General features: G+C 52.4%; 46 protein-coding genes and 1 pseudogene (2 of these 47 running past the window's edge). 31 read left to right on the forward strand and 16 right to left on the reverse strand.

Annotation, left to right across the window (positions count from 1 at the left end):
• The 8 genes from pheT to HCR00_RS00870 all read left to right on the forward strand — a co-directional run.
• Window positions 1–593, forward strand: the 3' portion of a protein-coding gene (pheT, locus tag HCR00_RS00835; protein ID WP_167141946.1) for a phenylalanine--tRNA ligase subunit beta. Its footprint begins 1,945 nt before the window's first position; 593 of the gene's 2,538 nt are visible here — the last part of the coding sequence; its start codon lies beyond the left edge, outside the window; it ends in the stop codon at window positions 591–593.
• Between the two features lie 2 nt (window positions 594–595).
• Window positions 596–1,669 carry an N-acetyl-gamma-glutamyl-phosphate reductase gene (gene argC / locus HCR00_RS00840; protein WP_167141948.1) on the forward strand — a complete coding sequence of 358 codons (1,074 nt, stop codon included), beginning with the start codon at window positions 596–598 and terminating at the stop codon, window positions 1,667–1,669.
• The gene (gene argJ, locus HCR00_RS00845) at window positions 1,666–2,868 is read left to right on the forward strand and encodes a bifunctional glutamate N-acetyltransferase/amino-acid acetyltransferase ArgJ (RefSeq protein WP_167141951.1); all 1,203 of its coding nucleotides are present in this window, start codon (window positions 1,666–1,668) and stop codon (window positions 2,866–2,868) included. The genes argC and argJ overlap by 4 nt, the downstream gene beginning before the upstream one ends.
• Before the next feature lie 8 nt (window positions 2,869–2,876).
• Window positions 2,877–3,827 (forward strand): acetylglutamate kinase, encoded by a 951-nt coding sequence (gene argB / locus HCR00_RS00850; protein ID WP_166985027.1) that lies wholly within the window; start codon window positions 2,877–2,879, stop codon window positions 3,825–3,827.
• 5 nt (window positions 3,828–3,832) lie between these two features.
• Entirely contained in the window at window positions 3,833–4,327 is a 495-nt protein-coding gene (locus HCR00_RS00855) for a prepilin peptidase (RefSeq protein WP_167141954.1), read from the forward strand.
• Window positions 4,328–4,336: 9 nt separating this feature from the next.
• On the forward strand, window positions 4,337–4,657 hold the full coding sequence (gene fdxA / locus HCR00_RS00860; protein WP_166985023.1) for a ferredoxin: 321 nt from the start codon (window positions 4,337–4,339) through the stop codon (window positions 4,655–4,657).
• A complete protein-coding gene (gene dapC / locus HCR00_RS00865; protein WP_167141957.1) occupies window positions 4,657–5,763 on the forward strand; it encodes a succinyldiaminopimelate transaminase in 1,107 nt (368 codons plus the stop codon). The genes fdxA and dapC overlap by 1 nt, the downstream gene beginning before the upstream one ends.
• Before the next feature lie 72 nt (window positions 5,764–5,835).
• Window positions 5,836–7,134 (forward strand): citrate synthase, encoded by a 1,299-nt coding sequence (locus HCR00_RS00870; protein ID WP_424945185.1) that lies wholly within the window; start codon window positions 5,836–5,838, stop codon window positions 7,132–7,134.
• Between the two features lie 93 nt (window positions 7,135–7,227).
• On the opposite strand, the gene dapD is transcribed toward HCR00_RS00870, so the two are convergent.
• Entirely contained in the window at window positions 7,228–8,199 is a 972-nt protein-coding gene (gene dapD, locus HCR00_RS00875) for a 2,3,4,5-tetrahydropyridine-2,6-dicarboxylate N-succinyltransferase (RefSeq protein ID WP_167141961.1), read from the reverse strand.
• Between the two features lie 38 nt (window positions 8,200–8,237).
• Here dapD and dapE point away from each other — a divergent pair, with 38 nt between their 5' ends.
• Together dapE and HCR00_RS00885 are read left to right on the forward strand one after the other, a co-directional pair.
• A complete protein-coding gene (gene dapE, locus HCR00_RS00880) occupies window positions 8,238–9,341 on the forward strand; it encodes a succinyl-diaminopimelate desuccinylase (RefSeq protein WP_167141963.1) in 1,104 nt (367 codons plus the stop codon).
• A gap of 102 nt (window positions 9,342–9,443) precedes the next feature.
• Window positions 9,444–9,611 (forward strand): DUF3117 domain-containing protein, encoded by a 168-nt coding sequence (locus tag HCR00_RS00885; RefSeq protein WP_166985015.1) that lies wholly within the window; start codon window positions 9,444–9,446, stop codon window positions 9,609–9,611.
• A 2-nt stretch (window positions 9,612–9,613) separates the two neighbouring features.
• Here HCR00_RS00885 and HCR00_RS00890 read toward each other — a convergent pair whose 3' ends face one another.
• Window positions 9,614–10,243 carry an O-methyltransferase gene (locus tag HCR00_RS00890; RefSeq protein ID WP_166985013.1) on the reverse strand — a complete coding sequence of 210 codons (630 nt, stop codon included), beginning with the start codon at window positions 10,241–10,243 and terminating at the stop codon, window positions 9,614–9,616.
• 61 nt (window positions 10,244–10,304) lie between these two features.
• Between HCR00_RS00890 and HCR00_RS00895 the strand changes: the two genes are divergently transcribed.
• Window positions 10,305–10,736, forward strand: a complete 432-nt coding sequence (locus tag HCR00_RS00895; RefSeq protein ID WP_166985012.1) for a twin-arginine translocase TatA/TatE family subunit — start codon at window positions 10,305–10,307, stop codon at window positions 10,734–10,736.
• 37 nt (window positions 10,737–10,773) lie between these two features.
• Here HCR00_RS00895 and HCR00_RS00900 read toward each other — a convergent pair whose 3' ends face one another.
• From HCR00_RS00900 to HCR00_RS00910, 3 genes and pseudogenes are all read right to left on the reverse strand, one after another.
• Window positions 10,774–11,886 carry an Mrp/NBP35 family ATP-binding protein gene (locus HCR00_RS00900; protein ID WP_243854479.1) on the reverse strand — a complete coding sequence of 371 codons (1,113 nt, stop codon included), beginning with the start codon at window positions 11,884–11,886 and terminating at the stop codon, window positions 10,774–10,776.
• Between the two features lie 186 nt (window positions 11,887–12,072).
• Window positions 12,073–12,549 (reverse strand): annotated as a pseudogene (locus tag HCR00_RS00905) (DUF1003 domain-containing protein); the annotation flags it as partial.
• Window positions 12,549–13,799, reverse strand: coding sequence for a magnesium transporter MgtE N-terminal domain-containing protein (locus tag HCR00_RS00910; protein ID WP_166985010.1), 1,251 nt, complete (start codon window positions 13,797–13,799; stop codon window positions 12,549–12,551). The gene HCR00_RS00910 and the pseudogene HCR00_RS00905, both read right to left, overlap by 1 nt.
• Window positions 13,800–13,906: 107 nt before the next feature.
• Here HCR00_RS00910 and HCR00_RS00915 point away from each other — a divergent pair, with 107 nt between their 5' ends.
• Window positions 13,907–14,425 (forward strand): general stress protein, encoded by a 519-nt coding sequence (locus HCR00_RS00915; RefSeq protein WP_167141966.1) that lies wholly within the window; start codon window positions 13,907–13,909, stop codon window positions 14,423–14,425.
• On the opposite strand, the gene HCR00_RS00920 is transcribed toward HCR00_RS00915, so the two are convergent.
• Window positions 14,422–15,834 (reverse strand): aminopeptidase P family protein, encoded by a 1,413-nt coding sequence (locus HCR00_RS00920; RefSeq protein ID WP_167141968.1) that lies wholly within the window; start codon window positions 15,832–15,834, stop codon window positions 14,422–14,424. The genes HCR00_RS00915 and HCR00_RS00920 overlap by 4 nt on opposite strands.
• A gap of 73 nt (window positions 15,835–15,907) precedes the next feature.
• On the opposite strand from HCR00_RS00920, the gene HCR00_RS00925 reads away from it, so the two are divergent.
• Complete coding sequence (locus HCR00_RS00925; RefSeq protein ID WP_167141971.1) at window positions 15,908–16,744, forward strand: PHP domain-containing protein; 837 nt, start codon at window positions 15,908–15,910, stop codon at window positions 16,742–16,744.
• Here the strand turns inward: HCR00_RS00925 and HCR00_RS00930 are convergent.
• Window positions 16,725–18,122, reverse strand: a complete 1,398-nt coding sequence (locus tag HCR00_RS00930) for a DEAD/DEAH box helicase (protein ID WP_167141974.1) — start codon at window positions 18,120–18,122, stop codon at window positions 16,725–16,727. The two genes, HCR00_RS00925 and HCR00_RS00930, sit on opposite strands and share 20 nt — an antisense overlap.
• Before the next feature lie 145 nt (window positions 18,123–18,267).
• Here HCR00_RS00930 and HCR00_RS00935 point away from each other — a divergent pair, with 145 nt between their 5' ends.
• Window positions 18,268–18,984 carry a ferritin-like fold-containing protein gene (locus HCR00_RS00935; RefSeq protein ID WP_166985005.1) on the forward strand — a complete coding sequence of 239 codons (717 nt, stop codon included), beginning with the start codon at window positions 18,268–18,270 and terminating at the stop codon, window positions 18,982–18,984.
• 11 nt (window positions 18,985–18,995) lie between these two features.
• A complete protein-coding gene (rlmD, locus tag HCR00_RS00940; RefSeq protein ID WP_243854480.1) occupies window positions 18,996–20,180 on the forward strand; it encodes a 23S rRNA (uracil(1939)-C(5))-methyltransferase RlmD in 1,185 nt (394 codons plus the stop codon).
• Between the two features lie 15 nt (window positions 20,181–20,195).
• Here rlmD and HCR00_RS00945 read toward each other — a convergent pair whose 3' ends face one another.
• Window positions 20,196–20,420 carry a DUF3107 domain-containing protein gene (locus HCR00_RS00945; RefSeq protein ID WP_167141977.1) on the reverse strand — a complete coding sequence of 75 codons (225 nt, stop codon included), beginning with the start codon at window positions 20,418–20,420 and terminating at the stop codon, window positions 20,196–20,198.
• 154 nt (window positions 20,421–20,574) lie between these two features.
• Here HCR00_RS00945 and HCR00_RS00950 point away from each other — a divergent pair, with 154 nt between their 5' ends.
• Window positions 20,575–23,721: a PD-(D/E)XK nuclease family protein gene (locus HCR00_RS00950; RefSeq protein ID WP_167141980.1), complete on the forward strand. Its 3,147-nt coding sequence runs from the start codon at window positions 20,575–20,577 to the stop codon at window positions 23,719–23,721.
• Window positions 23,711–27,493, forward strand: a complete 3,783-nt coding sequence (locus HCR00_RS00955) for an ATP-dependent helicase (RefSeq protein WP_167141984.1) — start codon at window positions 23,711–23,713, stop codon at window positions 27,491–27,493. Before HCR00_RS00950 ends, HCR00_RS00955 begins: the two co-directional genes overlap by 11 nt.
• Here the strand turns inward: HCR00_RS00955 and HCR00_RS00960 are convergent.
• Window positions 27,490–28,629, reverse strand: coding sequence for a phosphotransferase (locus HCR00_RS00960; RefSeq protein WP_166984997.1), 1,140 nt, complete (start codon window positions 28,627–28,629; stop codon window positions 27,490–27,492). The genes HCR00_RS00955 and HCR00_RS00960 overlap by 4 nt on opposite strands.
• Before the next feature lie 101 nt (window positions 28,630–28,730).
• On the opposite strand from HCR00_RS00960, the gene HCR00_RS00965 reads away from it, so the two are divergent.
• Window positions 28,731–30,407, forward strand: coding sequence for an ATP-dependent helicase (locus HCR00_RS00965; protein ID WP_167141989.1), 1,677 nt, complete (start codon window positions 28,731–28,733; stop codon window positions 30,405–30,407).
• Here the strand turns inward: HCR00_RS00965 and HCR00_RS00970 are convergent.
• A complete protein-coding gene (locus tag HCR00_RS00970; protein ID WP_166984993.1) occupies window positions 30,363–31,244 on the reverse strand; it encodes a hypothetical protein in 882 nt (293 codons plus the stop codon). The two genes, HCR00_RS00965 and HCR00_RS00970, sit on opposite strands and share 45 nt — an antisense overlap.
• A gap of 55 nt (window positions 31,245–31,299) precedes the next feature.
• Complete coding sequence (locus tag HCR00_RS00975; RefSeq protein WP_243854481.1) at window positions 31,300–32,634, reverse strand: zinc-dependent metalloprotease; 1,335 nt, start codon at window positions 32,632–32,634, stop codon at window positions 31,300–31,302.
• A gap of 74 nt (window positions 32,635–32,708) precedes the next feature.
• On the opposite strand from HCR00_RS00975, the gene HCR00_RS00980 reads away from it, so the two are divergent.
• The 5 genes from HCR00_RS00980 to HCR00_RS01000 all read left to right on the forward strand — a co-directional run bounded on the left by HCR00_RS00980 (window position 32,709) and on the right by HCR00_RS01000 (window position 43,457).
• On the forward strand, window positions 32,709–33,848 hold the full coding sequence (locus HCR00_RS00980; protein WP_167141991.1) for a YlbL family protein: 1,140 nt from the start codon (window positions 32,709–32,711) through the stop codon (window positions 33,846–33,848).
• Window positions 33,849–33,921: 73 nt separating this feature from the next.
• Entirely contained in the window at window positions 33,922–36,975 is a 3,054-nt protein-coding gene (locus HCR00_RS00985; protein WP_208317285.1) for a UPF0182 family membrane protein, read from the forward strand.
• A gap of 67 nt (window positions 36,976–37,042) precedes the next feature.
• Window positions 37,043–39,127 carry a type I restriction-modification system subunit M gene (locus HCR00_RS00990; protein WP_167141994.1) on the forward strand — a complete coding sequence of 695 codons (2,085 nt, stop codon included), beginning with the start codon at window positions 37,043–37,045 and terminating at the stop codon, window positions 39,125–39,127.
• On the forward strand, window positions 39,124–40,440 hold the full coding sequence (locus tag HCR00_RS00995; RefSeq protein WP_167141997.1) for a restriction endonuclease subunit S: 1,317 nt from the start codon (window positions 39,124–39,126) through the stop codon (window positions 40,438–40,440). Before HCR00_RS00990 ends, HCR00_RS00995 begins: the two co-directional genes overlap by 4 nt.
• Complete coding sequence (locus tag HCR00_RS01000) at window positions 40,440–43,457, forward strand: type I restriction endonuclease subunit R (RefSeq protein ID WP_167142000.1); 3,018 nt, start codon at window positions 40,440–40,442, stop codon at window positions 43,455–43,457. Before HCR00_RS00995 ends, HCR00_RS01000 begins: the two co-directional genes overlap by 1 nt.
• Before the next feature lie 156 nt (window positions 43,458–43,613).
• On the opposite strand, the gene HCR00_RS01005 is transcribed toward HCR00_RS01000, so the two are convergent.
• On the reverse strand, window positions 43,614–43,967 hold the full coding sequence (locus tag HCR00_RS01005; RefSeq protein WP_167142003.1) for a hypothetical protein: 354 nt from the start codon (window positions 43,965–43,967) through the stop codon (window positions 43,614–43,616).
• Between the two features lie 29 nt (window positions 43,968–43,996).
• On the reverse strand, window positions 43,997–44,638 hold the full coding sequence (locus HCR00_RS01010) for a hypothetical protein (RefSeq protein WP_167142006.1): 642 nt from the start codon (window positions 44,636–44,638) through the stop codon (window positions 43,997–43,999).
• Window positions 44,639–44,951: 313 nt separating this feature from the next.
• Here HCR00_RS01010 and HCR00_RS01015 point away from each other — a divergent pair, with 313 nt between their 5' ends.
• Window positions 44,952–45,161 carry a hypothetical protein gene (locus tag HCR00_RS01015; RefSeq protein ID WP_167142009.1) on the forward strand — a complete coding sequence of 70 codons (210 nt, stop codon included), beginning with the start codon at window positions 44,952–44,954 and terminating at the stop codon, window positions 45,159–45,161.
• Window positions 45,162–45,267: 106 nt separating this feature from the next.
• Window positions 45,268–45,804 carry a hypothetical protein gene (locus tag HCR00_RS01020; RefSeq protein WP_167142011.1) on the forward strand — a complete coding sequence of 179 codons (537 nt, stop codon included), beginning with the start codon at window positions 45,268–45,270 and terminating at the stop codon, window positions 45,802–45,804.
• On the opposite strand, the gene HCR00_RS01025 is transcribed toward HCR00_RS01020, so the two are convergent.
• The 3 genes from HCR00_RS01025 to HCR00_RS01035 all read right to left on the reverse strand — a co-directional run bounded on the left by HCR00_RS01025 (window position 45,801) and on the right by HCR00_RS01035 (window position 49,215).
• Window positions 45,801–48,245 carry a glycoside hydrolase domain-containing protein gene (locus HCR00_RS01025; RefSeq protein ID WP_167142013.1) on the reverse strand — a complete coding sequence of 815 codons (2,445 nt, stop codon included), beginning with the start codon at window positions 48,243–48,245 and terminating at the stop codon, window positions 45,801–45,803. The two genes, HCR00_RS01020 and HCR00_RS01025, sit on opposite strands and share 4 nt — an antisense overlap.
• 56 nt (window positions 48,246–48,301) lie before the next feature.
• Window positions 48,302–48,715 carry a phage antirepressor KilAC domain-containing protein gene (locus HCR00_RS01030; protein WP_167142016.1) on the reverse strand — a complete coding sequence of 138 codons (414 nt, stop codon included), beginning with the start codon at window positions 48,713–48,715 and terminating at the stop codon, window positions 48,302–48,304.
• A gap of 110 nt (window positions 48,716–48,825) precedes the next feature.
• Complete coding sequence (locus tag HCR00_RS01035) at window positions 48,826–49,215, reverse strand: sigma-70 RNA polymerase sigma factor region 4 domain-containing protein (protein ID WP_167142019.1); 390 nt, start codon at window positions 49,213–49,215, stop codon at window positions 48,826–48,828.
• 217 nt (window positions 49,216–49,432) lie between these two features.
• Between HCR00_RS01035 and HCR00_RS01040 the strand changes: the two genes are divergently transcribed.
• The 6 genes in view from HCR00_RS01040 to HCR00_RS01065 are tightly spaced (at most 30 nt apart) and all read left to right on the forward strand, a layout consistent with a single transcriptional unit that may run on beyond the window.
• Window positions 49,433–50,272, forward strand: coding sequence for an NBR1-Ig-like domain-containing protein (locus HCR00_RS01040; RefSeq protein WP_167142022.1), 840 nt, complete (start codon window positions 49,433–49,435; stop codon window positions 50,270–50,272).
• Between the two features lie 30 nt (window positions 50,273–50,302).
• A complete protein-coding gene (locus HCR00_RS01045; protein ID WP_167142902.1) occupies window positions 50,303–50,479 on the forward strand; it encodes a helix-turn-helix domain-containing protein in 177 nt (58 codons plus the stop codon).
• Between the two features lie 12 nt (window positions 50,480–50,491).
• Window positions 50,492–52,144 carry a site-specific DNA-methyltransferase gene (locus HCR00_RS01050; protein WP_167142024.1) on the forward strand — a complete coding sequence of 551 codons (1,653 nt, stop codon included), beginning with the start codon at window positions 50,492–50,494 and terminating at the stop codon, window positions 52,142–52,144.
• 18 nt (window positions 52,145–52,162) lie between these two features.
• Window positions 52,163–54,814, forward strand: a complete 2,652-nt coding sequence (locus HCR00_RS01055) for a DEAD/DEAH box helicase (RefSeq protein WP_167142027.1) — start codon at window positions 52,163–52,165, stop codon at window positions 54,812–54,814.
• A gap of 18 nt (window positions 54,815–54,832) precedes the next feature.
• Window positions 54,833–55,744 carry a HamA C-terminal domain-containing protein gene (locus HCR00_RS01060; RefSeq protein ID WP_167142030.1) on the forward strand — a complete coding sequence of 304 codons (912 nt, stop codon included), beginning with the start codon at window positions 54,833–54,835 and terminating at the stop codon, window positions 55,742–55,744.
• A 2-nt stretch (window positions 55,745–55,746) separates the two neighbouring features.
• Window positions 55,747–57,671 carry the 5' portion of a DEAD/DEAH box helicase gene (locus HCR00_RS01065; RefSeq protein ID WP_167142033.1) on the forward strand. The gene runs 709 nt beyond the window's last position, so the window shows 1,925 of its 2,634 coding nt (coding positions 1–1,925); it begins with the start codon at window positions 55,747–55,749; the stop codon falls past the right edge of the window.

A 57,671-nucleotide genomic window follows, 5' to 3' on the forward strand; every position in this document is an offset into this window, starting at 1 on the left:
CGCAGCAGGCTGGCTCCGCGCAAACGCAACGCACCTACGACTGGGCTGACGCACTTGAAACGGCTCGCGGTATCGCATGGTCGTTCGGCGCACAGCTTGATGTGCGGCAGGCTAGCAGGCCGGGTTTTCACCCCGGACGCACCGCTGAGCTGCTTTTAGCGGGTGAGGTTATCGGAGTTGCCGGTGAACTGCACCCGGAGGTGGTTGCGGCTGCGCACCTGCCGTTTGCTGTTGCAGCGCTCGAAATGAACCTAGATAAGTTGATTGAGCTCGCACCGCAGGTGACGCAGGCACAACAGCTTTCGACAATGCCTGCCGCAACACAGGACGTCACCCTCCTGGTTGCCGCTGATACTCCTGCTGCCGCTGTGCAGACAGCATTTGCTGCTGGTGCGGGTGACCTGCTCGAGTCGGTGCGGTTGGTTGATGACTACCGTGGTGACAGTGTGCGCGAGGGCGAGAAAGCGCTGACTTTCAAACTGCGCTTCCGTGCTGCGGATCGCACGCTGAAAGCTGAGGAAGCAAGCGAAGCCAAGCTGCAGGGCGTAGCGCGCGCGGCAGAAACCGTTGGCGCTCGTCTGCGTGAGGTGTGATTGTGTCTTATCGAATTGCGGTCGCTGGCGCTAGCGGATACGCCGGAGGTGAGTTGCTGCGTCTTCTCGCAGGTCACCCTGATTTTGAGGTTGTCACCGTTGCCGGGCACTCTAGTGCTGGTGACCTGCTGGGGCAGCATCAGCCGCAGTTGCGGTCGCTGGCGCACTTACGGCTGCAGAAAATTAGCGCTGAGGTGCTTGACGGGCATGACATTGTGTTTTTTGCGCTACCGCACGGGGCTTCAGGCGCAATAACTGCAAAACTAGAAAACACGCAGCTTGTGGTTGATTGCGGCGCAGATCACCGTCTTGAAAATGCGGCAGACTGGCAGGAGTATTACGGCTCAGAATTTGCTGGCATCTGGGCTTACGGTGTGCCTGAGTTGATTATTGATGCGGTGCATGGCACCCGGCAGCGAGAGGTGCTCGCGCGCGAACTAACAGCGGGTAGGGGGCGGATCGCGGCTCCCGGATGCAACGCTTCAACTGTTGCGCTGTCACTAGCGCCCGGATTTGCAGCCGGGGTGCTGGCAGAGGACGCTGATATTGTGACGGCTTTAGCGGTTGGCCCGTCAGGTGCCGGCAAAACTTTAAAGCCGCACCTGCTTGCCGCCGAGATGCTGGGATCGGCAAGCCCCTACGCTGTTGGCGGCAGCCACCGACACATTCCCGAGATTTTGCAATCACTGCGCAAAGCGGGAGCCTCTGAGCGGGTAACTTTAAGTTTCACCCCGATGCTGGTGCCCATGGCGCGCGGTATTCTCGCCACCAGCACCGCTAAACTCCGTGACGGGGTAACAGCCGCTGCGGTGCGCGCTGCCTGGGAGAATGCATACGCTGACGAACCTTTTGTGCACGTACTCCCAGCGGGTGTAGAGCCGCGAGTTGCCGATACTATCGGTGCGAACACCTGCGTTATGAGTGTTGCGGTTGACGAAAAAGCTAAGCGTGTAGTGGTTGTGGCAGCTCTCGACAATCTTGCAAAGGGCACCGCCGGTGCTGCTGTGCAGTCAGCTAATATCGCGCTTGGACTGCCGGAATCTACCGGCTTGACTATGAACGGAATCGCGCCATGAACGTCACACACCCAAAAGGATTTGTTGCTGCTGGTGTTGCAGCCGGTATCAAGCAAAACGGCAAACTTGATTTTGCTGCAGTGGTTAATCTTGGCCAGAATCCTGTGGGAGCGGCCGTTTACACAAGCAACAGGGCCAAAGCAAACCCGATTCTGTGGTCTGAGAGCGTCGACATTGAAAATACTCGCGCGGTTGTATTAAATTCAGGCGGCGCAAACTGCTTTACGGGTGAGTTTGGCTATGAGACAACGAAGCAAACCGCTAACCGCGCAGCTCACCTAATTACAGAGCGTTTTGGTGGGGAACTCGGTGAAACGCGCCCAGCACAAATTCAGGTGTGTTCGACCGGTCTCATCGGCGCCGGCGGCGCAGATTTTCGTGCCGCAGTTCTTAACGGCGTTGAGTGCGCTATAACGCAGCTTGCCTCGGATACAGCAGCTGGTGACGCAGCCGCGCAAGCGATTATGACAACCGACACCGTTATTAAAACAGCCCACATCGAGGGTGAAAACGGATACCGTATCGGTGCGATCGCTAAGGGTGCCGGAATGCTTGCGCCGGGTCTTGCAACGATGCTGGTGGTGATTACAACAGACGCCAGACTTGCGCCGCAAGAACTGCAGCAGGCGCTTGAGGCGGCTGTCGGCCAGACGATTAACCGCCTCGACTCCGACGGTTGCATGTCGACAAACGATCAGGTGACGCTGCTCTCTAGCGGGGTCAGTGACGCAGATGTTGATGCGACAGAATTTACCCGCAATCTCACCGCCGTCTGTGACTCGCTCGCTGCGCAATTACAGGCGGATGCAGAGGGTGCCAGTCACACGATCGACATTACGGTAACGGGTGCCAAGAGCGAAAGAGACGCAGAAGAGGTTGGGCGTGCACTGGCGCGCAACAATCTTTTCAAAACAGCGATATTCGGCAATGATCCGAACTGGGGCCGGGTGCTCGCAGCGATCGGCACCACAAACGCGGTGTTTGATCCATACAAGGTTGATGTCAGCTTTAACGGCGTGCGCCTGTGCAGCAATGGCGGGCCGGATCGACCGGTTGCAGAGTGCGATCTGCGACCAAAACACACACTGGTTGAAATCAATTTGTTTGCGGCTGTGGGTGACAGCTCTTACACCGCGACTATTCGAACCAACGACCTGACAACAGACTACGTGCACGAAAACAGTGCATATTCAAGCTAGGTGAGTTGATGAGCGTTTTTCATGATCACAGCGACCCCGAACTGGTCCGTCTGAAAGCTGCTGCTTTAGTTGAAAGCCTGCCGTGGTTGAAAAAATACAACGGTAAGATCATGGTGATCAAATTTGGTGGCAATGCAATGGTTGATCCGAAACTATTCCAAGCGTTTGCGGAAGATGTGGTTTTTCTGCGCTTGGCCGGTATTCGTCCGGTGATAGTGCACGGCGGCGGGCCACAGATCAATGAAATGCTCACAAAACTGGGTATTCAGAGTGAGTTTCGGGGAGGGTATCGCGTCACAACTCCAGAAGCAATGGAGGTTGTGCGAATGGTGCTCACCGGTAAGGTTAATCCGCGCTTGGTGGATGAGATAAACACGCACTCACCGTTCGCTATCGGGCTCAGCGGTGTTGACGCCGGCCTTTTTAACGCCGTAAAACGGGAGCCGCAGCGGGTTGACGGCGAGCTAATCGACTTTGGGCAGGTGGGCGATATTATCAGCGTGCGTGTCGATCCTGTCTTAGCGATGCTTGATCGCGGGCTTATCCCGGTGGTGTCATCAATTGCCGCCGACCAGAAACAGACCGGCGTAGCGTTAAATATTAACGCCGATGCAGCCGCAGGGGCGCTCGCTTCAACTCTCGGGGCCGAAAAACTGGTTATTCTGACAGATGTTAAGGGCGTCTACGCAAACTGGCCGGACACCGCGTCTCTGATCAGCAGCATGAGCGTTTCGGAGCTTGAAGAGTTGCTCCCAAACCTTGCCGGTGGCATGATTCCAAAGATGAAAGCGTGTATCGGCGCAGTGCGCGGGGGTGTGCCGCAGGCCGCTGTTATCGATGGCCGCGAGCCACACTCGGTGCTGCTGGAGATTCTTACCGATAATGGCATCGGCACTGCGGTTGTGGCAGATGAGATTGCGACACCCGCAACCAGTTCTATCCCGGTAATCACAGGGTAACAGCGATGTTTGCCGGGCTTTCTGTGTGGCAGCTGCTGTTGCACGGAGCCCTGCTCGCTATCCACATTTGTTTGGTGCGGATCGATTTTGCTGAGCGTCGCCTGCCAAACCCGCTGGTGTTAAGCGCTACCGTCTGCAGTGTTTTACTGTGGTTTGCAGAAGGTGCTGCTGTTGCACATTTGCTGTGGGCGCTAGGCGTTTCTGCTGTGCTGCTTGTGCTGAAACTTGTTGCGCCACACGCTATCGGTTGGGGCGATGTCAAACTGTTTCCGTCCCTCCTGATCGGAATGCTCACATATGTGGCGCCTGCCGTAATAGTTATTTACTGTGCGCTGGTTTCACTGTTTTTGTTTGTGACGCTAAAGATCGCGGTAAAAGTAGCGGATGGGCGGTTGATATCGCGCGATCCGCAAGCTCAAAAATTTATTGCCGCAGGGCCCGCGTTAATTTTCTCCTACTGGGTGGTAGTTCTGAGCGCGCTCTTATTGAAAGCTGTCTAGGATAGACGTATGACTTACGTGATCGCCCTGCCGTGTGTAGATGTGAAAGACCGTGCATGTGTCGATGAGTGCCCGGTTGACTGTATTTATGAGGGCGAACGCTCACTCTATATTCACCCCGATGAGTGTGTCGACTGCGGTGCTTGCGAGCCTGTGTGCCCGGTAGAAGCGATTTACTACGAAGACGACCTGCCTGATGAGTGGCAGGAATACTACAACGCCAACGTTGAGTTTTTTGACGAGATAGGCTCACCTGGCGGAGCCGCAAAAGTTGGCGCCTATGATTTTGACCACCCGCTCATAGCAGCGCTGCCACCGCAGGGGGAGTAATGCGACAGCTGCCTGAATACCCCTGGGATACTCTTAAGCCTTACGTTGATAGGGCAAAGGCTCACCCGGAGGGCGCAATCGATCTTTCTGTCGGATCGCCGGTTGACGCCACCCCCGACAGCGCCCGTGCGGCACTTGCAGACGCGAGTGCGGCGCAGGCGTATCCGGCGACAGTGGGCAGTCTTGAACTGCGTGAGGCGATAGTCGCCTGGTATCAGCGGCGCCGCGGTGTGCAGTTAGCGGAAACGAATGTGCTGCCGACCGTCGGGTCAAAAGAACTGGTGGCGCTGCTGCCGTTTTTGCTCGGGCTTGGTGCGGGTGATGCCGTAGTGTATCCGGAAATTGCATATCCGAGCTATGAAATGGGGGCAGCGTTAGTGGGCGCTGCGGCCGTGCCGTGTGATGATCCCGCTAACTGGCCGGAGAACACTAAACTTGTGTGGGTCAACTCACCCGCGAACCCGCACGGCCGAGTATTGAGTTTGGAGCAGCTGCGGGAGGCTGTCACTCGCGCGCGTGAACTTGGTGCGGTGTTGGTTTCTGATGAGTGCTATGCCGAGTTTGGTTGGGAAGCCCCCTGGGATTCAGAGCCGATTCCGTCAGTTTTAGACGCGCGTGTTGTGGGGGAAGAGATGACCGGCGTGCTGGCTGCGTACTCACTCAGCAAGCAGTCTAATCTTGCCGGGTATAGAGCCGCTTTTGTGGCTGGGGATGCCGAACTTATATCGCAGCTACTCGTTGTGCGGAAGCACGCAGGCTTAATGGTGCCTGCTCCGATTCAGGCGGCAACCGTCGCTGCGCTTGCTGACGACAATGCGGTTAGTGCGCAGAAACAGCGATATCAGGTGCGTCGAGAGGTGCTCTTACCAGCTTTGCAGAGCGGTGGCTGGCAGATAAGTCACAGTGAGGCCGGCCTTTACCTGTGGGCGACGCAGGGGGTTGACTGTTGGGATTCGATCAGTTTCCTGGCTGAGCGTGGCATTATTGCCGGGCCGGGTATTTTCTATGGCGCAGCAGGCGCTAAACACGTCCGTTTTGCGCTCACCGCCACCGACGAAAAGATAGCAGCCGCTGCAGATCGCTTACGTTCAGGAAATTTCAGATAGGCTATTTAGAAGTGCCAGCGATGACACCCTTTCGCTTGCAGTAACACTTCCGCGCCAAAGCAAGGAGATAATGTGAGCCCGAAGAATATACCTGGATCAGGTGCTTCAGCAAAGCTTGAGATTAACGGTGTAACCACTGAACTGCCGATTATTGAGGCTACGGACGGCAAGTCTGCGTTAGATATTAGCGCGCTTGCAAAAGATACCGGGCATATAACGGTCGACTACGGGTTCGTAAACACCGCACCATCACGTTCGGCTATCACCTATATTGACGGTGATGAGGGTATTCTGCGCTATCGCGGCTATCCGATTGCAGAGCTTGCAGAAAAGAGCACCTTCCTGGAGGTGGCTTACCTGCTGATCTACGGCGAACTGCCGACCGCTGAACAGATGGCGAGTTTTGACGCTGAAATTCGTCGTCACACACTGCTCCACGAAGATATGCGCTATTACTTTGAGGGAATGCCGCACACTGCGCACCCGATGGCAGTGCTCTCTGGTGGTATTCAAGCGCTGTCAACCTTCTATGAGTCATCGCTGAACACAAGTGATCCTGAGCTTGTTGAGGTAAACACTATCCGGTTGCTTGCAAAGCTTCCGGTGGTCGCAGCTTATGCGCATAAAAAATCTGTTGGTCAGGCGTTCCTGTATCCAGACAACTCGCTCAGCTACGTTGAGAACTTCCTGCGCTTGAACTTCGGTTTACGCTCTGAAGAATACGAGATTAACCCGGTGCTGGTGAAGGCCTTAGATCGCCTGCTGATTCTGCACGCCGACCATGAATTCAACGCTTCAACCTCGACCGTGCGTCTTGTGGGCTCAACCGGCGCAAATATGTTCTCTTCGATTTCTGCCGGCATTAATGCGCTGTCTGGCCCGCTCCACGGCGGCGCTAATGAAGCTGTGCTGACTATGCTCGCACAGATTCGAGACTCGGGTGAGGGTGTTCAAGCCTTTGTTGAAAAGGTGAAGCGCAAGGAAGAGGGCGTGAAGCTGATGGGCTTCGGGCACCGTGTTTACAAAAACTATGATCCACGTGCGCGTATTGTGAAGGAAAGCGCGGATCAGGTGCTCGATCTGCTCGGTATCCATGACCCGCTGCTTGATATCGCGAAGAAACTTGAACAGATTGCGCTTGAAGATGACTACTTCAAAGAGCGGCGCCTCTACCCGAACGTGGATTTCTACACCGGTGTTATCTACCGCGCTATGGGCTTTGATCCACGCATGTTTACTGTGCTCTTCGCGATCGGTCGTCTCCCGGGTTGGATCGCGCACTGGCGCGAGGCGCAGCAAGACAGCCTGACCAAAATCGGTCGACCACAGCAGGTCTATATTGGTGAGACTCTGCGCCACCTCGAGCGCTAGTTAGGCATCAATAAGCTGTTATATTGTGTGAAAAGGCTACCGAAAATTTATTTCGGTAGCCTTTTCACACAAATGCATCCGGTTACTTAAGGGTTAAGCGTGCAGATCCTTGTTTAGCGTGATACCTGCGCCGGTGCGGGGCAGTGCCTCAACTGATCCGGTAGTTGAGTTGCGACGGAAGAGCAGATTAGCAACACCTGAGAGCTCGACCGCCTTCACCGTGAGTGGTTCTGGATGCTCTGCTCCAAGACCCTTCGGAAGGTGCACCTTAGTGCCCGCTGTGACATAGAGACCAGCTTCAACGACGCTGTCATCACCGATAGAGATGCCGATGCCTGAGTTTGCGCCGAGCAAGGCGCGCTCACCAATTGTGACCCGCTGCTTTCCGCCACCGGAGAGGGTGCCCATAATTGAGGCGCCACCGCCAATGTCGCTGCCGTCACCCACAACAACACCCTGCGAGATGCGACCCTCAACCATTGAAGTGCCGAGCGTACCCGCATTAAAGTTAACGAAGCCTTCGTGCATCACGGTGGTGCCTGGAGCGAGGTATGCGCCCAAACGGATGCGAGACGTGTCAGCGATGCGCACCCCGCTCGGCGCAACATAGTCGGTGAGCCGCGGGAATTTATCGAGCCCCACCGCCGTTAACCCGGCACGCTTTAAACGGGGTAGATTCGCAGCGTAATAGTCGGCAGCGATTGGTCCTGAGCTTGTCCAGACAACGTTAGGGAGGTGACCAAAAATACCGTCAAGGTTAATGCTGTTTGGCAGCACAACTCGATGAGACAAAAGATGCAGTCGCAGATATGCATCTTTCGTGTCTGCGACAGGCTGCTGCAGATTTACGGTTATACGTTCAGTGCTGAACACTACGTCACGCAGAGAATCGCGTTCCTCGCTTGGCTGCACTGCTTCTGGAGCTATCTGATCCTTATCGGCGCTGCTTGGTGCACCCAATTTCGGATCTGGAAACCACGCGTCAAGCGTTGTTCCGCTGCTGGTGCTAGTGACCAAGGCCCAACCCCAGGCGGTTTCTTCGGAGACAATAGTTGCGTTAGTCATACCCTCAAGAATAGGGCTTAATATGTAGAGTTGAAAGTATGTCTAACACTTTTTCACCCCGTAAGCTTTCCGCGCGCACAGATCCTGTCTTACTCACGCAAGAGATTTGTGACATCGAATCAGTGTCGGGTAATGAAAAAACTCTGGCAGATAATATTCAGGCGCTGCTTGAGACAGCAGCGCACCTAAAGGTGGTGCGTGACGGTGACACGATCGTTGCCCGCACAGAGCTTGGTCGCGACCAAAGAATTATTATCGCCGGGCATATCGATACTGTGCCGTTGAACAATAATTTGCCAACCCGGTTTGAAACTGACGCAACTGGCAGAAAAATGTTGTGGGGCCGCGGCACTGTTGATATGAAAGCTGGTGTCGGTGTGCAATTAGTGTTAGCTCTCGAGCTCACAGAACCGGCTTTCGATATCACCTGGGTGTGGTATGACCATGAAGAAGTCTCGAGTGATCTGAACGGACTCGGCCGCACGCTGCGGAACAATCCAGAGCTATTCACGGGTGATCTTGCAATTCTGGGTGAGCCAACCAACGGCACGATTGAGGGTGGCTGTAACGGCACTCTGCGAGCTGAAGTTATTTTCACCGGTAAGCGTGCGCACTCTGCACGAGCGTGGCGTGGCGTTAACGCGATACACAAGGCGGCAGCAGCCCTAACAAAGCTTGAAGCTTTTGAAGCTGCAGCTGTAGAAGTGGACGGTCTGGTGTATCGCGAAGGGCTGAGCGCGGTGCGGATCAACGGCGGTGTTGCCGGAAACGTGATTCCCGATCTTGTGACAGTGGAGGTGAACTACAGATTCGCGCCGAATAAGTCGGCGGAGGATGCGGCCGCCTTCGTCACAGACTTTTTCGCAGATACGGCAGCCGATGAGGTTAAAATTGTGGATCTTGCCTCGGGTGCACGCCCCGGTCTTGATGCTGCGTTAGCGCAGGCATTGGTGGCAGCGGTTGGGGAGGAGCCGCAGGCAAAAGTTGGGTGGACAGATGTTGCGCGCTTTAGTGACATGGGAATCCCAGCGATAAACTTCGGCCCGGGCGACCCGCTGCTTGCGCACGCCGATGCGGAGGCGGTGCCGGTGCAGCAGATAACCGACTGCTATGACTCTCTGCGCAAGTTTCTATTGGGCTAACTTCAGAAGGCTAAAGAGTGCTCTCGCTCAGGCTTTCGCCAGCGACGCAATAGGAGCGCGCGCTAAAATAGAGACTGTATTCATCTGCAACAAGGAGGAACAATGGCGGCAATGAAACCACGCACCGGCGATGGGCCGATGGAAGCCGAACGCGAAGGTCGGGTAATTGTGTTGCGAGTGCCTCTTGAGGGTGGCGGCCGCCTCGTTGTCTCAATCAATGACGATGAAGCGACCGAAATGCGTGATGTGCTGACCCGCGTGGTTGGGTAACTTTAAGGCAGTCTGGTCAGTGTTAACAGGCCGTTCCCGATAGGGGAAAGCTGGCTTGAAACGGCGGGTGAATCGGCCATCATCTCAAGCAGATCACGGAAGTTTTGTGTCACCTCATCGCGCGCAGCAGGGTCAGAAACGTGACCCTCGTTAAACGCATTTGGCACAATGATCGAACCACCGGGGCGAATCACCTGCAGACCAAACTCAACATAGGCGAGCAGATTCTTCGGATCGGCGTCGATAACGAGCAGATCATAAGAACCGGTGTTTAGCCGAGGGAGCACCTCCATAGCATCCCCCTGGATCATGCGCAGCCGGCTGCCCGAGACGCCAGCCTCCTCAAATAGCGGGCGAGACTGTCGCTGATACTCGGGTTCGATATCGATTGAGGTCAGATGGGCCTGCGGAGCGTAGCGCAGCAGCGCTAAGCCAGATACACCAAGGCCGCTTCCCAACTCACAAATCTGTTTTGCCCGCGAGATGAGCACAGTGTTGCTGAGTGCTGCTGCAATGGAGCGACTGACAGGCGTGACACCCAGCTCTAGAGAGAGCCGTCGTGCCTTCGCCAGATGCTCAGTCTCTACGGGGAACTGCTCGGTGTACTGCCAGTTGCTCTCGATTTTGCTCACGTTATAAGCATAGGGCACGAATAAACGAGCGACAGATAGTTAAAGAGTAGAATAGAAATTTATGGGCCTCTCCTTCGACAAAATCATTGTGATCCTAGTTATTGCGGTGGTGATTATTGGCCCTGAGCGACTGCCTGAGATAACTGCGCGCTTCACCGAGTTTGTGAAAAATCTGCGGCGCATGACGATGACCGCAAAAGAGCGCATGCAGGAAGAAATGGGTGAGGAGTTCAACAGCGTTGACTGGAAACAGCTTGATCCCAGGCAGTATGATCCGCGCCGTATAATTCGCGATGCGCTTGCTGAAGGCGATCTTGAGGATGCAGCCGCGATAGCTCGCAAGAGAGCGGCAGCAGCTCCAAGATCCGTGCAGGTGACATCTTCTGGTGAAACAGCAGAGGGGGTGAGCGGTGCTGCAATAACCGCAGCTGCTCTCAACTCTCAGATTGAAAACGGCGCAGGTGCGCTGCCGTTTGATTCTGAAGCAACCTAAAAAATAGTTGCTTGTGAGTCCGCTTTAAATTAAGTGGCTACAGGACGCCGAGGGGGAGTTTTTTACCCGCCAAATTGCGCCCGCGCGCATCAATATCCTGTGCAATTTGCACGAGCGCCTGGCTTGCGGGGTCGGTTTGTGCGGCTAACACCGCTGGGATGCCGCGCTCTCCCGCAGATCCGAACGCGGGGGAGAGAGGCAGCTTTCCAAGCAGCGGAACGCTCAATGAGTTAGCAACCGTTTGCCCACCGCCAGAGCCAAAAATTTCTACCACGGAGCCGTCTGCGCCGGTGTAGCCACTCATGGTTTCGATGATCCCCAACAGTTTTTGGCCAGCGTTTTTAGCTAGCTCGCCCGAGCGCATTGCAACCTCTGCAGCCTGCAACTGTGGTGTGGTTACCACCAGCACTTCGGCGCGGGGCAGCAGCTGAGAAACTGAAATTGCGATATCACCTGTGCCGGGCGGCAGGTCTAAGAGCAGATAGTCAAGATCTCCGAACCACACATCGCGTAAAAACTGTTCGATTGTGCGATGCAGCATTGGCCCGCGCCAGGACACGGCCCTTCCGGCGTTTTCTGGCCCGAGAAACATGCCAATCGAGATTGCGCGCACACCGTGTGCGGCGGGTGGCATAATCATGTCACCGACTTTAGTTGGCCTGTTTTCAGGTTTTTCTTCGTGCAAACCCAATAAACGGGGAATTGAAAAGCCGAAGACATCGGCATCGACAACTCCAACACTGCGACCCATTTGCGCTAACGCCACCGCAAGATTTGCGGTAACCGTAGACTTGCCGACGCCCCCCTTGCCGCTTGTGACGGCTATCACCCGAGTGAGAGAATCAGGGCCAAACTGGTCACGCTTGCCGCCGCGCAATTTTTCGATCAACGCTTTGCGCTGCGCAGGATCCATAACACCCATTTTGAGCTCATAGCCTGTTAACCCTGCGACCGTGTCTAGCGCCTGACACACCTCGTTTTCAATCCGGTTTGCCGCTGGACAGCCAAGAATAGTGAGATCAATTTTGACTGTTGCAAAGCTATCGGTAACAGTCACTTCGCGCACCATGTCTAGCTCAGTTAGCGGGCGCCGAATTTCCGGATCGATAACCGTCTCAAGCGCACGATAGATTGCCTTTTCTAGGCTCACGCAGCACGCCTAACTGTCTTCTGGGCGAACAATATCAATGCGACCGGTTAAAGGATCTTGTTCAAGCTTAATTGCCCGAGTCTGCTCTTGGGGTTTCACGAGCTGATCCTCCGCGGTTGAGTCGGGTAAGACTTCTGTAGCGGGCTCAGCTGCTGTTGAATCGTCATCTGCTGTGGTATTTTGCGCCTCCCGTTCCTGCTCCAGCTCTTGCAGCATTGTGCGCAGTTCTTGGCGAATCCAGTCGCGGTCGGGTAGATCCTGGAGAGCAATACGCAGCGCAACAACCTCGCGTGCCATAAACTCTGTGTCGGCAAGGTTGCGCTCTGCCTGCCGCCTGTCTTGCGCGATTTGCACTCGGTCACGGTCGTCCTGCCGGTTCTGCGCGAGCAGCAGCATAGGTGCCGCATAGCTTGCCTGCAGCGAAAGGATCAGGGTCAGCGCCGTAAAACCGATAGCAGCGGAGTCAAAACGCCAGCTCTCCGGTGCGTAAGTGTTCCACAGCAGCCAGGCCGCACAGAACAGCGTCAGGATCACCAAAAAGGCCGGGGTGCCCATTGCGCGGGCAATGCTTTCAGACCACTGCCCGAAACGATCAGAGCGAGAGGGCTGTGGCGTCTGATTGTCGTCACTGGGCTCGTTGAATGAATTATTTTTACGTGCCATTACTTACCTCCCCGCATATCTTCATCAGCGTGACGCCAGTCATCGGGCAACAAATGATCGAGCACATCATCGATTGTGACAACCCCGAGAAGATTGTTGTGCTGATCAACAATCGGCACAGCTACAAGATCGTAACTGGCGAGCCTGCGCGCCACCTCCGCTGCACTCTGATCAACGCGCACCGGCTCAATCTCATCATCGAGCAGAGTGCTCAGCGTTTCGTGTGGCGGGTAGCGCAGCATCCGCTGAAAATGAACGATCCCTTTAAACTCACCTGTTGGGGTTTCAAACGGGGGAAGTGTGACATAAACAGCAGCCGCCATAGCCGCCGGCACTTCAGAGTTGCGAATGTGCGCCATCGCCTCAGCAACCGTTGATTCAGCAGAGAGCACAATGGGAGAGGGGTTCATCAAACCGCCGGCGGTATCCTGCTCGTAGGCTAGCAGGCGCCGCACGTCTTCAGCCTCTTCCGGCTCCATCAGCCCCAAAAGCTCTTCACCGTGCTGGTCGGGCAGCGCACTGATGAGGTCGGCGGCGTCATCAGGCTCCATCTGATCGAGCACGCCAGCTGCACGATCCGAATTTAGCCAAGCAAGAATTGCGAGCTGATCTGCCTCATCCATCTCTTCAAGCGCGTCTGCGACCATATCGTCAGGTAGCTGCGAAACCACTTCTTTGCGGCGACTAGACGGCAGCTCCAGCAGCGCTTCGGCAAGATCGGCAGGTTTTAGGTCGACAAGCTCTTGAATGAGGTGCTCAGCAGAGTTGGGGTCGGTCTGGTTTTCTCGATGCTGGAGCTCACCCCAGGTCACGACCTTACTAACCGGACGCGCAAAAGGCCCCGTGTTTTTCGGAATTTTTACAAACAGTTCTGAGATAACCCACTCACCGCTGCGGGTCTGCTCGAGAGCAGCGTCTTCAATGCGAGCACTCTCAGCACCTGCAACCAGTGGACGCACACGGCCAACGATTTCAGCGATAACGCGGTGTTCGCCGCCGCGCTGCTCAAAACGGCGCACATTAATCAGACCGTTCGAGATAACCTGCCCGCTCTCTACTGAAACAATGTCAGAAATAGGCACAAATACGCGTTTGCGGCCGGGGATCTCAATCACGAAACCAACCACTCTGGGCGGATCATCTTTGCGCTCAACAACAACAACGTCACGCACTTTGCCGATTCGGTCACCGTATGGATCGAAGACAGGGCGGCTGGCTAAACGAGTAATAAAGACGCGATTGTTTGACACGAAACTAGCCTACCGTTTTGCTTGTATTTTTGCGTTTACACCTGTGGTTTAGCGCGTTTACGGGTATTCCAAAGATTTCTAAAGCCGCCAGGTGCTTCAATAGAAGGGTGAATGTTCCAATTGTGCGCGACCGACGTAAACCACTAGAAGCCCTCCCAGAGCTAAGAAACAGCGAGGTTGTTTCAACCTACGATGATATTCGTGCAGCAGAACATGCGGTTGATGTGCTCTCTGAAAACGGGAGTGTGCCCGCAACTGAGATGCAGATTGTGGGCAGCGGACTGCAGCTGGTTGAGCGTCCACTCGTGAGTTTGACATACGGCAAAGTCGTGCTGCAGGGGGCCTTTACCGGTCTTTATTTCGGTTTGGGTATCGGTATGATCTGGGCCTTCACTGAGGTTGTCACAACCGGCGCATTTTCTCTTGCTGCGATTCTGCCAGCGGTTTTACTCGGGCTTGGGCTCGGTGCGCTGCTTGCGATTGTGCGCTTTGCTACCGGACGCACCAGTAGATTTGTGGCGGCGACACAGCTGCGGCCGGACCGTTTTGAACTACAGACACTGCCGCAGCATGTGCACCGGGCGCGCTCGATATTGAATCAGCACGCCTACGACTCACACCGTTAGCGTTTACCCGTCTTGACCCACGCTTCAACCGCGTCAGCTGTGCGCGGAATATCAGCTGAGAGGTTTCGCACGCCGTCCTTAGTGACAACGACGTCGTCCTCGATCCGCACACCGATACCCCAGTATTCTTCCGGCACGGTCGCATCGCCCGGGTGGAAGTAGAGGCCAGGCTCGATTGTGAACACCATGCCCTCTTCCAGCACGCCGTCGTAATACATTTCACGGCGTGCTTCAGCGCAGTCGTGCACATCGATACCGAGGTGGTGGCAGGTGCCGTGAATCATAAAACGCTTGTGGAAAGGCACATCAGGGTTTGGCTCAGCAGGAATTAGACCCCACTCACGCACACGCTCCTCAATAACTGCGAGCGCGGCATCGTGCACCTCATGAAACTTTACGCCCGGCTTTGCAGCTGCAAACGCGGCTTCAGCAGCGTCGTAAACTGCTTGGTAGATCTTGCGCTGCAGCGGTGAGAACTCACCAGAAACAGGCAGTGTGCGTGTGATGTCAGCGGTGTACAGGCTGTCAACCTCAACACCTGCGTCGAGCAGCAGCAGGTCGCCAGCATTAACCGGCCCGTTGTTTGCACCCCAGTGCAGCACACAGGCGTGAGCTCCGCTGGCGGCGATGGTTTCATAACCCACCCAGTGACCCTCAAGACGCGCCCTGGCGTGGAACACTCCGTCAACAATACGTTCGCCGCGCGCGTGTTCGATTGCGCGCGGTAGATTTTCCACAACATCGTCAAAGCCGAGCGCAGTGGCGTCAACAGCAGCCTGCATCTCGCGCACCTCATACTCATCTTTCACTAAGCGCATTTCAGCAAGCACGCGGCTAAGTTCGGCATCTTCCAGCCCGAGGTCGTCATCGCCGGCTACAAACTCGCTCAAATCGGCAGTGTTAATGCCGAGATGCTTACTAATGTGCTGCAGTGAAGGGCGCGGGCCAACCCAGAATTCACCAATATCTGCGCGGTCGAAAAATTCTGTTGAACCGCGGCCTGCTGGTGCCAGTGAGTAGAGCGTCACCCTGTGACTAGCACCGTCATTTGCAGCTTCTTCGATCGGATCAAAAACCAAAACTGCACCCGGTTCTGCATCTGAACCCCAACCGGTGAGATGACTAAAAGCGGTGTTAGCACGGAACACATAGTTAGTGTCGTTTGCACGCTGTTTTAAGATCCCTGCTGGAATAACAAGCCGTTTCCCCGGAAAAGCCGCGCTTAAAACAGCACGACGCTTTGCAGCATACGGTGCAACCTCAGCCTCGCTTGGTTCAGAAACCGGAAGATTCTCCCAATGGGAGCTCATGTATGCGGTGAAGGCATCGCTTTTTGTTAGCGTTGCACGAGCCTCATTGCTGATCTCAGCCTCGTGGGTTTTTGGAGTGCTCTTGGTAGTTTCAGTCATGTAATCAAGTATTGCAGGGAACTTCATAACGCGCATTAAAGCGAACTTCATAACGCACATTAAACTGAAAGCCGTGAGCCTTGAGCAGTACGACCTCCACACCCACTCCAGATACTCTGACGGCACAACAAGTGTGTCTGAAATTGCACGACTGGTAAAAGCGCAGGGCCTTAAAGGTTTCGCGCTCACCGATCATGACACAATGCGCGGCTGGGAAGAGGGGCGCAGCGCTGCGAGCGAACTGCAGTTAGATTTTGTTCCCGGAGTGGAGCTCACTACCAGACTGGGATCGCTCGGCGTGCACCTGCTGGGATACGGTTTTGACAGTGCGGATCCGCGGCTCACCCTAAGGCTCAGGCAGATTAGAGAGGCGCGCTCGCACCGCGCTGAGGAAATGGTGCAGCGCCTGGCGCAAGATTTTCCAATTGACTGGGAAGAGATTGTCGCTAACTCCTCTGAATCTATTGGGCGCCCACACATCGCTGATGCGCTTGTGCGGCAGGGGATTGTCAGAGATCGCGGCGCAGCGTTTGCGACGCTGCTCAGCCACACCAGCAAATACTACGTGCCTAACGATATGTTCGATACGGTCGAAGCCGTTGAGATTGTGACCGGGGCGGGTGGGGTTACAGTTGTTGCGCACCCGGCCGCGATCCGCAATGATGAGGTGCTTGATCGGCGAGAAATTGCGTTGCTCGTCGATGCGGGACTGCGGGGAATAGAGCTGCGGCACCCGGAAAACAATCCGCAGCACATTCCGGCTTTAGAGCAGATTGCCAAAGATATGGATCTGTTGATAACCGGCTCCAGCGACTTTCACGGCGCAGGCAAAGCAAACCGCATCGGTGATGAAACCACTGATGCGGCCACGGTTTACAAACTCCGTGAGGCTATGCGCTTTCCGAATTAGTGCGATTGCGGCGACGTGTCCTACGGCGTGTGCGCACCGGCTGTGCTGTTTTCTCGGCACCAGCTTTAGTGTCGGTCTCGGCGCTTGGTTGCCGGCGGCGCGTGCGCTGACGTGCGCGTTTCTCGTGCTGCTCGGCAGGATTTTTGTGAGAGCGTTTTGAAGACTGCCCAGCAGCGCTACCAGCGCGCCCAGCGGACGCTAACCGACCCTTGGTGCCGGAAGGAATATTCAGATCGGCAAAAAAGTGCGGGCTCGATGAGTATGTCTCTGGCGGTTCGGGAAGATTGAAGTTTAGCGCACTGTTAATAAGCGCCCACTTGTGCATATCTTCCCAGTCAATAAAAGTAACAGCGATGCCTGTGCTGCCAGCGCGACCGGTGCGCCCAACACGGTGCAGATAGGTTTTTTCATCATCTGGAACCGTGTGGTTAATCACATGCGTCACATCATTAACGTCGATGCCACGCGCTGCGACATCGGTGGCGATAAGAATATCTTTCTTGCCGGATTTAAACTCGGCCATCTGCCGCTCTCTTAGATCCTGGCGCAGATCACCGTGCACCGCGGCAGCTGGAAATCCTCTGTCTTTCAGCTCTTCCTGCAGTTTTGCGGCGGCACGCTTGGTGCGTGTGAAAATAACAGTCTTGCCGCGTCCCTCAGCCTGCAGAATGCGGCCGATCATCTCGTCTTTATCGAGTGCGTGTGCGCGATAGATTACGTGTTTAATGTTTGCCTGGGTTTCGCCCTCATCTGGATCGGTCGCTCGAATGTGGATCGGGCGGCGCATAAAGCGGCGCGCGAGCGCGACGATGGTGCCCGGCATTGTTGCCGAAAAGAGCATTGTGTGACGGTCGTGCGGGGTGAGCGAAAAAAGTTTTTCGATGTCTGCGAGGAAGCCTAAATCAAGCATCTTGTCAGCTTCATCGAGCACCATCTGGCTGATTTTGCTCAGGTCGAGCAGACGCTGCCCGGCAAGGTCGAGCAGGCGACCGGGGGTGCCGACAACAACCTGTGCACCCGCCTTCAGCTGTGCTATCTGCTCTGTGTATGCCTTACCGCCATAGATGGGCACTATTTTGGTGCTGCGTTTTTTTGCAGCGACTGTTAGATCTTCATAAACCTGCACTGCAAGCTCACGGGTTGGTACAACGACAAGCGCTTTCACACCCGGATCTGGGTTTGCGCCTAGACGCTGCAGCAGGGGGAGACCGAAACCGAATGTTTTACCGGTGCCGGTTTTTGCCTGTCCGATAATGTCCTGGCCCGAAATGGCAAGGGGGATAGTCTGTTCTTGAATCGGAAAGGCTTCTATGATTCCGGTGTCTGCTAAAGCACTGGCGAGATCGTCGTCGATGCCGAGTTCTGTGAATGTAGTCAAGATTCTGTTCCTGTTCTGCGGGGCGTCAAAACAGTCTTGACACCGGTTTTTCTGTCGCGGCGGCAGGAGCTCTGCACGAGAATTGACTCGCCCGCCCCCGTGATTGAATGCAATTAATTTGCATCGCAGCCGGTAAACTATCAGCGTGTTCGATTGGTTGCGCCGCCTTAAGAAGCCTACGGCATCTTCGCGTTCAATGCTTGGAAATAGCACTGAACCGGTCGTTCGTGTTGAAGTTGCAGAGTTTGCGCCGGGCATAATCCCGTATCTTGGGGTGGTTGCGATTGCACAGCTCGCGCTCTACGAGGCTGCAACACAGGCGGTGCTTGGCGCATCAAAGCTGGAAGCGAAAGAGGCGCTTGCCGAAATTGCTGCCGATGCTCTCGCAAAACATCAAGCTTTTGTGACTGAGCTGAGTCGTCGCGGTGAAGAACCGCATCAGGTGATGCGTCCATTTACTAACACAGTGAACCGTTTTCGCGCGCGTCTGGCAGTGCCCGACTGGCACCAACACGTGTTAAGCGTGTGGCTTGTCGGTGGTCTCTTTGATGGTTTCTTTGCCTCCCTCGCTGAGGGGCTAAATGATAACTACCGTAAAGAAGCAATTCGAGTGCTGCACGATGAAACCGGACGCGGCCGCCTGCAGCAGCTGCTTGGGCAGGAAATAGCGGCTGATCCGCGTCTGTCTGATCGTCTCGCACTGTGGGGGCGGCGCCTTGTCGGTGACACTCTACTGCTTGCGAGTGAGGTGCTGACACTGAGTGAGCGGCGTGAATTTGATCCGGCCGGTATGGAGCCGATTTTTACCGAAATTACCGCAGAACATATGCGGCGCATGGATTCACTGGGTCTAACCGCTTGAGCGCGCGAGATTTGCGTTTAACTGTTGCAGATAATTCTGCAGCACTTAGCAGCGAGATGCTGAACTGCGTTAAATATGACGCCGGTCTGTGCACCTCATGCACACAAATCCAGGTGCCGTATCATGAGCAGATTCTTTTGAAACAGCAGGCTGCCGCACAGCTGCTCGCAGAGGTAGCGGGGCAGCAGGGGTTTGAATGGCTGCCGCCGGCTAAAAGCGAACTTGCAGGTTTTCGCAACAAAGCGAAGTTTGTTGTGGGTGGCAGAGGCGGTGCTTTGACTCTCGGGCTTGTGCGGCCAGACGGAGCGCCGATAGATCTAACTGACTGCCCAATTCAAGATCCCAGAATCAATAGCGCCGCCAGCATTTTGCTAGAGTTTTTAAACAGCACCAGGCTTTCGCCATACAGCGTGACAGAAAAACGTGGCGAACTAAAGTTTGTGCTGGTGACGGTTTCACCTTTAGGGCAGCTGCTTGTACGTTTTGTTGTGCGGTCACTGCGCGCCGTGCGAAAACTTGCGGCACGGGCTAGCACGCTGCGTGAGTCACTGCCGGAAGCGGTGACTGTCACAGTTAATCTGCTGCCCGAACACAAAGCAGTGCTTGAGGGCGAAGAAGAATTGGTGCTCTGGGGTGCAGAGCTCGCAATGCAACTTGAAGATGTCACCCTCTATCTGCTGCCGCAGAGTTTTTTCCAGACGAACACTGAGGTCGCAATCTCGCTCTATCAGCAGGCGCAAGAGTGGGTAAAGCAGGTGGGGCCGCGCCGTGTTTTGGATTTATATTGCGGAGTCGGTGGCTTTAGTCTGTTTCTTGCGCCGGAGGCGGGCGAGGTGCAGGGAGTTGAGATCAGTGCGGCGGCGGTAAAAGCTGCCCGCAAAGCCGCGCGACGACAGCGCAGTAACGCTCGCTTTGTGGCCGCAGACGCAACAAAATACGCGCTGCAGTTGCCGCCTAATAAGCGACCGGATCTGCTTGTCGTTAATCCGCCACGCAGGGGAATTGGAACAGAGCTTGCGGACTGGATCAGAGAAAGCCCAGAAATAGAGTGGGTGGTTTACTCCAGTTGCAATCCGCGCTCACTCGCTGCAGACATTGCGCGTTTGAAAAATTTTCGGATCGAAAGCGCTCGGCTGTTTGATATGTTTGCCCACACCGCGCACGCTGAGGTGGCTGTGTTGCTGCAGCGACAGTAGTGTCGACTGCGGAAACTAGCTGATGAAGCCCACTTTGCGAGGCTGATCCGCACCGATTTCAACGTGTGTGATGGCTTCAACAACAATCACTATTTCGCGGCCCTTATCGTCCTTTAAAGATACGACTTTTTCACCGTTGTTTAGCGCGCTGGTGAGTTGATCCTTAATCGCAGCAGCTGATTCAGAGCTTTCAAAGCTGATAACTGACGGATTGTTGCGAATGCCTACGCGAATCTCCAATTTGTGCACACTTTCTGTAGTTGTCCTTTGTGGCTCTAGCCTAGCCAGCTGTGCTGAAAATTTAGGTGATTAGTGGCAAAAATTCGCTCAGAGCGCACCGGCTGTGACTTAAGGTCGTTATAAAGTTATATACCCCACAGGTAAGTTTGATGACATGCGAAATCATAAAGCTATGCACCTCGCTTTAGAGGCTGATACCCCGGTGCTATCGCCGCGGCATAACGTGCTGATTTCGGGTGCTGCTGGCACGGGCAAGAGCTCTTTTCTCTGGCGCTCGGCAGCGGCTGTGACACAACACTCTGTAGCTTTTTTAAGCCCGAGCAGGCAGGCCGCTGTTGTGCAGTTAAACAACTATCGTGCCGGTAAATATTTTGCAGACAGTGTGCGCCCGTCTGATATTAGAGCCGTCAACTCACTCGCTTTTCATGTGCTCGCATCAGACGCGGCGCGGCTAGATGCAACACCACCCCGGTTATTAAACGCGGGCGAGCAAGAAAATCTATTGCGCCTCGTGCTTGAATCTCAAATTAGGGCGGCAGATGCTGTGCACCCTCTGGCTGTGTTGCGAGAGTCTGCGCTGCTTTACTCACAACTGAGAGACTTTTGGGGCATTGTTGAAACTTACGGCGCAGATGCCGTGCAAGAAGTTTGCAAGCAAAGAGTCGATTCAAAAATATGGGAAAGCTGCCACACCGTTGTTGCGGAAGCGCAAAGGCGGGCAGCCAACGACAACGCCTACACCGCTGAAAGTTTGGTAAATGCCGCAGCACGGGTGCTGCAACAAAACTCCAGCGAGATTCCAGAGCTTATGATTGTCGACAATGCAGAGCAGCTCACAATTCCGATGGTGCGTTTTCTTCTGGCTTGTGTGGGCGCAGGTAAACGATTGTGGGTTGCCGGAGATGAGGCAGCAGAAACAACTCCGGCAAACGGTATCACTGCGAAGGCACTGCTGCTTTTTCGGGAAGCTCTGCCGCAAATCCCCGGTGTTGACTATCGTGAAATTGTGTGCAACAGGGCTCAGCACAGGCAGAGTGTAGAAGTAAGCGACTTTATCTCTAACCTGTTTCTGGCGCTTGCTGAACTGCGCAAAACAGCAGCTGCAAAGCATGATGTTTATGCAGCTCCCGAGTATCCAATCAAATCGTTTCTGAGTGATTCAAGCTCAGAGCTGTTTGATAGCTTGGCTCTCGATCTGCGTCAGCGCCGAGTTCTTGCTGCAGCGGGTCAAAACGTCACATGGGAAGAAATGCTCGTGGTTTGCCGGGATCGTGAGCATGTGGATCGCACTGTGGCGGCATTAAATTTGCGGCGCGTGCCCGCGCACTCAACCGGTGGCGGGGTGGTGCTGTCAGAAATTAGTGCGAGCAGGCACCTCTTAGAGATGATGCTGCTGTGCTATAGCGGGCGGTCTGCCTCTTGGGCTGAGGCGGCTGAGTGGCTTCGTGGGCCGCTGTTTAACCTACGTGAGAGTGAGATTCGGAAGATTCGGTCTGCGATGCTGGTCGCAGGGTGTGAGGCCAAAGGAAGCGCTTCAAAACCGGCTGTCACAGCGGTGCTTGAAGAGCTTCTTGCGAGCGCTAGCACTGGTGCAGACGATACTGCAATACCAGAAACGATAGAACCACAGTTTCGTAAACTCCTGACAACGCTGAGCCGCGCACGTCATGCGACAGAGCAGGGCACCGCCTCCCCGTCTCAAGTGTTTTGGGAGTTGTGGAATACTCTCAACCTGGCTGATAAGTTGCAGACGCAGGCCATCGAGGGTGGGCACCTAGAAAAGATGCACGCCAACCAGATTTTGGATGCGGTTGTGGCGCTGCAAAATGTGATCACACGCTATGAAGAGCAGTCGCAAACAAAAGATCCTGCAGCCTTTGTTGTTGAGCTGCTTTTTAGCGATGTGCCGCAGGATGTGCTCTCCACAGCACAGCATCGTAAGGGTGTGCGTGTTGCAACACCGCACGCTGTTATTGGCACCGAATTTAAACACGTGGCGCTGCTCGGGCTGCAGGAGGGCCTCTGGCCAAACCTGAGGCTACGCGGTTCACTGTTAGAGCTGCCGCAGCTCCTCGATCGTTTAGAAGCCGAGCGGTGGGGCACCCCGGCAGAGACCGATCCGACGGTGTTACGGGCGCTGCGCAGAAACCAACTTTTTGCAGAGGAGTTGGCGCTGTTGTATCTTGCTGCATCGCGCGCCAGCTGTTCTATAGCGGCTTTCGGGCTCGACAGTGAGACAGAGCCCCTGAGCGTGTTTTGGGGTTTCTTTGCCCCTTATTTAGCTGCTGGGAAAGAGCTTGGAAGCGACTCCCTAGAGGGGCAGGTTGCGTTTTTACGGTCGCGCCTCGAGTTAAATCCAGCAGACACGCTTGCTGCTTCGCAGATGGCTGCGCTGGCGGCTAACGGGGTTGTTGCAGCAAGACCTGAAAATTGGTTCGGGCTGCGTGAAAAATTAGAGAGCGATCCGCTCTATGCGACGCAAGAGGCGCTTCGGCTCAGCCCCTCAAAACTGCAAACTGCTGCAGAGTGCGCGGTTAACGCAGTAGTGCGTGATTTGACGGGCGACAAGCAGGGGAACAGATTTGCTGCGCACCGCGGCATGCTGGTGCATGAAATTGCTGAGCTGATTGTCGCCGGTGAAACCAATTTAGAACAGCTGAAAAATTTTATTGATAGAGCGTGGGAAGCGGTTGGTGCAGACGCTGCCCACCCTGAGTCAGAGCTTCTGATAACCAAGCATATGGCTGAGAATCTGCTCAAGCACAGTTCTGATTGGGAGACCGGTGAGACAAAAGCTGAGGCGGAGCTTTCGGGGGTCGTAAACCTCGACCTCGATAGGGAGAGCGTAGCTGTGCTTTTGCAGGGGCGCGCAGATTTGCTGCAACAGGCGACGGGCGCTGATGAGCCGGTGCAGCGCGTTATAGACATTAAGACGAGCAGAAGCGCGACGGAAATAGCGCGCGCTAAACTGCAGCTAGAGGCCTATTTATATCTGCTGCTGACGCAGGGCGCACCGCCTGCTGGCGAGTATGCAGCCGGTATTCTGCAACCGCATCCGTATGCTGAGAAAAATAATTTTCAAAAAGTTTCAGACGCTAACTTAGCGAGCAGCGAAGCTTTTATTAAACAGTTTGAAGATACTGTGCGAGACATTATCGCAAATCTGAAAGGGAGCACATTTCTAGCCGAGCCAGCGTCGCACTGTTCACGACACCTGCCAGGGGGTTTTACACACGCCTGCTCTGAGATGGTGGTGCCGCCGGTTAGCTTTCAAGCAAAGGAAAACGATCTTGACCGATAAATACCAAGTGTTTTCAGCCTTCGAGATAGCGCGTGCGCTCGGAAATTTTAGCGACTATTTTCGGCCCACCGAAGAGCAGACCGCAATTATTGAGCATCCTGTTTCTTCCGAGCACGGTAGACAGGTGTTGGTGTTAGCCGGTGCGGGGTCGGGTAAAACAGCGACGCTTGCGCAACGCGTAGTTTGGCTAATTGCGAACGGGCACGCACGCCCCAGTGAAATTTTAGGGCTCACGTTTACGAATAAAGCAACTAACGAGTTGCGGGCGCGGATCACAAAAAACGTGCTTGAGTTTTTTGATGCAGTGCTAAACCCTGTTAACTTTGCACACTTTACGCAGGAACAGATTGCGCACGCTGAGTCACTGCAGCAGACGGTCTCTTTTGACATAGAACGGCCGGAGATATCCAGCTACAACGCGTTTGCTAGCCGCATCGTGCACGAATACGGGCACTACACGGGCCGTAAAGTCGCCGCAATTATTGATGAGCCTATAGCTCTAAACCTCGCGCAGCAAGTGCTTGCAGAGGGCAGCAGAGAAGAGCTGCTAGCGCTTGAAGGTTTACGCTCAGACCTGCCACAGATTCTATTGCGCCTTGAAAATGAGATTGTTGACAACGGTTTTATACGGTGGAGTGACGACAGATTAAAGTTTCGGCAGACGCTTGAGACGGCTGTCTCTGACGGGTTTAGCACCGTGGCACGCAATGAGACAGCGCGACAGCTGTTCGTGAGAAATCTTATTAAGCAACTGGATAAAACCGATGCGCTGCTGCCCTTCGTTGCAAGATTGCGCAAACTGAAGCAAGAAAAGGGAATGATGCAGTTCTCTGATCAGGTTGCGCAGGCGATAGATATTTTGGTGCAGCCTGACTCAATCGCGCGAGCGGAGCTGAGAGACAGTTTTAAATTTGTGCTGCTTGATGAGGTGCAGGATACTTCCGCCGGTCAGACGCAAATGTTGCAGCACCTTTTCGCAGGCAAAAACATTATGGCGGTTGGTGATCCGCATCAGTCAATTTACGGTTGGCGCGGTGCCTCAGCCTCGGCTCTCACAAAATTCGGTGAGCACTTTGCTGAAGATCCTGCCAGTTTTGAGGTGCTTAATCTCAGTATTAGTTGGCGCAATGCCGCTCCGATACTGGAGGTCGCCAACCACACAGTGTCGCCTCTGCGGAAGGAGCTAGAGGTTAGAGGGGCATCTCTTAAGGGAGCTGATATTCGAGTGCAACCGCTGAGGCACCCTGACGAGGCTCTTGCTGAGAGGTCCGCTAACCGGCTGGCTGCTGAGAGTGAACTAGAAACAAGCACCGCAGGGGTGACGGTTGGGTTATTTGCCCACGATAGTGACGAGGTTGAGTTTATTGCGGATGAAATCCTGCGCATTAGAAGCAATGCCAGCGCAGATAAACAAAAAACTATTGCTGTCATTACCCGCAATCGTGGTGTGATGCCGACTGTCGAGCAGGCGCTGACGCGACGCGGGATTAAATCAGAAATTGTTGGCGGTGGTGGGCTTTTGAGCACACCTGAGATTACAGAAATTCAGGCGGTGCTGCGCTGCCTGGGAGACGCTGACGCAGGCGAATCACTGGTGCGGGTGCTGACCGGGCCGCGTTTTGAGGTGCCGCTGACAGACATCAGGGCCCTCAATGTATACGCACGTAAGCTTACGAAAGCAAACAGAGAAAACAGCTCCCTAGCGCAGACGGAGGGAAGCGAAGCTCTTAAATACAGTGTTGACGACATTGTTAGCAACATTGCTGCACTCTATGAGTTGCCGGTAAAACGACCTGCGGGGTGTGATTTTTCTAACCACGGATACGCTCGCCTGCAGGAAGCACAAGCGGTTTTTCAACGTCTGCACGGGTACGTTAACTCCGACATTACAACCCTCATCGAGCAGATAGTTCGCGAGATGCGGCTGTGGGTTGAGTTAGCGGCGCACCCTAAAAACCGGGAACAAACTGGCGCTCTGAAACCTCACACACACGGCAATATTTATGCGTTTACCGAGTATCTGCTTGGCTACCAGAGCACTACCGGAGACACATCAATTACCGGTTTGCTGCGCTGGCTGCGTGCATCACAGGCGGAGGATCGGGAGAGTCAGGCAGAGATTAAACCCAGCTTAGATACGGTGCAAATAATTACCGGACACGCGGCAAAAGGTCTTGAATGGGATGTTGTGTTTGCGCCGTTTCAATACCAAAGTGCATTCCCGGGAAAGGTGACACCAAAGCTCGGTTGGATGACAGAAGGTCGCTTAGACTACGCTTCTAGGCTAGACTCTGACGATCTGCCGCAAATAGATGTAAACGGAACACCCAGTGAGGTGCTGCAAAAAAGCGACCTGCCCGGTGAGCGGTTGCGAAAACAGCTTGATAGGCGTGTTGACTCATACAGTCTGCGCGAAGCTCTCGAAAAACTGCTTAAGAGTTTTCCAGCAGATGAAGCGCAAGTGTCAGAAAAAGACATAAAAAAACTTGATGCAGAGCGTGCGAAGCACTTCAGATGGCGAAAGCCGCCCTATGTTTCAGATGTTTTTCTCAGACACATTAATGATGAGCGCCGAATTGCATATGTGATGTACACCAGAGCAAAAGAGACGCTGTATATCACCAGCAGTTACTTTAGGGGAAACGGGAAGCGTGCTGAAAAGCCGAGTGTGTTTTTAACTGAGGCGCTGCATATTGTTGAAAATCATTTGGATCACAACATTAGCTCTCAAACACCCGTCAGCGCTGCAGCGCTTAAGCTTGTGAATGCCTCTCTGGTGCGCGAAAGCGGTGTGCCGTGTGCGGCGTGCGCAGCCTACGACAGCCGCGGTTTTGCCTCCCACGCCGAGTTTCAGCTCAGCGACGACGCGCTCCCAGAATACGCTGACACGAGCGACATCGAGGTGCCAAAGGAGAATCCGAAGGCTGAGACTGTGAGACAGTTTATCTCCTGGCCGCATGATGCATTGGGGGAGAGAAGACAGCAGGTAGAGGCTAGCGCTGCGGCGGTGCGAGAGCAGCTGACCCGCTTTGATACAGGCGATACTGCGGGGATAGTCGGGGCTGAGGTTTTAAGTGACTGGCAAAAATTACTGCTCTTAGAGCGAGAGACACACCAGTTAAAGCAGCCGACGCGGCCGGAATACCTCAACACGAGCGAGGTCGCTGATTTTCTAGACGATCCACAAAAACTGTTGCGTAACAAACTGCGGCCGATACCTGCAAGGCCTTTCAGCGCAACGGTTCTCGGCACGCAGTTTCATGAGTGGGTTGAGCGTCGACTCACATCAGCGGGGGCGAGTGCGCAAAAGCTGGCTCTGTTTGAAACCGTTCCCGACCCGCATCCGGGCGCAACCCTTGCAGAAAGCAGGGAACTTAACGAACTGATCCAAAAGTTTGAAGCATCTCGCTTCACGAGTCTAAAAGCGCTTGAGGTTGAGCAGGATTATGCAGCTTCGGTAGCAGGCGTGCCACTGCAGGCAAAAATTGACGCGGTATTTCTGATTTCAGAAGAACCAGAACGCTATGAGATTGTTGACTGGAAAACGGGTAAAGCGCCGGTTACTGACAGCGAGAAAGCACGAAGCCTAACACAGGTGGAAATCTATCGTGAACTATTCGCCGCCCACAATGCGCTCAATCTAGAGCAGGTGCGCGCAACTCTGTTCTACGTCAGAGAGGGGATAGAGATTTCTACCGCCAGCGCACCTAGCGGCCGGCAGCTGCACCGTCTGACTAAGGCGCTTGGAAAACTCGACGAGGTTATGAATTAAGCCTGATTCTGCTCAGAAGATTCCTGCTCTTCAGACTGTTGTGCAGGAGTTAACTCTTCGGGCAGCGGCTCAATGAAGTCAGTGTCTTGGTTAAAAACGCGATCATCGTCAAGACCGTCAAGAGCTGCAAGATCGTCAGTTGCGCTGCCGGTGCTTGCGGCAACAGCTGGGGTGCTGGAGATAACATCTTTTGCAAGCTGCTCGTTCGTTACCCGCCGCACTGGCGCTACTGTTGAGGTGGTAACTTTCTCTACCAGACCGTCAAGCAGCTCAACGGCATCATCGATAATCTCCTGATTGTGGGTCTCGATACCGTGCAGCAGCCATTTTGCCAGTTCTAATTCGTGGTAGAGCAGGGCGCGACGTGCGAGAGACTCCTGCGCCATATCGGTGCGCTCAGAGTAGCGTCGCACAACCTCTTCAAGCACACCGGCGGGTGCGCCGTACAACCAAGCAAAATCACGGGCGGGATCACCAACCTGGAGGCTGCCGAAACCGAGAATTCCGGTGACAGCGTTGTCGTGAACTAAAAACTGTGAGGCGTCTAAGGAGCCATGAATTGGTGTTGCCGCAAAATCCCAGAGCGCCTGCTCGCGGATAATGCCCAGCCAGTATTCTCTGATTGCGACAGGCAGCAACCCGCTTGCGCTTGCCCGCTCAACCAGACGCAAAGCGTTAGCTCGGCACTGTTCGTTATTGTTGACCGGCAGCCCGGCATCAGAGACCAGGTGCCCGGGCAGGCTGTGCAAAGCATCTAGGCAGGCGGCAATTGATGCCACTAGAAGGGCGTCAGGCGATAGATCGCCGACCGCAAATTTTGCGCCGCTGATAAAGGTTGAAACCACCGCGCGTGAATCCCCCGACCGGGTAACCCCTAACACTTCTGGCACAGCGAAGGGCAGCTGTGCGCGTGCACCACCGGTCAGCGCATTCTGCCCCAAAATAGCGGCCGAGAGCTCAGCGTTTGCGGTGTCGTTCATCGGGACACGTACAATCACTTCATTGTGATCTGTTGTGACAACAACAGAGGTGCACTCACCATCTTCATTAAGAGTGTGCTTGCGCGCAGCCACTGCGTTTAGATTCGCCACTGCGCTGGTTGCTAAAGCAGCTAAAATTAAAGGGGTGCTTGTCATAGTTTCCAGCGTAAACTGCCTTCCTGAGTGACCATCTAGGCACGCCACAGCAGAGCCTGAAAACAGGCTTTTTGTTTAATTAGATAGCCTAAGGAGGCAGGGTGACATTAAACCCCGAAGACATTCTGCGCTCACTCGATGAATCTCAGCGTGCTGTTGCGCAACAGCTAATCGGGCCTGTTGTGGTGCGTGCGGGTGCTGGATCCGGTAAAACACGAGCGATAACACACCGGATTGCCTATGGGGTGCAGACTGGAGTCTATGCCGCAGAGCATGTTTTAGCGATCACATACACGCGCAAGGCGATGCTCGAGATGAAACACCGTCTCCGCTCTTTGGGGATCACCGGGGTGACTGTGAATACGATCCATGCGGAGGCTATGCAGCAGTTGGCTGCCGGCTGGCACAAAACGACAAACTCTTCGCTGCCCGAGCTGATTCTCAACAATCAACCGCTGCTTCAGGAGGTTGCTGTTGAGCAGGGGCTCGCGGTTAATGAGACGAGCCTTGAAAGATTGGCTGAAGAGGTCGACTACCGGAAGGTGTCGCTGCTCACCATCGAAGAATATGCGGCACACGCTACCGCGACCGACCGGTTGCGGGGAGATCTTGACGTGGCTGATGTGCTGCGCGTTATGCAGGCTTATGAAGATCGCAAACTTGAACAGCGGTTAATGGACTGGAATGATGTGCTTAGTTTGACAGCTGGAATGCTGTTGCACGATCCGCAGCTGCTCGGTGAGGTGCACAAGAAGTATCGGTTTTTTACTGTTGATGAGTTTCAAGATATTTCTCCGCTGCAGTACGAGCTGCTTAATATCTGGCTTGGCGATAGGGAAAATATTTGTGTGGTTGGTGACGCGAGCCAAACTATCTACTCGTTCTCTGGCGCAAATCAGCGTTTCCTGCTTGATTTTGGCAGGGAGCACCCTTTGGCGCAGGAGTTTTTGCTGCAGCAAAACTATCGCTCGGCAGCAGAAATTGTTACCAGCGCAAACACTCTAATTGCGGATCGGCCCGGCGCTCTCACCCTCAGTGCTGTGCGCGGGCGCAGCGGCTACCCGGTGCGTGGGGCGGTGTTTGAAACTCGCAGCGAGGAAGTGCAGGCTGTTTTGACAGCGATCAACGCTGACCTGAAGAACGGCATAAAACCCAGCGAGATAGCGATCTTGGCGCGCACCAGCTTTGATCTCACAGAGTTTGGTGCGGCGCTTAGGGCAAATGGGATTGCGTGCGAGACAAAGGCTGATATGCCGTTCTTCTCTGCTCAAGAGATTATGAAGTTTACCGCTCTTTTGCAGCAGTACAGCAGTCATGCGCATGCTGATTCACCGGCGCACACCGAGCGATTGCTTGCGGAAATAATGCATGCGGTATCGGGCAGCACCAAAACGCCGGAGTCTATTCGCCTTACTGCCGTTCTGGGAGAGTTTGAGCGGTTGGCGGGTGAGAGCCGGGTTTCTTTGAATGCGTTTCGAAAACATTTAAATGAGTTAGAGAATGCGGGTCTGAGCCCCGCGATGGAGCAGGTGCGTTTGCTCACAATTCACGCTGCGAAGGGTCTAGAGTGGTCTCGCGTTTATTTAGTTAACGCAACAGACAGCAGCCTGCCAAATCGGCGGGCGCACAGCAAGCAGGCGGTTGCGGAAGAGCGACGTCTAGCCTATGTTGCAATAACTAGAGCCAGAGATGTGCTTAGAATTTCACTCGCCCAAGAGGGGCAGGAAAAGCCGTCACGTTTTCTGCGTGAGGCAAAGATTCCCGTCTCTTACTTCTAGTGGGCTGTCACTGCACAAACAATCAGGGTTTGCTGTAATCTCTTGCGCTTCGGCAAAAAGTGGGGGCGGCGAGGTGAAATCAAAAACATACTGTTTGCTGCCAACCGTGCTGGCTGCGCCGCCAAGCGCGGCCTGACAGAGCTGCGCAACGGTGGGGGCAATCAGGGCGATGCTCAGCGGAGATTCAGTGAGCGGTTTGCGGCTCATAAGCTGCGCTGCGAGAAGCGGTTTTTCGGGATCTGCCGCAACTCGACTGTGCTCTAGACAGCTGACACACGGGAAACCGAGTTTATTAATTGTGGGGCCGATTCTGATGTCACAGTCAGCGAAAATAACCGGCAAAACCGGTCTTGCTAACTGTTCCTTGGCATCAGCATTTGTTTTGGTCAGCAGATATCTGCTGAGCTTAATGCACACCTGGGGATCCTCATTAACAACGCGCAGCCCGAGACCCTCCAAAGCCGACTGTAAGAGTTTGACGGTTTGTGCGCCGTCAGCGTGCGACAGTGGCGCTGCTGCAATGCTAACCCTGCAGCCGTGCGGTAGCAGCTCTTCGAGGTTTGTGTCCGGCAGGTCAGGCAATCTATCAAGCACAGGGGAGAGCAGCTGCAGAAGCTCTGTGAGCTCTTCCCTGCCCACACCCTGCCGAGCGGCGTGACGTTCGATGGTAGCGAGGCTTGCCCCCTGCAAAAGCAGAGATATAACGCTTTCTATTGCCGTTGTCATGTTGCCCATAATCAACTGCGGGGAGCTGAAACCAAATCTTAACGATTTTGGCGTAAGCCAAGCTGCGGCAAACAGTGGGCTGATCCGTAAAAAGTCTGTGCTGAGATACATGCATAACAGTATTCAGTGCTATTTTTACGAATTAACGGTTGTTAACAGCTGTTAACTAGCGGTCAAAGTCACCGCGTAACAGTTTGCGTAGATCGTCATCCAGATCGTTTTCTGCTGTGGCGGCACCCGCACCCCCACCAAGGCCGAGCCGTTCAAGCAGCGCCCCGTGATTTTCCACCTCAGCGATGGTCGGCAGCAGATCCGGGTGATCCCACAGACTGTCACGCAGCTGAATATCACCGCGGTCAGCAATCAGAGCCCAAAGCTCACAAGCCTCACGCAGTTTGCGCGGCCGCAACTCCAAACCAACTAGCGTGCCAAACACCTGTTCAGCAGGCCCACCGACAGCACTCTTCCGCCGAATCATTTCAGCAATTGCTGGCGCCGCAGGCAAATTCTTGGTGGCGGCATCTGTTACCGCATCAACCCAACCACCGATGAGAGCCAGCATATGCCCGAGACGCGCGAGCGCCTGCTCCTGCTGCTCTGTGCGCGGCGGAATTAGCGCCCCCGAGCTCAATAGCTCATTAACACCCTCAGGGTGTGCAGGATCAAAATCGTGCGCCAGATCCTGCAATTGAGAGGTGTCTAGGGTGATTCCTTGCGCATATTCTGTGATCGCTGATAGAACGTGCGGGCGCAACCACTTCGCATGACGGAAGAGGCGGGCAAACGCGAGCTCCCGCACAGCTAAATAGAGCGCAATATCAGTTGTAGAAATATCTAAGTCTGCGCCAAAAAAAGTGATGTTTTCTAACACAAAAGTGCCGCCCGCGTGAGCCTCACCGCTCACAACCGGCACCGCAATATCGCCGCCAGCAAGCACCTCCTGCGCGAGTCTACCAATCACGCTCCCGAGCTGGGAGGCAAATATCGTGCCGGCAATACGCTCAAGAATTTTAGTTGCCCCACCAACCATCTCACGCATTTCTTCCGGAATCTGCTCTGCCAGCGAGGCGCGCATCGCTAAGGCAACCGAGTCAGCAACCGGGGCCGCAAACTGCACCCAAGTGTCAACGCTTGCGGTGACCCACTCCACCCGATCAATAACCCGGGGTGCGTGCGGGGTGGATCCAATCGCGGTCGCCTCATCAAGCCAGAGCATTGCAGGGGTTATCGCCTGCAGCAGCGCAGCCCGATACTCTTCACTGCTGGCTGCTGAAGGCTTCGTCGCCTGCGAGAGCGTCTCTAATGCGCTTTTACGGGCAACAGACCAGTCTATCCCGTCGTCAGAGTGCGATCCGCCCTGAAAAGCAGAAAAAATTTGACCGAAGAACTGCGCGCCCTCTGCGTTCACACCAGCACCCTGACCGCCCAGCATCTGCTCTAACATGCGGCGAATTTCTTCTGGATCAAAACCAAACGGATTAGATTTGTTGCCCTCGCTCAAAGCAATCCCTTCATCAAGTATTAATCTAAAACTACTAGCAGAAACACGGCGAATCCTGCTGATAGTCTGCATTTGTGAATATTGATGACACGCCAACAGCGAACGGTCAGCGGGGGCAGTCGAGCGCTAACCAGCAGCCGCTGCAAAAGACGCGCAAACGATCCCGCAAAATCTATTGGGCTGCTGGGGTCGTAGTTTTTGCCGTGCTCGCTGCTGTGACACCGGTTGACTATGTTGTGGAGCGCCCAGGCATAGTGCTAAACACTCTCGGTGAGCTCAACTCAGGCGAACCAAACGCAAAACATATGGATTTTGTGCAGGTAAAAGACGCCGCAGATGCTGCAAACACTGGCGCCTTCAACCTAGTGGCGGTCAACAGCTTCGGCAACCCCAGCTCAAAACCGACGCTGGCAAGTCTTATTCCAGCCCTGCTGGATCCGGCACAAGATATTGTGCCGATGAGTCAAATCTATCCAGAAAACACCAACTTCGACGACTATCTGCAACAGCAGCAGGCAGCAATGACCTCAGCGCAGCAAACAGCAGCGGTCGCCGCACTCAACTATCTTGGCGCAAACATTCCAGTCAAATTCGAGGTTGCAGGCTTTTTCGATAACTCGAAATTCATCGACCTTCTTAAAGAGGGCGATCAAATTCTCACAGTAAACGGCAAACCGGTCACTTCAGCGGAACAGATTAGTCAAATAATTAACAGCAGTAAGCAGGCAAACACCAAAGTAGAGGTGCTGCGCGCAGGCGAAAAACTTTCCGTCACCGCAGAAACCGTAGAGGTTGAGGGTCGAAAACTTATTGGAATCTTCACCAAAACAAATTTCGACGCCCCTGAAGAGGTCTCCTACGCTATCGAAGATATTGGCGGGCCGAGCGCGGGAGCGGTTTTCGCGCTCGCAGTGCTTGATAAGAAGCTGCCCGAAGATCTGACGCACGGTCACAATATAACTGTGACCGGCACAGTTGACACCGCCGGAACGATCGGTGCGATAGGTGGTTTGAAGCAAAAAATTTATGCGGCGCAGCGAAAGGGGAGCGATTTGATGCTTTTCCCGGCGACTAACTGTCGCGATCTGCCACAGGATCTGCCTGCGGGAATCACCCTGCGCGCGGTTAAAAATCTTGATGAAGCGCTCACCGCTATTCGTGATTTTGCGAACGGTGTGAATGCTGAGAGCGAAATACTGGGCTGTGAGGTTTGAACTCTCAAGAGATTAGGTGTTTGCCCCGCTAGGATAGGGGCAACATTTGAATTGAAACACCTAAAGGGGAGTAATGGCTAATCCAGCACCGTCGGTAAGTGCTCGAAAAAGAAAACCTTCACCGCTACTTATCTCGGTGCTGATCGTGGGTGCCCTGGTGCTCCTATTGGGCGCAGCTGCCAACTTCTACACAGATATTTTGTGGTTTACGCAGCTGGGTTTTGAGAGCGTGCTATTCACGCAGTGGATCGCAACCGCTGTCGCATTTATAGCCGGTTTTCTTGGCATGTTTGTGCCGGTTTTCTTATCGCTTGAGATTGCGTTTAGAAAGCGCCCGGTTTACGCGAAGATCTCAAATCAGATTGCACAGTATCAGCAGATTGTAGAGCCGTTACGTAAAGTGCTGCGCTGGCTCTTCCCCGCATTCTTCGGTGTTATTGCCGGTTTTAATGTGGCGGCTAATTGGCGTGAAATTCTGCTGTTTATAAACAGTGAACCTACCGGGCAGACTGACGCGGTGTTTGGTCTTGACACCCAGTTCTTCATGTTCCAAGCTCCCGTTATCGTCTCGCTAATCTCCTACCTGCAGCTGGTTGTGCTTGTCTGCTTAGTTGCCTCTCTTGCAGTGTCTTATGTTTACGGCGGTATCGAAATCACCGGCCGTGTTTTCCGCATTTCAAAGAGTGTGCGGATCCAGGCTCTGATTCTCGCCGCAATTTGGGTGCTGCTGACCGGCCTGCAGCACTGGATGGGGCAGTACCTTCTGCTGTCGGATAGCAGCGGGCGTTTTACCGGCCCGGGTTTTGCTGACGCTAATGCGCTGATCCCAGGTTTGCAGATTCTTGCAGGGATTGGTGTGGTTGTTGCGATCCTCTTTATCATTACCGCTAGCAACGGTAAATGGCGGGTATCGGTGATTGGTGCTGCGCTTTTTGTTGTGTCGTCGCTGGTGCTCACAACAGCTGTGCCGTGGGGTGTGCAGCAGTTCCGCGTCGGGCCAGATGAGAAGAGCCTGGAGTCAGAGTTTATTGCCCACAACATAGCCGCCACCCGCAAAGCGTTCGGTCTAGAGAATGTTGAAGTGCAGCGGTATGAGGCAGTCACCAACGCTGAGGCGGGGGCGCTGCGCAACGATGCTGTCGCGGCAGCAAATATTAGGATCATGGATCCTGCTGTTGTTGCACCAACATTTGCGCAGCTGGAGCAGAGCAAGCAATACTACCGTTTCGGTAATTCTTTGAGCGTTGACCGTTACGAAATTGATGGCCGTATCGAAGACACTGTGTCTGCGCCGCGTGAAATCGATATCAGCGCGCAGGATGGCTGGTACAACCGGACGCTGGTTTACACGCACGGCTACGGCCTGGTTGCTGCTTTCGGTAATCAGCGCTCACCGGGCGGTGAGCCGGTTTTCCTTGAGAACGGCATTCCAACCAGCGGTAAGCTTGGCGAGTTTGAGCCGCGCATTTACTTTGGTTTGAACTCACCCCCATATTCAATTGTTGGTGGTGAACGCGAGCACCCAATTGAGGTTGATTTCCCTGCCGATGCTGAGTCTGCTGCAGAAGCGAGTGTTGCCGAAACTGCAGAGTCAAACGATGTGCAGGCTGATGCTGCAGAAGAAGCGCAGAGCGCTGACGGTGAGCGCCAAAATCTCACAATCTTTAACGGTGATGGCGGCCCGGTGCTGCATGGAATTTTTGAGAAGCTGATTTACGCGCTCAAATTCCAGTCAATGGAGCTGCTGCTCTCTGAAGCTGTTGTTGATGGATCGCAGATTCTCTATAACCGCAACCCGATGGAGCGCGTCTCAGCTGTGGCACCGTATCTCACGCTTGACCAGCACCCGTACGCATCAGTTGTGGATGGCCGTGTGGTTTGGATCATCGACGGTTACACGACCAGCGCTAACTATCCTTACTCAAAGCAGATAAATCTTGGCAGCACTCTTGTTGACGCTGACAACCCGAACCAGCGCAATAACCAGACCGTAAACTACATTCGCAACGCGGTGAAAGCAACCGTTGACGCGTATGACGGCAGTGTCAAGCTTTATGCCTGGGATACAGAAGATCCGGTGCTGAAAGCATGGCAGAATATCTACCCGAACACTCTGACTAACATGTCAGAGATGAGCGCTGATCTTTTGAGTCACGTGCGCTACCCGAATGACCTGTTTAAGGTGCAGCGTGAGGTCTTAAGCGAATACCATGTGACAGACCCTGGCGCGTTCTACTCTATGGAGGATGCGTGGCGCACACCGGAAAACCCGGGCCGTGCTGCTGCGGCTGGAGCTGCTACCGAGATTGATCCTGCAACGGGTGAGCCGGTGCAGGGCCGTGCCGCTACACCAGCACAGCCACCCTACTATTTGACGCTGTCTGCGGGGCCTGACGCTGACCCGAGCTTCTCGATTTATTCGACCTATATTCCGAATCAGACGGGCGCTAACGCCCGCGATATTCTGACCGGCTATCTTGCCGCTGATGCAAACGCGGGCACCGGTCAAGACGGTGTGGTGAATGAGAACTACGGCAAACTGCGACTTTTGGTTTTGCCGAAGGGGTCGACTATTAACGGCCCGGGTCAGGTGCAAAACAGCTTCAACACCGACCCAGAAGTGTCACGTGTTTTGAACATTCTGCGCCAGGGTGAAACCGATGTGATCAGTGGCAACCTGCTGACCCTGCCGGTTGGTGGTGGCCTGCTGTATGTGCAGCCGGTTTATGTGCAGGGTAAGTCGCGCGGCTTCCCGCTGCTGCAAAAGGTGCTGGTGTCATTTGGTGACAAAATTGCGTTCGAGAATACGCTTGATGAGGCGCTCGATAAGCTCTTTGGCGGCAACTCTGGTGTTGCAGCGGGGGACGCAACGGTTGCTGCTGAGGCTACCGACCCTGTTGCCGATGAGGCAGACACTGATGCTGGCGCAGGTGAGAGCGGCACTACCGATGCGGCAGGCAGCAGCCCGACGGTGGAGGCTAACTCGCTTGCTGAGGCGCTAGCTGAAATGCAAAAGGCGCTCTCTGATCGTGACGCAGCCATGAAGGCGGGGGATTGGAGTGCTTATGGCGCGGCTGATGCCCGGCTTAAGGCAGCGCTTGAAAAAGCGCTGACGCTGAGTGAGTAGGCGTTAAACTCGCGCACTATGCTATCTGTGAGGTAACACCTGCTGAAACTGATTCGAAAGGGAATGCATGAGCCAGCTTGATGTGAAGAAACAGGTTGACCACGTTTTCAGCATCGCGAACTCTTTGCGCGGCACATATCAGGCTGACAAGTATAAGGACGTCATCATTCCGATGACTATCATCCGCAGACTTGAATGTGCTCTCGAGGCAACTAAAGATGCGGTGTGCACGGTCTATGAGCAAGATGACACCACCCCAGATGCGATCTTGAAGCAGGTGAGCACTTACCCCTTCTACAACACCAGCAGATATACGCTGGAAAAGCTCCTAGCAGAACCAGCGCAGTTGCACCGAAACCTGAAGACATATATCGAAGCGTTCTCCCCAAATATCCGAATGATTTTGGATAGAGACGAGGGCCTCGATTTCTTTAGCCAGATCGACAAAATGCATAAAGGCTCACGGCTGACGGGTGTGGTGCGTAAGTTTGCTGAGCTTGATCTTGCCCCCGAACGTATCAATAACGTGGCCATGGGCTATATGTTCGAAGAGCTTATCCGCAGGTTTTCTGAAAACGCGGAGGCCGGCGATCACTACACGCCGCGTGAAGTTGTGCGCCTGCTTGTGCGTCTTGGTTTGGCTGAAGGCAGTGAGGATTTGTTCCAGCCAGGGAAGAACATCAACGTGGCAGACGTGGCTTGCGGAACGGGAGGAATGCTTTCCGTCGCTAAAGAAGAGCTCGCTCAGATGTGCCCGGAAGCTTCGATCTACCTATACGGCCAAGAGGTTAACCCCGAATCGCATGCGATCTGCTTGGCAGACATGCTGATTAAAAACCAGCGTGCGAACAACATTCAGTTGGCCGACACCATGAAAGAGGACTGCTTCCCAGGCGAATACATGCGCCTGCAGTTCGTTAACCCTCCCTTCGGTGCACCGTGGGGGGGTAAAGATGCTGCCACGGGTGTAGAGAAAGCAGTCAGGGACGAGCACGCAAAGCCTGTTTTGGCTAGCCGTTTTCCTGCCGGTCTGCCGGCAACGGGGGATATGCAGCTTTTGTTTATGCAGCACATCGTTCACAAAATGGAAGGATCAGCGGGCAGGGCATGTGTCATTTCTAACGGCAGCCCGCTCTTTTCAGGTGGCACTTCCTCAGGCGAATCGCAGATACGACGCTGGCTGCTTGAAAGTGATTACATCGAGGCAATCATCGGGCTGCCAGGATCACTGTTTTACAACACCGACATCTCGATTTACGTGTGGGTGCTTTCTAAGAATAAGCGGCCCGACCGTAAAGGTAAGGTGCAGCTGATCAACGCTACCGACCTGTGGGCTCCGATGCGCCGCTCGCTTGGTAAGAAACGCAGGTTTATCGCCGATGATCAAATTGATCAGATCGTCTCCACTTATACCGATTTTGTGGAGACCGAGAGCTGTAAGATCATTGACGCTGAAGAGTTTATATACCACGAATACAGTGTGTATCAACCCCTGCAACGCAACTATCGGATCACTGAAGAACGTATTGCGCAGCTGGCTGAGGGTAAGTTTTCTGACACTATGCACAACCCGGCCAAGCTTGAAGAACTGCGTTTAATCGACCCCGCAGATCGCGATGCGAAACTGAGTAAAACTCTTGCCGCGCTAGAGATGGCCGAACCAGTCTTTGAGCAGATGCTGAACGTGCTGCGGGAAAACATCAGTGAGCAAACCTGGCAGGATTCAAAAGAGTTTATCAACCATCTGCGGACTGTCTTAGCTGATTTGCCTGACCATAGAGTCAAACAGACGCCTGCTCAGACGAAAGCCATGTTCGATAAGGTCGCAGACAGGCTCTCTGCGATCGATAAAACTGCGCCCATTCAGTATGACCGCAAAGGCCAAGTAATCCTCGACCCAGCAACCAAAGACACTGAAATCGTCACTCTCACTGAGAACATTGAAGACTATATGGAGCGGGAAGTGCTCCCATATGTGCCTGACGCTGTCTGGGTAGACGAAGAGAGTGATAAGACGGTGAAAACTGGGGCGGAGATCCCGTTTACCCGATACTTCTACAAATATCAGCAGCCCGAATCTTCGGATGTGCTTATGGATCGCTTCTTCCAGCTTGAAGAAGAACTAGCAGATGTGCTTGAGGCGTTGCGATGACTGCGGAGCGCATGAAACCAAGCGGGATTGAGTGGATCGGCGACATTCCTGTTCACTGGAAGACAACTCGCGTCAAATACATTGCACCTGCGTGGCATGGCTTAACTTACGATCCAGCAGACATAAGTGACACGGGAACTCCCGTGTTGCGCTCCGGGAATATCCAGAATGGCTTGTTGGAACTAGGAGATTTGATTCGTGTCTCCAGCAAAGTGCCAGAGAAAGCGAAAGCACATACAGGTGATATATTAATCTGCTCGAGCAATGGAAGTCGACACCTAATTGGAAAAAACGCGTTGGTCGGCGATGAGGGGTTCGCTTTCGGCTCCTTCATGATGATCGCACGACCTAAAGTTAACTCGCGGTACTTTTACTACCTGTTAAATTCGGGAGTCTTCGATTTCTATCTTCCTACTTATTTGACATCGACAATCAATCAACTTACTGGCGCTAACTTTGGAAACATGGTTCTTCCTATAGTCGATAATTCTCGCGAGCAAGAACAGATTGTAGCTGTGCTCGATAAAGAGACGGGCAAGATTGATCGCGCTGTCGAACTTCTTCGTCAACAAATAGAGACACTGGAACAGCTTAAAAAGTCTGTGATTCACGAAGCCGTAACAAAGGGGCTAGACCCCACGGTGCCGATGAAACCAAGCGGAGTCCCCTGGATCGGCGAGATCCCAGAAAGTTGGAAGCTGGTTCGACAATCTTCTGTTGTTACAAAGATTGGAAGCGGGAAGACCCCTCTTGGAGGTGCCGACTCATATGTTGAGCACGGAATTCCACTTATTCGGAGTCAGAATATTTACGGGGATAAGCTTCACTTAGATGAGGTTGTTTTTATTGATCACCAAACCGATTTGGAAATGTGGAATACAAAGGTTCGTCCCGGAGACATACTACTTAACATTACTGGAGTAGGTACCATAGGTAGATCTTGTGTTGTACCAAGTGATTTCGTAGATGGCAACGTCAATCAGCATGTGTGCATTATCCGACCGATTCCAGAAGAGGTTGATAGCAGATATTTGCAATACTGCTGGTCGACCATTGGCCAAGATTGGATAGTTAATAACCAAACTGGCGCAACGCGAGAGGCCATAACCTTCGAGAAAATTGGAGCTTCAAAATTTCCTCTGCCGTCGATAAATGATCAACGGCAGATTGCTGATTTTCTTGATATGAAGTGTTTGCGAATTGGTGAGGTAATTTCGATAAAGCAACGCCAACTAGCCATCTTTCAGCAACAGAAGAAATCCTTGATTTTTGAGTATGTGACGGGTAAACGGCGAGTGAGCGAGGTGGCCTGATGGTTGTAGCGAACCCTATTAATGAGAAGGCGTTCCAGCGTCTGATTATCGATGAACTTGTTGGTTCGGCGGGGTATGTTGAGCGGTCTCGTGATGTGTTTGATCCGGTGTGGGCGGTTGATGAGGAGTTACTGTTTGCGTTCCTTGAGCGCACGCAGGGTGACAAGCTTGACTTGTTGCGGGCTGCCTACAGCGGTGGGGCTGATGCCACTATTCGCAACAAGATCATGCACAAGATCGCTGCTGATGGGCTAATTCGCGCAATCTGGAATGGCGTAGATTTTGACGGCGGCGTTCAACTTGATCTGGTCTATCCGCGCCCGTCGGCAGGGTTTGATGCAAAATCGCGGGATTTATTCGATGCCAACCAGTTGTCGATCATGGAAGAGGTCTACCACAAGGATGGCGAGCGGATCGACCTAGTGATCTTCCTAAACGGGCTGGCCCTATTCACCATCGAGCTCAAGTGCAACACCTCTGCCTCAGGCGACTATAGAAACGCTATCAAGCAGTACCAGGTAGAACGCGACAGTTCCACACGGCTGTTGTCTCCCAAGATCGGCGCTCTCGCACACTTTGCGATGGACACAAACGAAGTCTATGTGTGTGCAGAGCTAAAGGGACGCGAGTCGTTCTTCCTGCCATTCAACCAGGGGCAGCCTAATGGCGAGGGCCCGCATAACGTGACCGGCGGGAATCCGCACAATCCCCAAGGTATTAACACCGCCTACATGTGGGAACAGATATGGACGAAAGAAACAATCTTCGACCTGCTGTATGACTTCATCTATATCGAGACGAAACGCGATAAGCGCGGGCGCAAGGTCGGCGAGCGGCCAATCTTTCCGCGCTACCAGCAGTTGCGTGCGGTTCGATCCATCTCTAACGACATGCTTAACACCCCCGTCTTGTTGAACTACCTTATAGAGCATTCTGCGGGTTCTGGCAAAACAAAGACGATTGCCTGGCTAGCCCACAAACTTGCAAGCCTATACAAGCCGGAAACAGACGAGTTGCTGTATGACAAGGTCATCATCGCAACCGACCGTAAAGTCGTGGACAAGCAGCTTCAAGACGCTGTTATGGACATGGCGAAAGATTCAGGGATCATACGGGTCATGGACAAAAACAAGACATCGGCAGATCTTGGCAAGGCGCTCGGGCTCGACCCGACGAGGCGCAAAAGCAGCTACCGGATTGTTGCCACAACACTGCAGAAATTTCTCTACCTGTCTGCAGGTGAGCTGGCCGGTTCAGGTAAACGCTTCGTGGTGATTATCGACGAGGCACACGGATCCACAAGCGGCAAGAACATGGCCTCCATTAACGCCGCCTTGGCCAGCGGGAATGAACCAGACTCATCACTTGATGAACTCGCACAGTTCGTATCTGAAGGAATGCGTGCATCGTCTAGGCAGGGCAACATCTCGATGGTTGGCTTCACCGCAACTCCCACTGGGCGCACGTTACAGCAGTTTGGCAGGCTCAATGAAGACGGCAATTATGAAGCGTTCGACTTGTACTGCATGAGACAAGCTATCGATGAAGGTTTCATTCTCGACGTCACAGCTAACTACACCACTTATGATGCGTTCTGCAAGATTGTGAAAGCTGTCGACGACGACCCCGAGCTGGAAAGCAAAGCCGCCAAACGCAAGCTTGCCCACATGATTTCGACCTCAGAAGAGAACATCACCAACAAGCTCAAAGTCATGGTGGAGCATTTCACGTCCGTTGTCGCGCCAACGCTTCGTGGTGAGGCCAAAGCAATGATCGTCACTGCAGGGCGTGAACAGGCAGCTCGATACTTCCTCGCATATCAGAAACTGCGAGCGGCAGATATGCCCCGGCTAGGTAAGCACCAGGCACTCGTGGCATTCACCGGAGAAGTGGAAGTTGACGGCAAGACCTGGAGTGAGGCGGGCCTCAATGGTTTCAGCGACGACCTCACCGCTAAGGAGTTCGACACCGATGCTTACCGGTTGCTGATCGTGGCCGACAAATACCAGACAGGTTTCGACCAACCAAAGCTGTGCTCAATGTACGTCGATAAAACTCTGCGGGGCGTCACAGCGGTTCAAACTCTGTCACGGTTGAATCGAGTGGTCTATGACAAACGCACCTTCATCCTGGATTTCACTAATGACTTCGAGGATATTCAGAGTGCATTCGCTCCATATTATGAAACCACGACCCTCACCGATCCTTTGACGATCAGTGACGTGCACGAGACCTATCGGCGGCTCACAGAACTGCAGATTCTCGACATTGATGATGTGGAAGAATACAACGAGCTTCTGTCGAACAAGCAGTTAACGCATTGGGACAAGCAACGGATGTGGTCGTTGATTGATGCTGCTGCTCGCATCGTCGTGGACATGGAAGAGGAAGAAGCTGACGAGGCACGGCGTGTGGTTCGCAACTTTATTAAGCAGTACACCTTCCTGCTACAGGTGATGCCCTTTGAAGACAAAGCTATGCACATGGATTACAACTTCTGCACCAGCCTTATTCGGGCAATAGATGCAGGCCATGGTGGTGGCTTAGACTTTGATCTCACCGATAAAGTCATGATCGAAGGCTTCGCAGTCAAAAAGCGTCAAGAACACAAGAACGAGCGGCTCTTAGCAGAACCCGAAGTAAAAATCGCGAAAGGCACAGGCAGCGGGTTAACAGAAACGCAGCTTGAGAAACTGTCAAAGATTATCCAAGACTGGAATGCCCGCTACGGAACCAGCTTCGACACCGACATTGCCGCCGGTTCTTTAGTAGCGCTGCAAGCAACTCTGGCAAAGGATCCTAAAGTGCAGCAGAGCGCCCGAGTCAACACGAAGAACAGTTTCCGGCACACTGTGGAAGAGCAAACCCAAGACGCGCTTATCGCCGGCTACTCCCAAAACACCGAGTGGCACAAGTTTCTACTCAACCAGGAAGAAGCGCGCAGAGAACTCATCCGAGCTTTCTCTGACGACATCTTTGACAGGCTCAAGCAGGAATTTGGGGGCAGATATTATTGAGCTGTATCCGTAGGTGTTGGTGGCAAGGCGGTGACGCTAAGAGTCTGGCGCGAAACCGATCAGAGATAGCAGCGCCCAGTGCAGAGCCGCTGCTGTTCCTGAATTCGTCTACCGCCTCGGAGGTTGTCGTCAGGCGTCAAGAATGTGCTGCGGAGCTTAGGGGTAACCGGAACCTTTCGACGCCGTGCGTGCTCTTTCAGCCAGAACCCAGATTGTCATCGTGGCAATACCGACAATCACAATCAAAGCTGGAGCGAATGAGGCTCGAGTGGCGCCCACTGCATACAAGGCAAGCAGAGCTAGAATTCCTCGCAATGCTGCACGAGCGGCAATCTTCTGGCGACGTACGCCAAGGAGAAGGTATGTAAGCATGCCGATGATAAACAACCCGTGAACCCCATAGAAAATAATGGGATACCCCAAGTCGAACCGTTCACGCATCTCAGTGCTAGCTGCCAACGCAAAACCACACATAATAGCGAAACTTATAATCCTGTGTTTCAACTCCATGGTGATCGCCTCCTCTCACAAAAGAACAGTTACTCAATCGCAACGCTCAAAGGTGGGAAGTCCCACTGCGGATAGAAGGCGACACCTTTGCCCTGGGCTAATGCTCCAGTGATTTTCAGTGCCAAGGCGATAAAGAACCCAGTACCAAGAAGAGCTACACCGCCACCGATAATACTGCCGACAGGGCCACCCATCAGTGACGAAACTCCTACGAACGCAGCCGCAAGAGCTTCAGGCCCTGCCTCTGCGGCTATTGCGAGTGCAGCAAACGCTCCTGCTTTCAGATCCTCATTCGAAATGTAGAAACGAGCGGAGCGTTCAGCATAGACACCTACTGGAGGTGCTGGCGGCTTGTAGGTGCCAGCCAAGATCTCCCGAAAATCTGCGACTTGCGCACTAGTGAAACCATAATCGGTAACTAGCTGCGCGTCGGTGAGTGTGGTGGTCAACGACCGGCCATCGGAGCCGAACTTCAGATAACTGCTGATATCAACGATCTTGCACAGCAGTTCATTGTCTGCCCATGTGTTATGGAGAGTTCCAGCCGTACAGGCCACCTGGTTGTTAGGAACTTCAATTTCAGCAGCAGATGCAGGCGCAATTCCCACAAACGTCAGAGCAGTCGTAACAGTCAGACCCACCAGTGGGAGGGCGATTTTCTGGATAGTCATGCTTTTCTCCTTTCACATGATTCCAGAATCTGGGATAGTAAGCATGGACGAATGAGATTAGATCAAAATCTCAAACACAGGTAGAGCAGGATTCTCTACCTAGTTCTACAGCACTTCCCATAGGCGCCTCCGTTTGATCCGCTGCAACAGTCAAACACCGGCTAACGTCGATCTTTGACGTAACTTGCACGCTCAAGCCTACTCGGGGTAAAGCAGTCTTGCAAAACTTGTAGCGGTGCTCTATAGGATCAATAGTCCTGGATCGTCATACACGGAGTGCGTCGGCGGTCAGTTTGTGAGATAAGCTCCGGGTATGAGGGAAAAAAGAATTTCACAGCCCGGCTTCTACGCTCGTCTGGCAATCGGCATCTGCATTGGCGCGCTCGCAGGCGTAGTGCTTGGGTACATTACAGACGACCACAACTTTTGGCTTATAGTCGGCTTAAGCCTGGGCTTTGTCTACGCATTCGTAACTGAAGGAGCTAAACGAGTTAACAAGGGTAAAGATAAGCACGAAAGCTAAGAGAGATCCTTCAAGAGTCATTCCCTCGCCTTATTACCGGAAGCAGCATGGGGAATCAGGCAGCACGCGGCCGTCGCTGATGTAATCTTCACTAAAGTTGTAAGAGTTGACTAGCAATGGCAATCATAAAGCTGGGATTGCTCTAATGTTCATGAAAATAAAAGTAATAGAAAAGAAAGCCAGGACTCGTAAAATCGAGTATTTGCGTTACCTATTTTTCTGTTTGATTCCACCATTAATTGGTTGGTTGTGTTCATTGACTCCTGTTGGGCTGTATGACAATGATGTGCCATCGGGTAACGCAATTATTGAAATAACATCAACGATATTTGGCCTAGGTTTTGGCACTGGACTGCTATTTATCCCGGTACATTGGGTAGCAGCTTCCTTAAACGCTTTTCGGCTAGTCACATTACCAGTCATGGTAAGCATGTCGGCAGCATCAGCTTTCATTACATTCATTTTTATTGCTCCCGGAAATTTCGTCGAGTATTTGCAAAGTAAGGGTGTCTTCTGGGTTTTTCTTGGTGTGACGATTACTTGCGGAACTGTTGTGTGGAGGTACTATAACTATCGCCGTCGAGCGGAACATTGCAGGGGCGGCACCATAGATGATGCCGCCCCCGGTAAGTTTGACGTTTAGCGAGAGCGATTGAATAGATAGTTCGCAAATGCTCTTACACAGGCTTGTCTTTCTTCTTGACTTGAGTTTCCAGCTAGGTCAAGCAAACCATAAGGAAGTCCCTCTAATACTCCATTCATTCTGTTCCAAGTTGTGTTATATAGGGCGTCAACTGAGGAATAGTCAAGCCCATCATATTCGTAGACACTGTAGCGATTCGAAGTAATAATATTTCCGTAGTATTGCTCCATGGCGCTGGACAGAGACCGTATGCCATTGTTCCCCAGTTGCTTAACCATAGAACTTAATGCAATGGCATCAGCATCATCACAAATATCAGTGAAGTTGCATGAAACCCCTAGTGAGTTTGTGTCAACCCCAGCATTAATGAAATAGGTTGCTGGATATGCTGGGTCGGCGCCAATAAGAGAGTTTGCTACGCGTGTTCGATCCAGATCAGGGTGTGCCTGTATATAGCGATGTACGTCACGCATTCCTGTAGCAAGATCTCCTGCCCAACCTGCCCAATGGTCTGGAGTCAGATTTGTATAGAGGTAGCAATACAGAGTGTAAGTGAGATGAGCAAGATCGTTTTTACCTTGCCGATTGGCATCTGTAAAAGGTGTTCTTTGTGCACTAATATATGGGTTTATACTGCTTATAACTTCAGGATTTTGCTCTTCAAAATACAACTCAAAAGGAATGTCTTTTGAAGTTCCTGCTGAAACGGCAAATTTCCAATCCTGCAGGTAGTCTCGCGCGAGATACCGAAGTACACCAGGAACCACCTCACTAGGTCGATAATCCGGGTGCGTCGCATAATTCTCCCAGTCGCCAGCAGCAAATTTAGAATAGGCGGATTCAATGTTACGAATCAGGGGTAGCACCTGGGAAAATGGCATAATTGTTGCTAGGTTAGGCGCAGGAGGGGCCTTATATGACACTGTCGGCTGTGGATTAGCGCCTGAAGGAAGAACGGATCCAACTGCAGCAATTCGACCAGAAAATGCAACCCGGTCCAGATCCCACTTACCTCGATACCTGCTAATTTCATGGAACTGGTCAAAAACCCAGTTGTTTGGGATCGGGAAACCGAGATTTCCTGAAAACCCAGTAGACATATCAGAAACAAACGAGGCCACGCTGTAGCCTGCTGAAGCGACCCTGGTGCAAATGTTACGTGGGGCGTAGATTCCTACTCGGTACCCGCCTTTAAGATTGGCTTTCACAGATTGGAAATATGGCAGAATGTTGCTCGTCACTTCCGTATCGGTTGCGTCATAATCTACCGCGAAGTAGATTACAGTCGCTGGTATTCCGAGGCGTTGTGCAGCGGCTTGTGCTTCTGCTGCGTGACGCGCACCAGTCTCAGCAGTGAAGTGCCTAAGGGCTGTTGAGTACTCTTGGAAAATTGGGAAATATTGCAGCCCGTGGCTAACAATTCGCTCCAGTTCACCCGTGCGAAGTGCCTTAAAGTATTCGGATTCAGCAAGATTTTCTTGACCAGGTTCTGTTAGATAGCGGCCGACAATTTTGTAACCGTCAGATTTTAAGTACCCCGCAAACTCATCAGTAATCTCAAAACGAGTATCACACGCTATACAAGCACGATTGGGGTCGCCTTTGGAAGTGAGCAGACTCATCCACGTGGTTGGGTCAACCACTCCGGTTACTGGTAATGCGTGTACATGTTGAAACTGGCTGAGGTGGTTAGCAATGCCGCCATTCCACGTGCTAGTAGGAGATAAAGAATAATCATTGCAAATCAGAGCTACTGTTGTAAGCCATACCCATTGGCTGGTTCCACCATTGATGGTTTGCAGCCTAGATCGAGTGCCCGGTCCAAAATTTCCGGTGGCTTGTTCAGGAGTGAAACCTTGGATGGCCTGGAGTACTTGAATCAGAGCGATGTTCATTTCGCGCCCATATAGACCGTCGGTAGGAATGATGCCTGTGTAATTTTTGTAGTGGCGATTAATAGACTGTTGGGCAGCTCTGATAGATAGTTTGCCGCCGTAATCTGCAAGCAGTCGGAACTGTTTCATCGAGAGAAGCGCCATCATCATCTCGAGGTCAATGGTGCTGTTGTTAGCAATACCGATATCGGACTTTAGAGCGCGAATTGAATCAGCAACATTTAATGTAAATTGTGAGGTGATTCCACCGTATTCTGCTGGGTAACCCTTGCACCATAATGCGCATTGGATGATACCGTGTATATTGCTTTTGGTAGAGTTTTGAGTAATCCCGTTGGGCCAGCGATTTTTGAATCGTGATTGAGTTCCAGGGCCAAAATTATTCACGGTCGAGGTGATGCCCAGTTCTATCTGAAGCGCACGAATTAGCGCGTTTATTGTTGCCCAGCCTGTTTTTCCGTTCTCTGCGACTGAACCGAATCCGGTCTTATCACCGTAGGTACGATTCAACCAGCGCTGAGCTTCTAGGACCATTTGGTCTGACATAAGATTCCTCCTATAGAAATCGTGATTTAGTGGTGTAGACGAACAGAATTGTTTGCCTACATTGGGAAGGCTTTTAGAGGGGGGGGGTATAATTTTCTGTCTTGTTCGATAACTGGCAGAATGCCTTGGGCCTTGAGAATTTCGTAGATGAATAGTCGGCCTTTTTGAGTCCAGTAGGTGTGGACGCGCGTGTGGCCCTTATCGTTGATGATGTAGGTTTTGGTGTCTGTGTAACCGTACCCTGCGTACTGCTGATAAAGCAGCCAGATGCCAGATTGCTTGTGCTGGATGCCTAATTCATGGAGGAGCTTATTTAGCCGCTGAGCGGAAAAACCGTAGTCTTTGGCTATAACGCCTATGGTTAGTGAATCTCGGGACTGTAGGAGGGCGTGCTTGAGGTAGGCTCCGGTGGTGCGAATGGTTCTAACGGCAGGGTTCTGAAATTCTTGCAGTGTAGTATCGTTGGCCATTGTGATGGCTCCTTTCCATGAAGTAGTTGATGATAAGTGCTTCAGAGATTTAGCCGAGAGAATGTGGCTTCCTAGTGTGAAGGCTCTGGCAGAATGTGTTTTATAACCGCTCACGCTAAGTTCTCCTGAAAAAGTTTCTGTAGTTTCTTGAGTCGTTTGTTCACTGCAGGTTGGGAAATGTCGATCTGCAGTGCGATCTCTGTTTGTCCGTAGTTTTGGAGACGACCAATGACGATAGCCTGGTCGATAGGATCGAGGGATGTCAGGAAGCCCTTGAGAAGAAGATTGGTATCCCAATCCTCTGGGGTGGAGTGAGTGGCATCGGAGGGTATGGTGTCGATGATAGAAAGTTCCTCATTGTCATCTCGTGCGTTTTCTGAGCGGTAGGTGGTATGCCTCAGATTTTGTTTGGTCGACCTGCTGGACTTCTTGTTCCTAAGAGCTGCTGCAGCAGCAGACTCTGCCTTCGTTGAGCTTTGCTTGTGATTGTGCTTTCTCATAATCATCACCTCTAATCAAAAATCCTTAGATTCAATTCCGGTTATGAGGCGTTAGTGCCAGGTAGCGTGAGACAATTAGGGTGAGCCGAGTAGCGCTACGACCTGAGACTTTCCTCATATATTTAAGTTACGAAGCGAAAGATGGAAGCGATCGGGCCGGAAAACAGCAAAAGATGGAATTCGTGGCAGGATTCGTGGAACTGAAGAAAGAGACGCCTTGACTAGCTACTTCAAATTGCTCTGCGACGCCTTCTACATCAAATCAGTACACAAGAGCAAACCTAAGTTCCTCAATGAACTACTTAAAGCGGCAGGGAACGCTTTTGGTGTTACAGACAAGAGCCACGCGACGAAGATTTACAACGGGAACAAACCATTTACTGAATCAATCAGAGAAGGCTTCAATAACTCCGAAGTGAACTGCTCGGGCATCGCAAATTTTTTCGAAGACATCTTTGTCAAGTACAAGCAAGATTTGATGCTTGTGGACTTGGCTCGATCGGCAGGAATCGAAATAGCTGACGAAATTGAAGCTTCATACTTCTTTCAAGCATGTGCAGCATTGGTGAATGCTGAGATATTCAATCCTCACCATGGAATCTCACTGACTAGTTGGTATCAACGCGCTACCGAAAGCAAGAATTTGGGAGAAGCGCTGATGCGTAAACCGCTAGCAGCTGGAGACTCCTTACTTGTTTCGCGTCCGCCAGCACTACAACAATATTTGTTGTCTCACTGGGAAACTTTTGAGCACCAATGGACAATTCAAAACAAAGGTAGCGTTATCTGGCTAGACCGTTATCTAGTCTGTGAAAATTCGGGCAGTGAGAAGCATTTCCGACTTTCTTCTCCAGAGTGCATTCCAATTGGTCGAACAGCACCCAATGAATTTGCGAGACTATCTGCCACATTCCAGACTCGTGGCCACGACGGTACTGGGGTGAGTCGCTGGCGTATGGTGGACGCCAATGGAAATGATTGTTTTTCAAATCATCAATCCGATTTTGATGTGCAAGTAACCGTTTCCTTTGACCACACCAAGAGGAATGGAGGTTAGAGATGAGTTCAACACTTAAAGTGGGTGACGATGAAAGACGTACAAGAACATATGGGCGTAACACGAGAAACCATTACTCAATGGATAAATAACAAAAATATGCCCGCCTACAAGGTTGGCCACTCCTGGAAATTCAAACTTTCAGAAGTTGACGACTGGGGTCGCTCAAACGGAGCAGCAGACGAAAAATATTCATCAGAAAACTAAGCGAGGTAGGACATGCCAGAACTAACTTGGGTCGGTAAGGACAAAGTTATAACCCACCATCTTGACGTGCCCTTCCGCGTTTTGAACCGCCAGTATTCCTTCGACGAGACCGGCAAGCATGAGGCAGACAACGGCTCTGAGAACATGGTCATCCACGGTGACAACCTCGAAGCACTCAAAGCTTTGTTGCCGCGTTTCGAAGGAAAGGTTGACTGTATTTATATCGACCCCCCGTATAACACTGGTAACGAGGGTTGGATCTATAACGACAATGTAAATGACCCAAGGATTAAGAAGTGGCTGGGCGAGGTCGTTGGGAAAGAAAGTGAAGATCTTTCCCGGCATGATAAGTGGCTTTGCATGATGTACCCACGTCTGCGTCTGCTGCAGCGCCTGCTCTCACCACGCGGAGTAATTTTTATTTCGATTGACGACAACGAAGTAAATAACCTCCGGCTCATTTGTGATGAAATCTTTGGAGCCTCTAACCACATCGGATGTGTCAGTGTGGGCAACAATCAAAAGGGTCGTTCCGATGCCAAGTACTTTGCAACTGCACATGAATATTTGCTCGTTTACAGGAAAACAAATCTCTTGGAACTAGGCGGATTTGAACCGGGAGAACACATCACTTCACGCTATCGAAGGTCTGATAAAGATGGGCGGATGTGGCGAGAGATCGATCTTCGAAAAACTGGAAACAACAGTCGCCGTGAGGATCGTCCCAACATGTTTTTCCCAATCTATTGGGACGAAGAATCGCAATCAATTTCTTTAGAAAAAGTGCCGGGTGCAATTGAAATCTTTCCTATGATCTCGCCGGAAGAAGAAGGGCGTTGGCGTTGGGGTTCCGACTCAGTACTCCAAAAGAAAGGTCAACTCTTTGCGCGATACATGCCAGCAAAGAAGCAATGGTCGGTATTTGAAAAGGATTACCTAGACTCGAGAGCTGCTGTAACCCCGACTACGTTATGGCTTGACAAGGCTGTCAATTCGGAGCGAGGTAGTGAAGTATTGGCGGACATATTCGGGAAGCGAGGGGTCTTTGAATACCCCAAACCAGTGGGCTATCTTGAGATGATTTTCAAGCTTCTCGTTCCTGAAAATGCAGTTATCCTAGATAGCTTTGCAGGTACCGGAACTACAGCACATGCTGTCTTGAACCTTAACAATCGTGATGGCCAGAACCGAAAGTTTATTCTGATCGAGCTCGGCGATCATGCTCGGGATATCACCTCAAAACGTGTTCAAAAGGTCATTCAAGGATACGGTAGCGGTAAAAAGAAGTGTGACGGTACGGGTGGAACATTCTCTTATTTCGAATTGGGAGAACCACTTCTTATCGACTCAAACTTGAACCCCTCCATACCGTTAGAAAAGATACGAGAATACATTTGGTTCTTAGAAACCAGCGAGGGTTTGGTCGACTATCGACATACCACGTTCTCAGATTACTTAGGTACGGCTAACGGAACTAGTTACATCTTTGCCTACGACCCCGATAGAGCCACTGTGCTCGACCGTGAATATCTCAGCCGTATCCCAGCTGAATGCGGTGCGACCTCGTACGTTATTTACGCGGATACCTGCTTGCTGTCTGAGCAAGAACTTCGAGCAATGAATATTACCTTTAAGAAGATTCCGCGAGACATCACCCGTCTCTAACCATTGGAGCAAAGACTTATGGAGCTGAAGAAATATCAAAAGCGGGTGATAGCAGATCTTGCTGACTACCTCACCCAGCTGGTAGAACAACCTACTCTCACCGATGCATTCGCAAAGCATTGGGAGTCTCGTCAGATAACCGTGGGTCAAAATGGCGTTTCTGGTTATCAAAATGCCATCGATGGTGTGCCCCACGTCTGCTATAAGATACCAACAGGCGGCGGCAAAACTTTTCTCGCCTGCGCATCAATCAAGCCCATCTTCCAGACTCTCCCATCTACGCGCAAACAAGCGGTGGTTTGGCTTGTTCCTTCAGACTCAATTCTTACGCAGACCCTTGGTGCCCTGAAGAATCCTTCACACCCGTACCGTCAAAAGCTCAATGCTGATTTCGCTGGGAGAGTCGAGGTCTACTCGAAGGAAGAACTGCTGGCAGGACAGAATTTCAGCTCTTCGACTGTAGCTGAGCAACTGTCAGTAATGGTGCTTTCGTATGATTCTTTCCGCACTCGCAGTAAGGACGGTCGCAAGGCCTATCAGGCAAACGGCAATCTAGCCTCATTTGCTACAGTGTTCGGTGCACCTGAACAGCCCATTGAGAATGCCGATGAAACGGCATTGTTTCAGGTTATTAATCAGCTGAACCCCGTGGTGATTGTGGATGAGTCTCATCACGCAACCAGTACCTTAAGTCATGAAATGTTGGTTAACTTCAATCCAGCTTTCATTCTGGATTTGACAGCAACCCCGAAGAAACAAGCAAACGTTATTTCATATGTTGATGCGCTTGCTCTGAAAAGCGAGAACATGGTCAAGCTTCCTGTGATCGCGTATAACCGTTCAAGCCAAACTGAAGTAATCACTGACGCTATCGATCTGCGTAACTCGCTCGAAGCTGCCGCTGAGCAGCAACGCGCAATCAGTGGTCGGTACATCCGACCTATCGTACTACTGCAGGCTCAACCAAAGATCGACGAAGACTCAACTTCATTCGAGAAGTTACGCGAAAAGCTAGTCAGGATTGGCATCCCTGAGGAACAGATTGCTATCAAGACAGCGAATATCAATGAGCTCAAAGGCGTAGACCTGATGAGCGAAGACTGCCCAATTCGCTTCATTATTACCGTCAACGCTTTGAAGGAAGGGTGGGACTGCCCGTTTGCTTATGTGCTTGCGTCCTTGGCTAATAAGACCAGCCAAACCGACGTAGAGCAAATTCTAGGTCGAGTACTGCGTCAACCTCACGCCGTGAAACTGCGTAATCCGCTGTTGAACATGAGCTATGTGCTGACCTCCTCGAATGACTTCAACGCAACTCTTAAACAAATCATCTCGGGTCTCAATAGTGCAGGTTTCTCGAAACGAGATTTCCGAGCAACAGACCAGGTAGAAATTGATTACTCCCAAAACCAACAGCCGACCCCACCCCAGCCAGAACTGCCGACCTCTGAAGTGTTATCAACTCCTAATGAAGTGGAGGAGTTCCTAGATTTCGATGAACACCAGGTCGCAGAAGACCTGGAGAAACGTCAGCAAACTGAAACGGTTGACGATGCCCCGGTCTCAGAAGGTCTTGCCACCATGCTGGAACAAGCACAGCAGCAGGGCACCTCTTACGAGCACAAAGCTGAAGAAGCCACCAGCATGGGAGATAGCTACGTCCCGGCAGACCTGGAGAACGCTGTGGAAACCTATCGAGTAAATATCGAGTTCGATGATGACATTCAATCTCTACGGTTGCCGCAATTCGTTATCAAGGCACCGGCTTCTGCCTTGTTCGCAACAGGTGAGGGAGACTTCGATTTACTTAGACATGAAGCGCTCGCAGCAGACTTCATCTTGCTCAACAAAGATATCGAGTTAGATCTCACTGCAGCAGATGAACAAATGTACCGCGTAGATGTCAACAGCAATTCTGATATTCCCAAGGCATTCCGTGTGAGTGCGACTGACCAACGCATTATGCGTGAGCACTTTTCCAAACTCAGCATAGAAAGTCAAAAACGTGAGGCAGCTGATGCGATCTACGAACGTTTGAAACCAATCAACGCAATCAACGACTCAGACCTTCGTCAATACATCCATCGAGTAGTTGAGGCCTTCGGCGCTGAAGAACTCCTGACCTATCAGGAACATCCAAATGCGGTGGCTGAGAAACTCAAGCAGAAAATCCATGGGTTGCTTCAAGAACATAAGTTCAAGAAGTTTTACGCGGACATTGAGACTCGCCGTGTTGATGTGCACGATTCTTTCTCCTTGCCTGCCGTAATTCAGCCAATTCATTCAACTTCGCTCATTGGTGGCTCCCTCTATGAAGCTGAAGATCGTATGAACAAGGATGAGATGGACTTTGCGGGACGGTTCTCCAGTTTGGAAAACGTCCGTTGGTGGCACCGCAACATCGAACGCAAGGGCTTCTGCATAAACGGGCCGCTCAATCACTACCCGGACTTCATCCTCATGACGCAGAGCGGCACCGTCGTCATCGTCGAGCCTAAGGGCGAACAGCTCAAGAATGACGATTCACGTCGAAAGCTCACTCTTGGTCGCAAGTGGGCTGATATGGCAGGCAGTAAGTACCGCTATTTCATGGTCTTCCAAGACGGGGTTACTCCTCTCGAAGGTGCCTACACTATGTCTGAATTCTTGCGAATCCTCGAACAACTTTAGAAAAGGACTCTCGATTCTATGAACACAGCTCTCCCGTCCACTCTGGCCAATATCGACCTTGCCTCGGTATTCACAGAAGTAACTCTTGATGAGCAACTTGGGCTCAACGATGATGGCTCAGGGCTGCGCTTATTTCATCTACAGGTTCGCAACAACAAATTCGACTACTCGGGTCTCGAAAACTTGCTTATGAACAGGCTCGGAGAGTTTGTGCTCTCACGAGCTCAGATCGCCCAGTACAAGTTAGAAGGGAACGAAAACTCTATAGTGCATCGAGCTTCCAGGTTTCTTAGGCAACCTGAGAACCAGGAGCTCAAGGAGGCCGCGCTCGGTAATTTCATGTTGCACGCGTTCTTGGAACTGGCATTAGGTGCGCCAAAATTGCTGAGCAAGGTAGAAATCGCTGAAGTCTCAGGAACCCGAAAGGTCCTCAGTGATGCGGTGCATCTGCTCGACAAATCCGAGGGATCAAGGCTTCGAGCCAACCTTATTTTTGGTGCTTCAAACGTAGTTGGAGACTTTGGCGATGCTGTGGAATTAGCCCTAGACCGTGCTTCTGCTATGGCGGCAAATGAGGATGCTGAGTGCAAGCTGGTAGATCAGAACATCCTCCAGCAACGGTTCGATACAGAAACAATCAAATATCTTTCGAACCTCTTGTTGCCAACTGAAGCTAACGACGCTAGCTATGACATCGGCTTCGGCTTGTTTCTGGCTTATGACCTTGGCCTTGATCCCATGCGTTATCAGCGGGATGAATTTACACAGATTATGGAGAACAAGCTCAAACTAGATCTCCGTGCACATATCGATCAGATCCGGAATGAGATTAATAGGCGTCGCCTGGGAATCTATCCGTTCTATATTTACACGCTTCCGATGAATAATGCAGTGTCCGATCGTCTCACTATTACCGAGGCGGTGCTATAACCATGACTCAAAATAACGCAGGAACACTGGGCGATAGCATCTTCTCTGACATTGAAAACAACCAGTATCTCGTAGCTCTATACGAGCAATTATTAGAGAGCTATGGTCAAAGTACTCTCGGTAAAGAAGCTATGGGACTGGGCGAGAAGCAGCTTAATGACATACTTAGGTTTGCTGATTTGCTGTCAAAAAGTAACCATCCAGAGCGCCGCGAAAATCATCAGGTGTGGGCGCAAGAAATCGCTGTTCTCTGCATGGAACTTCACGGCGATAACAGTATCTGTGCCCCTTACCTCGCTTCTATCTTTCAGGCAGTTGGTAATTACCAGGCCCTTGCGAAGCTTGAAACTCAAAACCTACCTGACGTGTTTGAACAGGCCTTCAACGAGTTTCAATCTGACTACCTCAAGGTGCCGGGCGACGAAGATAAAAAGTTCTTTGCGCCCCAAAAACGTGCCTTTGAAGCTTTTAAGAACGATGCCTTCAGCTTTTCGGCTCCCACCTCATTAGGCAAATCTTTCCTAATGCGCACATTCATCAAAGACCGTGTACGCAGAGGTTACAAGGAGAACTTCGCAATTCTTGTTCCCACCAAGGCTCTTATTAACGAAACACGGTCTCGGTTCATCAACGAACTAGGCGAAGAACTTGAAGCTAAGAACTACCGCGTAGTAGCCTCTGGCGGCGACATCGTTCTTGAAGGCCAACACAACTTCATTTTTGTCCTCACTCCCGAGCGGCTACTCTACCTGCTCATCAATAAACCAGACTTTCATCTCGACTACCTCTTTGTGGATGAAGCTCACAAGCTAGCAGGTAAAAATAAACGTGCGCCTTACTACTACCAGGTCACCACAATGCTGCTTCAGCGCCCCAAGCCTCCAGCGTTTATCTTTGCCTCACCAAACATCCCGAACCCTGAGGCATTCCTTTCATTACTCCAGTCTTACCCTGAACGTGCCGAGTCGATGCGGACGAGATTCTCGCCAGTATCACAGTTCAAATTCTTCGTAGATCTTCAAACTCAAAGCGTGGCCGGGTATAACCATCGGACCAAACGATTACAACATCTTTCTACGCTAACAGGCATTCCAACAATCGCAGATTACCTGTTATATTTACGCCAATTAGCAATTGAGAAAAAGCAAAGTCAGACCCTTGTTTACCACGGCTCTAAACACAGGGCCGTGGAGAACGCTCGCGATTTCGCTCGACTGTTGCCAAAAATTTATGACAATGATCTGACGGTGCTTGCATCCGATATCCGCCGCGAAGTTCATGACTCCTACTTCCTAGCACCACTCGTTGAAAGAGGTGTTGCATACCACGTCGGACATCTACCAGCCTCAGTACGGCTTCGCGTTGAGGAGCTTTTTCGTGAAGGTAAGATCCACACAATTTTCTGCACCAGCACGCTTCTTGAAGGAGTGAATCTACCGACCGACAACCTCGTCGTTACAAGCAACAAAAATGGTAGAAGCAATCTCAACGAGATTGACTTTAACAATCTGATAGGCCGAGTAGGTCGAATTGAATTCAACTTATTTGGCAATATCTACTTCGTGATGGGTGAAGGGCTCAGTGCTCAAAAGACTGTTGAAAAATTGCTCAAGACGGATGTGCCTCAGCAAGAACTAGCAGTCAACAATACTGGCCTGCCAGAAGATATCAAGAAAGCAATCGTAAGCGCATTCAGGGAAGGGCGAATGCCCGAACCAAATGAGTTGGGCAAAGGCGAACAAGCAGAAATGGCTCGAACCTTTTCAATTATTCTCTTACGCGATATCACAGCTGGCAGGGACAGCTTAGTTACGCGATCGTTCGGGGATATATTGAGTCCAGATGTAAAAACTCAGATCGTCAACAAATTCCGCGATTCCTTCCAAACTCAGCAGGATGACGATATCAACGTGTCTGTTGATCAGCA

Origin of the sequence: Canibacter zhoujuaniae (assembly GCF_011752005.1) — a bacterium.
Taxonomy (GTDB): Bacteria; Actinomycetota; Actinomycetes; order Actinomycetales; family Microbacteriaceae; genus Canibacter; species Canibacter zhoujuaniae.

What these genes read in the sequence shown, in the direction of transcription:
- dapE (WP_167141963.1), top strand. Translation starts at nt 8,238, where the DNA reads ATGTCTAACACTTTTTCACCCCGTAAGCTTTCCGCGCGCACAGATCCT.
- HCR00_RS00885 (WP_166985015.1), top strand. Translation starts at nt 9,444, where the DNA reads ATGGCGGCAATGAAACCACGCACCGGCGATGGGCCGATGGAAGCCGAA.
- HCR00_RS01010 (WP_167142006.1), bottom strand. Translation starts at nt 44,638, where the DNA reads ATGACTATCCAGAAAATCGCCCTCCCACTGGTGGGTCTGACTGTTACG.
- HCR00_RS01035 (WP_167142019.1), bottom strand. Translation starts at nt 49,215, where the DNA reads ATGAGAAAGCACAATCACAAGCAAAGCTCAACGAAGGCAGAGTCTGCT.
- HCR00_RS01060 (WP_167142030.1), top strand. Translation starts at nt 54,833, where the DNA reads ATGAACACAGCTCTCCCGTCCACTCTGGCCAATATCGACCTTGCCTCG.
- dapD (WP_167141961.1), bottom strand. Translation starts at nt 8,199, where the DNA reads ATGACTAACGCAACTATTGTCTCCGAAGAAACCGCCTGGGGTTGGGCC.
- HCR00_RS01025 (WP_167142013.1), bottom strand. Translation starts at nt 48,245, where the DNA reads ATGTCAGACCAAATGGTCCTAGAAGCTCAGCGCTGGTTGAATCGTACC.
- fdxA (WP_166985023.1), top strand. Translation starts at nt 4,337, where the DNA reads ATGACTTACGTGATCGCCCTGCCGTGTGTAGATGTGAAAGACCGTGCA.
- HCR00_RS01045 (WP_167142902.1), top strand. Translation starts at nt 50,303, where the DNA reads ATGAAAGACGTACAAGAACATATGGGCGTAACACGAGAAACCATTACT.
- dapC (WP_167141957.1), top strand. Translation starts at nt 4,657, where the DNA reads ATGCGACAGCTGCCTGAATACCCCTGGGATACTCTTAAGCCTTACGTT.
- HCR00_RS00960 (WP_166984997.1), bottom strand. Translation starts at nt 28,629, where the DNA reads ATGACAAGCACCCCTTTAATTTTAGCTGCTTTAGCAACCAGCGCAGTG.
- HCR00_RS00985 (WP_208317285.1), top strand. Translation starts at nt 33,922, where the DNA reads ATGGCTAATCCAGCACCGTCGGTAAGTGCTCGAAAAAGAAAACCTTCA.
- argJ (WP_167141951.1), top strand. Translation starts at nt 1,666, where the DNA reads ATGAACGTCACACACCCAAAAGGATTTGTTGCTGCTGGTGTTGCAGCC.
- argB (WP_166985027.1), top strand. Translation starts at nt 2,877, where the DNA reads ATGAGCGTTTTTCATGATCACAGCGACCCCGAACTGGTCCGTCTGAAA.
- HCR00_RS00950 (WP_167141980.1), top strand. Translation starts at nt 20,575, where the DNA reads ATGCGAAATCATAAAGCTATGCACCTCGCTTTAGAGGCTGATACCCCG.
- HCR00_RS00920 (WP_167141968.1), bottom strand. Translation starts at nt 15,834, where the DNA reads ATGACTGAAACTACCAAGAGCACTCCAAAAACCCACGAGGCTGAGATC.
- HCR00_RS00970 (WP_166984993.1), bottom strand. Translation starts at nt 31,244, where the DNA reads ATGTATCTCAGCACAGACTTTTTACGGATCAGCCCACTGTTTGCCGCA.
- HCR00_RS01015 (WP_167142009.1), top strand. Translation starts at nt 44,952, where the DNA reads ATGAGGGAAAAAAGAATTTCACAGCCCGGCTTCTACGCTCGTCTGGCA.
- HCR00_RS00990 (WP_167141994.1), top strand. Translation starts at nt 37,043, where the DNA reads ATGAGCCAGCTTGATGTGAAGAAACAGGTTGACCACGTTTTCAGCATC.
- HCR00_RS01050 (WP_167142024.1), top strand. Translation starts at nt 50,492, where the DNA reads ATGCCAGAACTAACTTGGGTCGGTAAGGACAAAGTTATAACCCACCAT.
- HCR00_RS00895 (WP_166985012.1), top strand. Translation starts at nt 10,305, where the DNA reads ATGGGCCTCTCCTTCGACAAAATCATTGTGATCCTAGTTATTGCGGTG.
- HCR00_RS01030 (WP_167142016.1), bottom strand. Translation starts at nt 48,715, where the DNA reads ATGGCCAACGATACTACACTGCAAGAATTTCAGAACCCTGCCGTTAGA.
- HCR00_RS01000 (WP_167142000.1), top strand. Translation starts at nt 40,440, where the DNA reads ATGGTTGTAGCGAACCCTATTAATGAGAAGGCGTTCCAGCGTCTGATT.
- HCR00_RS01055 (WP_167142027.1), top strand. Translation starts at nt 52,163, where the DNA reads ATGGAGCTGAAGAAATATCAAAAGCGGGTGATAGCAGATCTTGCTGAC.
- HCR00_RS00995 (WP_167141997.1), top strand. Translation starts at nt 39,124, where the DNA reads ATGACTGCGGAGCGCATGAAACCAAGCGGGATTGAGTGGATCGGCGAC.
- HCR00_RS01005 (WP_167142003.1), bottom strand. Translation starts at nt 43,967, where the DNA reads ATGGAGTTGAAACACAGGATTATAAGTTTCGCTATTATGTGTGGTTTT.
- HCR00_RS00855 (WP_167141954.1), top strand. Translation starts at nt 3,833, where the DNA reads ATGTTTGCCGGGCTTTCTGTGTGGCAGCTGCTGTTGCACGGAGCCCTG.